Source organism: Streptococcus infantis, assembly GCF_047464415.1.
GTDB lineage: Bacteria > Bacillota > Bacilli > Lactobacillales > Streptococcaceae > Streptococcus > Streptococcus infantis_AE.
On the sequence record NZ_JASHBX010000015.1, the window covers coordinates 1 to 46,879 of the forward strand.

The following is a 46,879-nucleotide window of genomic DNA, read 5'->3' on the forward strand; positions in this document are numbered from 1 at the left end:
ATATGATTCTTTCTAATGATGGTTTGGTCGCTTTTCATTATAGATCTTATGGGACTTTTTTTCTACACAAAAATAGGCTCCATAAGATCCATAGGGGATTTACCCACTACAAATATTATAGAGCCTATAATTGAAGGTCGATTTTTGATCTGTTATTTTTTCAAACGTTCAACGTCACGCGCAATGACCAATTCTTCATCCGTTGGAATTACCAGTACACGTACACTTGCTGTATCTGTCGAAATATCTCCGGTTGCACCAAAGACATTTTTCTCTGGATCTACATCGCAACCAAACCAAGAAATCCCTGAAATAACATCTTCACGTACATTAGTAGAATTTTCACCGATACCTGCTGTGAAAATAATAGCATCTGCTCCATTTAGGACTGCAAGGTATTGACCAATATGTTTTTGGATACGGTCAACATACATTTCATAAGCCAAAGTAGCATCGTGATCTCCTGCATCCATAGCAGCAATTACATCACGCATATCACTAGACTTACCTGAAACACCCATCAAACCTGACTCACGATTGAGGATACGACTGATGTCCTCAGGCTTGTTAAAGTCCTCTGTATATTGCATTAAATAAGGAATGATGGCTGGGTCAATATCCCCTGTACGAGTTCCCATCATTACACCACCAAGTGGAGTGAATCCCATTGAAGTATCAACAGATTTCCCACCCTTAACAGCTGTAATAGAAGCACCATTACCGATGTGACAAGTGATTAACTTCAACTCTTCAAGTGGACGACCCAAGAGTTTTGCTGCTTCTTGAGCAACGTACTGATGGCTAGTTCCATGGGCTCCGTACTTACGAACCTTGTTTTCTGTGTAATATTTTGTTGGTAGAGGATAGCGATAAGCTTTCTCTGGCATTGTTGTATGGAAGGAAGTATCAAAAACAACGACACTCGTAATATCTGGCAACAATTCTTTGAAGGCACGAATACCCGCAGCATTCGCAGGATTGTGCAATGGGGCAAGAAGACCTAACTCTTCAACTTTTTCAATTACATCACCTTCCACGACTGTAGACTCTTTGAAGTACTCTCCACCTGCAACGACACGGTGTCCAACACCAGTAATTTCATCATAAGATTTAATAATATCAAAACGAATCAAGTCATCAAGCAAAATCTTAACTGCCAAAGTATGGTTGTCAATGTCAAGGACTTGTTGTTCTGAACGACCATCAAATTTAACTGTAGAAATAGAATCTTTCAATCCAATTCGCTCAATCAACCCTTTTGCTAATACTTTTTCTTCTGGCATTTGGTAAAGTTGCCATTTCAAGCTAGAACTTCCAGCGTTAATTGCAATGGTTTTTGTCATAATGTTTCCCCTTTTTTAAGCGTTTTCAACTATTATATCAAAATTTATACTAGATTTCATGTTCTTGACACCAATTTTGAAAATTTTCCTTAAATTCCAACAAAATTTCAGGATCCCGAAGGCTAGTAAGTGGATAAACAAAGGGCTCTGTCCCTTCTCCCACCTTCTTTTGCAAAACAAAAATGGTCTTAGACTGGGCTCCTTGAGCGAAGAGATCCTCTGGTAAAGCTATGATAGCGACTAGTTGAGCTTGATCAGTCAGCCAGGATTTCAAGAGATCACTCTGAGGACTCGTCAAAAGATCTGTTGGAGCAAGGAAAATAGCATAGCCTCCCGTCTTAAGATACTTGAGAGATTGCTCCATTAATAGATGATGAGCGTAAGTATGTTCATCCTTTGCTGCCACTTGGTAACGTGAGGCAATCTGATCGTCTGGGTAGTAGCCAATCGGGAGATCGCTCACGATAATATCACTTTCTTTTAATACTTGTGGACGTACTGCATCTCCTTGGACAAAGCCCATTTGCAGATCCATAATTTCTGCCATACTTGCAGCCAAATCGATTAAGAGGTCATCTAGTTCAATCCCAAGGTAATCTACCTTTTTGTTCATGGACGTTAAGAAGCTAGCACCCAGAATTCCCATCCCAGACCCCAACTCTAATAAACTTAGATTTTCAGCAGGCCACAGTTGCTCCATCAGAAAAATCATCAAGTGACCAATGGCATCTGGTGTAAACTGGTGATTTGCTTGTAGAGGTTCTGTTTGCGCTGCCTTCATTAACAAGAATTGGTAGGTTCGTAACCACTCTTCTTTTCGAAGAGCCAGTCGTTTTAATGCTTGATTATTTTTCTTGACATCTTCCAGATTTGTCTGACCATCTAGATAGATTCCATTTTGCTCAATCAAGGCATCGTAAAAATTTGTCGTCAAATCATTTTGAATGATTTGGACATTTTCTAGTAAATAGGTATATGCTTGTTCAATTTTTTCAAAATCCATACCCTTATCTTACCAAAAATAATGTCCTTTTTCCAGATTTTCATAATTGTGAAAACAAATTAAAACCTCTGAGATGACTCTCAAAGGTTTAATCATGACTATTTACTATTTTCAACCGCTGCTGTTACAAAAGCAGTGTAGAGTTCTTCTGGGCGGTTTGGACGACTTGAAAGCTCTGGGTGGTACTGACAAGCCACAAAGAATTTGTTTTCTGGAATTTCCACAATTTCTACCAAGCGGTTGTCTGGTGAAACGCCTGAAAAGACAAAACCTGCTCCTTCAAACTGTTCACGGAAAGCATTGTTAAATTCATAACGGTGACGGTGACGACGTTGGACCACTTCTTTGTTATGATAAGCTGCCGCTGCCTTAGAACCACGTTTTAGCTTAGAAGGATAAAGTCCCAAGCGAAGGGTTCCACCCATGTCCTCAACATCAATCTGATCACGCATGATATCGATGATAGGATATTTGGTATCAGGATTTAGCTCTGCTGAATTAGCTCCTTCAAGACCTAAGACATTACGGGCAAACTCGATACAGGTCAACTGCATACCCAAGCAGACTCCCAGCATTGGTACATCATTTTCACGCGCATAGCGAATCGCTTCAATCTTACCTTCTGTTCCACGTTGACCAAAACCACCTGGCACGATGATTCCGTCAGCATCAGATAGGAGTTCTGCCACATTATCAGCTGTCACATCGTTAGCATTGACCCAATCAATCTTCACTTCTGTATCATTGGCATAACCTGAGTGTTTCAAGGCCTCTACGACAGAAATGTAGGCATCTTGCAACTCAACATACTTACCAACAAGAGCAATCTTGACTTGTTTTTTGAGGTTCATGACCTTATCAACCATAGCTGACCACTCTGTCATATCTGCTGCAGGTGCATCAATTTTCAAATGGTCACAAACGATTTGATCCATACCTTGTGCTTGCAGGTTAAGTGGGATTTGGTAAAGATGATCCACATCCAAGGACTCGATAACTGCTTCTGGTGCCACATCACAGAACTGGGCCAGTTTATTTTTAATTCCTTGTCCAGCTGGCTTTTCAGTACGGATGACTAACATATTAGGCTGGATTCCCAAACCACGCAATTCTTTGACAGAGTGTTGAGTTGGTTTTGTCTTCATTTCACCAGCTGCCTTGAGGTAAGGAAGCAAGGTCGTATGGATATACATGACATTATCTGCACCCACATCTGCCTTCATCTGACGAAGAGCTTCTAAGAATGGAAGGGACTCGATATCCCCGACTGTTCCACCAACCTCTGTAATAATGACATCAGAGTCTGTCGTAAGAGCAGCACGCTTGATTTTTTCTTTCAAAGCATCTGTAATATGAGGAATAACTTGGACAGTTGCACCAAGGTACTCTCCACGACGTTCTTTACGCAGAACTTCGCTGTAGATTTTACCAGTTGTCACATTTGAGTATTTATTGAGATTGATATCAATAAAACGTTCATAGTGACCCAAGTCCAAATCTGTCTCAGCCCCATCATCTGTTACAAAGACTTCCCCGTGCTGGTAAGGGCTCATGGTCCCTGGATCGATATTGATATAAGGGTCAAATTTTTGGATGGTTACCTTCAAACCACGATTTTTCAAGAGCCGTCCTAGACTCGCTGCAACGATCCCTTTTCCAATAGACGACACCACACCACCAGTGACAAAAATATATTTCGTAGACATAGATTCCTCTTTCTAAAATGCTCAAGGTCTTGTTCACTAACAGGGGATTGAGAAAACAAGACCTTCATCAATAACTACACCCCAAGAAGCAAAGCTTCCTGGAAAAACAAAAATAGCTCCCTAATAACTAGGGAGCTCCGACCTCTAAAAGAGGTGCCCGAACAATATATTACCTCAAAATGAACCATTTGTCAAATAGAACAAATCGTTGACTTGGCGCATTCCAGCTTACAAAACTAACTCAGACTAATACAAAAAAAGCTGGACTAGGAAATCGAGACTTGATAGACCGATTCCAGCTCCAACTCCTTTTTATTTTTATTCTTCCTCTTCTTCAGAGTCTTCGTCGTCTTCTTCATTAAGATCGACTTCTTCATCTAGATCATCTGGGGCGATTTCATTGATTTCAGCATCGTAGGCTTCCACTTCATTCTTCTCATCATCTGGATTTTCATCATCATAAGAAAGAGCTGGATCTTCTTCGTAGGCGTCTTCATCCTCTGGATCATCTGCACTGTAATCAATAGCATCTGTATCACCATCCATAAAGGCGTTGACACGTTTTTTCTTAGCCTTAGGTGCTACTTCTTCATCATCACTTTCTTCAAGAGCAATGATTTCCTCATCGATTTCATCCACTCCATACCAGGAACGAAGGCCCCATTTGTTATCTCCAAGAGAGATAAAGCTACCGTCAAAGTTCAATTCTGTATAGAACAAAGGCAAAGCTTCACGAATATCGCTATTAGAGGTACCGAGATAGTTTTGGATTTCATTAACCAAATCACTAAAATGCATTTCGTGATCACGACCACGGAGTTCCAAGATGGCACGAGCCACCTCAATCATAGATAGTTCACTTTTTTCTTGCCCAGCAAATACTTCTAATTCCAAAGCGTTTCTCCTCATTTTTTACTACTAACGTCAGAGTGGATAAACTCTGATCTCATTTTATCATGTACTCTTTATTGTACGATAATTTTGCCTAATAGTCAAAGGTTTAGGAGAAATAAATGTGAAATATTTCAGCTAATTAATACTCAATGAAAATCAAAGAGCAAACTAGGAAACTAGCCACAGGCTGCTCAAAACACTGTTTTGAGGTTGCAGATGGATGCTGACGTGGTTTGAAGAGATTTTCGAAGAGTATAAAAGACCTGGGAGATACACTCACAGGTCCGATACTTTATTTATAACTTAAAGCTCGTTTAAAGGTTTTCCAGATCCCCAAATCATCTGTTTGAAGGACCAAACTAGCATACATGCGTCCGATAAAGATGGTTGCAGTCACCGCAAAAGCAATCGTAATCATAAGTGAAATCCAAGCTTCCAAACCATTTGCATAGCCATTGATAGCTCTAAAAGGCATAAAGAAGGTCGAAATGAAAGGAATATAAGAACCGATTTTCAAAATCAAATTGTCTCCTGCAGCTCCTAGTGCAGTAACGCCAACAAAACCAGCTATTATTAAAATCATCAACGGAGACAAGGCCTTTCCTGCATCTTCGGGACGAGAAACCATGGAACCTAAGAAGGCTGCCAAGACTACATACATGAAGAGACTGACTAAGATAAATAATAAGGTGTTAAGCGAGAAGGCCTCTCCCAAGTGATTTAGAATACCTGAATTAGCCAAGATAGGCATATCCTTAAAGAATAAGATAGCTCCAAGACCACCAACGACATAAATACCAATATGAGTCAAAATCACAAGAAGTAAGGCAATCATGCGTGCGTAGAAATAATGGCTAGCACGAATGCTTGAGAAGACCACTTCCATGATTTTGGTTCCTTTCTCGCTGGCTACTTCTTGAGCAGTGACACTAGCGTAAGTAATCAAAATCATATAGAGGAAGAAACCCAGTCCTGCAGCCGCAAAGGTTTGAACCAACTTTTTATTTTCCTTGGCTTCATCAATCTGTTCTGTAAATTGAACCGTTTGAGCCAAGCGTTTTTCCTGTTCCTGAGACAAATTTGCTTCTGAACGGTTGAGTTGGGATTGGAGTTCATTCAACTTAGCGGTCACTGCTAACTTAATGCCACTCTCTAGTGAAGTTTCACCATGATAGACTGCCTTGAGGACACTGTTCTCCTGGTCAATAGTTAGATAGCCTTTTATTTTTTCATCCTTGATGGCTTCTTGGGCACTCGCTTCATCCTTATAGTCAAAGTTAAGACCATTGGTCGATTTAAGTTCTTCTGTAACAAGAGGAACAGAGCTAACTACTGCTACCTTGCTATTTTGAGCCAAGGAAGAACCTTGGAGAACACCAATTCCTCCAGATAGACCTAAAAAGAGGAAAGGCGAAATCACCATAAAGAAGAAACTCCACGACTTGACATGTCTTAGATAGGTTTCTTTGATTACAACCCACATATTTCTCATACTTCCACCCCTGATTCTAATTTAAAGATTTCATCGATTGTTGGAGCTTGTTGGTCAAAAGTCGCGATATATTGACCTTGAGTCAAGATTGGGAAGAGTTCTCTACCTGCACTTTCATCATCTAAAATCAACTTCCAACTACCTTGCTTGGTCAAGCTAACCTGTTTAACATGAGGAAGACTCTCCAGTTCTTCCTTGCTTCGTTCACTTGAAACAAAAAGTCGTGTTTTCCCGTATTGATTGCGAACCTCTTGAACCGGTCCATGCAAGACGACACGCCCATCACGAATCATCAGGATATCATCACAAAGTTCTTCGACATTGGTCATGACATGGTCAGAAAAGATAATAGTCGCGCCACGTTCTTTTTCTTTCAAGATAACCCGCTTAAGGAGTTCGGTATTGACTGGATCCAAGCCACTAAAAGGCTCATCTAGGATAATCAAATCTGGTTCATGAATCAAAGTGATAATCAACTGAATCTTCTGTTGATTTCCTTTTGAGAGACTTTTGATCTTATCCGTCAGTTTCCCCTTGACTTCCAGTTTTTCCATCCATTGAGGGAGTTTTTCTTTGATTTCCTTAGCGTCCATGCCTTTTAGAGTCGCCAAGTAACGAACTTGTTCAAGGACTGTCAATTTAGGCATAAGACTGCGTTCTTCAGGTAGATAACCAATGCGAGCATAGGTCTCCTGACGAATGTCTTGACCATCAAGCTCAATCTCCCCTTGATAGTCTAAAAATTTCAAAATACTGTGAAAAATAGTTGTTTTCCCAGCTCCATTTTTCCCGACTAGTCCCAAAATACGCCCTGGTCGTGCTTGAAAGTCAACACCAAACAAAACTTGCTTAGGCCCAAAACTTTTCTCTAGATTTCTTACTTCGAGCATCATCCACCTCCGAAATTTATTGCACTCATTATACTCCTTTTTGATAGCATTTACAATGATTTATGTACATTTTTAAATCATGACTTTTAAGAAGGGAGTTTACTGGATAGGAACTTTATTAGCTTATCACAAAGCATTTTAATTCTCCAGATTTTAAGTGATAAATTTATTATACTCATCTCTTGATAAATCCGTTGACTATATCCTCAAATGTCCATTTTCAGTCCTGAATTGTTCCTACCAATCTTCATCATCCTGCCTAGCTTATCGTGCTATTTTATGGTATATTTCTGATAGACTATAGATTATCATCGGCAAGGAATCTGATATGAAAAAAAGACTTAAACTCGAACCAAACAACAATAACTTAATCATTTGGGAAGCTGAACAGCCAAAAGCCGTTCTTCAGCTTGTACATGGAATGGTAGAGTACGTGGAACGATATGAAGAATTTGCTCTAGCCATGAATAAAGAAGGCTTTACTGTTATCGGTCATGATCATCTCGGCCATGGTTATACCTCTCAAAATCCAAGTCAACTCGGAGTCTTTCCTGAATCTCCCGAGGAACTCATCGATGATATTGAAAGAGTGACCTCTTTTATTCAAGAAAGCTATCCAGAACTTCCAATCATCCTTCTAGGGCATTCTATGGGTTCTCTTATGTGTCGCTATTATGTAGCTAAACGAAAACCGCCTATCAATGCCTTGATTATCATGGCGACTGGTCAACAACCTCAGTTTCTAACTCGATTTGCTCTCATCCTAACAGAATGCATCCGACTTATAAAAGGGAATAAACACCGTAGTAAACTTCTAACCTACCTGTCCACTGACAGTTTTAACCGTAGTATTAAAAATCCTAAAACATCTGTAGATTGGCTTTCAAAAAATGAAGAATCTAACCAAGCTTATCTGAAGGATCCATTCTGTCAATTCATCCCTACTATTCCCATGTACAGATCCATTTTTTACTTCTCTAATCAAGTAGCTAGTAAGCAGGTAATCGATGAGATTCCAGCTCAACTCCCCATTCTCGTTATTTCAGGACAAGAAGACCCTCTGGGAGAAAATGGTAAAGGTATAGAAAGATTTGTAAAACTCCTAAAGGCTTCACATTCGAAAGTAAGCGTCCGAGTAGTTGAAGAGGCTCGTCACGAAATTCTGAACGAAATCAATCGACAAGATACTTACCACTTCTTAGCTGATTGGATGACAAAAAATATGGATGTCTGATCATCTTGTAACAGTAATAAAAAAGGAGTTGTTTCCCCGTCAATTTAATTCAATCATCAGGCTAAAGCTTGATGATTTTTTGTACTAAAAAATCCATCCCTAGGGATGGATTATAGACTGTTAACGCACTTCTGCATTCACTTTTTCTTCAAGTGATGCTTGAATTTTTTCCATGTAGCGTGCGACTTCTTCATCAGTCAAGCTATCTTCTGGATTTTGGAAGGTCAAGCTATAAGCCATTGACTTCATACCGAGTCCTAGTTTTTCACCTGAGAAGACATCAAAGAGTTTGATAGCTGTCAAACGTTTCACGCCTGCAGATTTGATGGCATCAACCACATCTTGGTGAGTCACTTCTGCTTTGAGGAGAAGAGCGATATCACGGCTGACTGCTGGGAATTTCGTGATTTCCACAAATGGAGCTGCTGGTTGAAGGGCTTTCTCGATAGCTGAAAGGTTGAGCTCTGCTACATAAGTTTCTGGAATATCGTAAGCCTTAGCTGTAACAGGATGTACTTGACCGAGGAAACCAAGGACTTGGTCACCGAGTGAAATCAAGGCTGTACGTCCTGGGTGAAGGCTAGCGATTTCAGAGGTTGCTGTATAAGTCACTTCAAGACCCAAGCGAGCAAAGAGAGCTTCCAAAATTCCCTTGGCATAGAAGAAGTCAACAGGAACTGCTGCTGTTTGGAAGTCTTTTTCAGCAACTAAGCCAGTCAAGGCAAGGGCAAAGCTATTGATTTCATTTGGCAATTCTTCTTTTGGATTACCTGTTTGTTCAAAGACTTTTCCAATCTCATAAAGAGCCAAGTCTTTATTCTTACGCGCTACGTTGTATGCTACGGTATCCAAAATACCCGAAACCATATTTTGACGGAGAACAGAACGGTCCACAGTCATTGGCCACATCAATTCTGTCAAATGACTTGGCTGAATCGTAAACTCGACCGCTTTTTCAGGAGTTGTAAGAGCGTAGGTGATGATTTCCGTTAATCCAGCACCTTCAGCAATGGTACGAACTTGACGTCGGAGTTTTTGTGTCGCAGTCAATTCACCAGCTGTTCCATCATCTTTTGGAAGACTAGTTGGCAAGCGATCATAGCCATAGATACGAGCGATTTCTTCAAAGAGGTCAGCTTCAATAGTAATATCCCAACGACGACGAGGGACGCTCACAGTAAAGGAATCAGCATTTCCAGAAAGGCCAAATCCAAGACGACGGAAGACATCTTCTACATCAGCGTAGGAAAGCTCTGTACCGAGGACACGGTTGACGTCAGCAAGAGTTGAAGAAACTTCTACATCTGAAGTATCCAACTGTCCTGCTGAAACGATACCCTTCCGCACTGTAGCACCAGCCAATTCAACAATCATGCTTGCTGCCGCATCAAGGGCTTCATTAACGGTTGCCACATTGATGCCTTTTTCAAAGCGTGAAGATGATTCAGAGCGTAGGTTGAGGCGACCACTTGTCTTACGGATAGATTTGCCATTGAAAACAGCTGCTTCAAGAACGACACGAGTAGACTTTTCAGAGATTTCTGTAGCCTGACCACCCATGACACCTGCAAGGGCTACTGGTTTATCAGCAACAGTAATCACTAAATCAGTTGTTTCCAACTCACGCTCTTCACCGTCCAAGGTCACCAATTTCTCACCAGCACGCGCTTCACGCACACGAATCTCGCTTCCTTCAAAGGTATCCAAGTCAAAGGCATGCATAGGCTGGCCAAAGTAGAGGAGGATATAGTTAGTCACGTCGACCACATTATTGAGCGGACGGATACCTTCATTCATGAGAAGGTTTTGCAACCATTGTGGACTTGGTGCGATGGTCACATTGTCCAAGATACGAGCTGCATAATAAGGTGACTTATCTGTGTCAATACTAACAGAAAGAGCATCCGCTGCAGCTTGGTCTGTTTCTGTTAAACTGAATTCCTTAAAGTTGACTGCCTTGTCATAGATAGCAGCTACTTCGTGCGCTACCCCACGCATAGAAAGAGCGTCTGCACGGTTTGGAGTGATGGAAAGTTCGATAATTTCATCATCCAAATCTAAATAAGAGAAGACTTCATCCCCAGGAACAGCATCTTGAGGCAAGATTTGGATTCCGTCAGCAAATTCTTTCGGTACAACAGAATCAGAAATGCCCAATTCACCAAGGGAACAGATCATTCCGAGAGATTCCAAACCACGGATTTTCCCTTTTTTGATCTTGTAGTTGTCCGCGATACGAGCACCTGGGAGAGCTACCATGACCTTGATACCAGCACGCACATTTGGTGCTCCACAGACGATTTGACGGGCTTCTTCTTCACCCACATTGACTTGGCAGACATGCAAGTGTGTTTCTGGCACATCTTCACAAGACAAAACTTCTCCGACGACAATTTTTGAGAGACCAGCAGCAGGTGATTCTACACCTTCTACTTCGATCCCTGTGGTTGACATTTTTTCAGCCAACTCTTGTGATGGCACATCAATGTCCACCAATTCTTTTAACCATTTGTATGATACTAACATAATTTAGTTTCCCAGAATGACCGTTGCCACTCTAGTTTTTTTCCTTTCCTATCATTTCATATAGAAGAATTATCTTCTTACCTTAATTTCTTTTTCAGTAACCAATCCGTATCTACCTTTTGCCCAACCATAAAACTATGTTGGCTAAATTTTTCAAAACCATATCGATTATAAAATGCTTGAGCTTTTGTATTATGCTCCCAAACACCTAGCCAAGCCCAGGAAAAATCATTGTTTTCGGCAAGTTCCAAAGCGAATTCAAATAGTTGCTTACCAAGTCCAAATCCTTGGTATGTTTGTAGCACATAGAGGCGTTGAATTTCAAAGGCGTTCTCTAATTCTCTATCGGTTTGAGCATTCCCCCAGTTGACTTTGAGAAAACCAGCTATCTCCTCTTCATGCAAAATGAAATAGGTCGCTGATTCAGGATTTTCCAACTCAGCTGACAAAACTCTCAGACTATAAGCCTCTTCAAAGTATTCCTGTAACTGCTCTTCCGTATTATCATGAGCAAATGTTTCACGAAAGGTTTGTTTGGCAATCTGGGACAACACCCCAACATCTGCCTTTTCTACTTTTCTAATCATTATTTAAACTGTTCTGAGAAGCGAACATCTCCTTGGTAGAATCCACGGATATCGTTGATTCCGTAACGAAGCATAGCTACACGTTCTTGTCCAAGACCAAAGGCAAAACCAGAGTAAACAGTCGCATCGATACCACTCATCTCAAGGACACGTGGGTGAACCATACCGGCACCCATAATCTCGATCCAACCAGTTTTCTTACATACATTACAGCCGTCTCCTCCACACTTGAAGCATGAAACGTCAACTTCAACAGATGGCTCTGTGAATGGGAAGTAAGATGGGCGCAAACGAATTTGACGCTCTTCGCCAAACATTTTTTGTACAATCAACTGAAGAGTTCCTTGAAGATCGGCCATAGAGATGTTTTTCCCAACAACCAAGCCTTCGATTTGGTGGAATTGGTGACTGTGGGTTGAATCGTCCGTATCACGACGGAATACACGCCCTGGCGAGATCATTTTCAAAGGACCTTTAGAGAAGTCATGAGCATCCATCGCACGCGCCTGAACTGGAGACGTGTGGGTACGGAGCAAGATTTCTTCTGTGATGTAGAAAGTGTCCTGCATATCACGAGCTGGGTGATCTTTTGGAAGGTTCATACGTTCAAAGTTGTAGTAGTCTTGCTCCACTTCAAAACCATCCACGACTTGGTAACCCATACCGATGAAAATATCTTCGATTTCTTCACTAGTTTGTGTAAGGACGTGACGGTGTCCAGTCGCAACTGGACGACCTGGAAGCGTCACATCGATGCTTTCACTTGCTAATTGAGCTTCCACTTTCTTTTCTTCCAAGAGCTTCGCTGTTTCTTCAAAGGCAGCTGTTAGGACGTCACGAGCCTCATTGACGTGTTTTCCGATAACAGGGCGCATTTCAGCTGATACATCCTTCATCCCTTTGAGGATTTCAGTCAATGAACCTTTTTTACCAAGGACAGAGACACGCAATTCTTGCATTTCTTTTTCATTTTCAGCAGTAATCTGCTTCAAGCTAGCTAGCGTTTCTTCACGAAGCGCTTTTAATTGTTCTTCAATAGTTGACATAATTCCTCCATCAGTCTCTCGTAGATAAAAAGAAAACCACATGCCAAAAACTCCACTCGGAGCGTTGACACGCGGTACCATCCGTTTTCATCTGACAAGTCAGACCTTTATTTCTGAATCCATAGGCAAGTGAATTCACCCAGCTTTCATATAGAGAGCTTTCAGTCATGGCTCTCCTCCCTGATATACTTCCCCTGAGATACTAGTCTTGCAGATTCCTATTTAATTATTATTCATTTTATCAAATTTTAAGTAATCTTGCAAGATGTTTTGCGACTAATCAACATAGTCTCCACCTTCAAAGCCGTAATACTCTTCCAAACTGAGGCCACTTGCTGCAATTTCTTTGGCTTCTTTGCCAACATAGCGAAGGTGCCATTCCTCAGCCATATAACCCGTCTCCTTTTCCTTACCTTTTAGATAACGAACAACAAAGCCATAGTCTGCAGCATGGTCCAATAGCCATTGGGCTGCCTTTTCTTCAGTGACTAGGTCTCCATTTGTTCCAACCAGATCAAAAGCTAATCCAGTTTGGTGTTCACTATAACCAGGTCTTGCAGAATAGCGGTCAGCTTCAGCCTTGCCATCTTTATTTACATAGTTTTGATAAAGCTGAGTTTGAGTTTCATAACTTCTAAAACCACTATAGTGATCACTAATTGGGAAGCCTGCTTGTTGCATAGCTGCAATGAGTTTTAACAGTTCTGCCTTTGCGGTAGGATTTTCTCCAGGATTGTAATCTTTTGACATAGGATAATGCTTATTAGCCACAACAATCTCATCGTACTTGCCTTGAATGCTGTAGTGATCTCCTTTGTTAACCACTTCTGCTTTCTTTTGACTAGCTTCCTGAGACTTACTTCCCGCAGTTCCTTCTTGTACAGTTGATTGCTCTGCAGAAGACTTGGCCTCTGTAGTTGTTGATTTTTCTTGTGAACAAGCTGCCAATGTCAAGGCTAATAATCCTGATAAGATAAGGTATCTTTTTTTCATCTGTTATCCTTTCATTTAATCATCTGGTTTAAAGTCTCAGATAATCTTGCAATCAAGTCTTCTAATTTACTTCCCTTAACCTGATATTCTTCAGCAATCATTTCTTCCCATGGAACCCACCAGACTGGACCACGTCCATTAAGACCGTGTCCCTTCATATCACCCTCTCGTCTAGGGAAAATATGCCAGTGGACATGGGCGTCTCCATTTCCCAACAACTCTATATTCATCTTTTCAGCAGAAAAAGCTTTAGAAACAGCTTCCTGCACCAGACTCATTTCCTCTAAAAATTGAAGTCTGACACTTGGACCTAGATGATGTAGTTCTGTGACATGTTCCTTGGCTAAGAATAGAGTGTAACCTTCAAAATACTGGTGGTCACCAATGACAACATATCCTGTTTCCAGTTCTTTTACAAAGTAGGGATTGTCACCAGACTTGATGAGTTCAATTCGATCACAAATCAAGCACATCTCATTCCACCAACTCACTCTTGAGATAGGCATCAACCATACGCTCAGTAGCAACTACAGAGTCAATATGAGTACGCTCATAAGAATGGCTTGACTCAATACCTGCTCCTAGAAGAGCGTGCTTAACTTCTGCACCTGCAGACATAGCTGCCGAAGCATCCGAACCGTAAAATGGATAGATGTCTAGTTTGAATGGAATATCTTGCTCTTTTGCTAGAGCTACCAAGTGTTGGCGGAATTCATAGTGATAAGGACCTGAAGCATCCTTGACACAGATAGACACTGTGTACTCGTCTGTCTGCTGGTCATCTCCCATTGCTCCCATATCCACTGCAAGATACTCAACAACTTGACTAGGGATGCTTGAGTTAGCACCGTGCCCCACTTCTTCAAAGACTGAAAAGGCAAAATGCGTAGTAACAGGAAGTTCAATCCCTTTTTCTTTGTAGACTTTGAGGAGATTAAGGAGAATAGCTGCGCTGACCTTGTCATCCAAATGACGAGACTTGATAAAGCCTGTCTCAGTCACGACAGTTCGAGGGTCAAAGCTGATAAAGTCACCAACCTCGATACCGAGTGCGCGCGTTTCTTTTTCATTGGTTACTTTTTCATCCAAACGAACTTCCATATTGTCCTGTGTGCGTTCAGCAGTTCCAGCATCTTTATAAACGTGACAAGAAGTTTGGTGGATCAAAATCGTACCTGATACAGTTTTACCTGTGCTAGCTACATGAACCGTACAGTTTTCACCTTCAATCATGTTCCAAGGATAACCACCGATACGGTCCATCTTGAGACGACCATCTGGTTTAACAGCGCGAACGATAGCTCCCAAGGTATCCACATGGGCAGTTACATAGCGTTGCTGCTCATTATTTTTACCTTTAACAGTAACGTTAACTCCACCTTTAGCAGTACGGACAGGTTGATAGCCTAGTTTTTCAAGCGTCTCAACTAAATAATTCGTAATTTCACGCGTAAAACCTGTTGGTGACGCAATAGCGGTTAGTTCTTTGATATATTCTACAGTTTGATTCATTTTTTCACCTCTTTTGCTACCTATTATAACACATTTATCATCGGATAAAAAAAGAAAATCACTCCTGTAGACTTAGCTACAAAAGTGATTTTAGTGATTATTCCATTTCAAAAGCTTCACTTTCTTGTTTATTTGGAAGAACAAGAGAAAGTAGAATACCGATAATCGCTGGTACCAACCATGGCAGAGAAGCCTCCGCAAATGGTAGAGCGTTAACGATATTTGCAAGGACCTCAACTTTAAAAGTAGAGCCTAAAACACTTGCAATAGCAATGGCTGTAACAATACCAACAGTTAATTGCATTCCTGGTTTAGAAAGAGCAACAAACTTGTTCACAATCACAATCATGACAATGGCAATCGTAATTGGGTACAAAATAACGAGAACTGGTACAGAGTACTTAATTATAGCACTCAAACCAAGATTTGCAATAGCAAAACCAATCAAGGTAAAGACTGTCGCATAAACCTTGTAGCTGACTTGTGGGAAACGTCCATTAAAGAACTCGGCAGTTGATACAATCAACCCTACAGTCGTTGTAAAGCAAGTAACGGTTACCATAGCCGCAAGGAAAAGCTGAGCAGTAGAACCAAAGATTTCTTGAGTCGCTTGAGACAAGATATAAACTCCAGGAGTTCCACTCTTCATTGCTTCTTCTGTTACTGGGAAATGATTGCCCAAGAAACCTAGACCGATGTAAAGAGCACTAAATCCGAGTGCTACAACAATTCCAACTACCCAAATGGTTGAAATGTACTCTTTCTTACTTGAAAAACCAAGTTGTTTCAAGGTTTGAACGGCAATAACACTGAAGGCAACCGATGCAAGCGCATCAAGTGTATTGTATCCTTCAAGGAAACCTGCGCCAAAGGCTGATGCTTGATAAGCTCCTGACGCTACTTGTGGTGCGTTCCCACCATACTTGAAAGCTCCAAGGATAACCAGAATAACAATTAAGATAGCAAAAACTGGAGTCAAGATTCGACCGATACGATCCAAGATTTTTGAAGGATTAAGGGCGATTAAATAGGCTGCAACAAAGTAGAGAATGGTAAAGACAATCAAACCTAAACCCTTATCTGCTTCAGCTAGAAGGGGACTAATACCGACCTCAAACGATGTTGTTGCTGTACGTGGAATGGCAAAGAATGGACCAATCGACAAGTACAAAACTGCAAGATAAATCGTCGCAAACCATGGAGAAATTTTCTTAGAAATTTCATAGATATAGCCCTTCGGATTGAGGGTCCCAATGATCAAGGTTAGGACGGCAATCCCAACACCCGAAAATACAAATCCTGCAATGGCAGGAAGGAAGTTTTCTCCAGACTGCGCGCCCAGAGTTGGAGGGAAAATCAAGTTACCTGCTCCAAAAAATATTCCAAACAGGAGTAATCCTGTTAAAGCACCTTTTTTAGCCATAAACTCTCCTTATTAAAAATAAAATACTTTCTTAGTATAACATGATTAAAGGCTAGAAAAGGCTGTCACGAAATAATTCTAAAATGTTTTCAATTTTCCGAATTTTAGAGCAAATAAATTCCCCTTGAAACTTTTTTATTTTGGTCTCAAAGGGAGTTTTTCTTATTCTAAGGCATCCATGCCACCTTGGACATTGATGACCTCATAGCCTTGTTCTGTTAAAAATTGACAAGCGCGTGCCGAACGGATACCTGACTTACAGATCACATAGTAAGGCTGAGTTTTATCTAGTTGTTCATAAGTATCAGCCAGTTGACTGAGAGGGAAATTCCGAGCACCTTCTAAATGAAGAGCCTCAAATTCCTCTACTTCTCTAACGTCCAATACAGAAAGTGAGCTATTCTGGTAAAGTTGGTAAAAATCGTTAAAAGTAATTTCTTTCATTTTTCTTCTCCGAGAATTTTTTGTATTCTATCTTTCAAGTCAGGCACCACTTCTGCCTCAAACCAAGGATTTTTTTTCATCCAAATTTGATTACGGGGTGATGGGTGTACAAGAGGGAAATAATCAGGCAAATAATCCTTGAACCGATGCACACGGTCTGTCACCTTACCACTAACTTTCTCATGTAGATAGTAGGCTTGGGCATACTGCCCAATCAAGAGTGTTAATTGAATATCTGGTAACTCCTTCAAGAGTTTTGGATGCCATTTTTCTGCAAAACCTGGACGAGGTGGCAGGTCACCCGATTTCCCATGACCTGGAAAGTAGAAATCCATGGGCATGACTGCAAAGTAACCTGAGTTATAAAAGGTGTCTTCATCCACACCCAACCATTCTCGCAAGCGGTCCCCACTTTTATCCTTCCAGTATAGCCCTGCTTCCTGGGTTTTGAGACCTGGCGCCTGCCCAATGATATTGATACGAGCTGTTTTTGGTGCTGCAAAGAGTGGCTCGATGCCTTGCTCAGTATAGCTGGCATTCTGTGGATCCTCTATGATAGCTTGCTTGATTCTTTCGATTTGAGACATTTTCTCCTCCAAAAAGAAGTCTAAGCATTAAATCTCAGACTTCTATAGCATTATTTGATCAATTCGTAAATAGCTTCAGCGTAGATGGCTGCTGCACGGAAAAGATCATCCAAGGCGATAAATTCGTTGGCTTGGTGCATGGTATCGATAGAATCTGGGAACATAGCACCGTAGGCTACACCACGCTCTAACAAACGTCCAAAGGTTCCACCACCGATGACTTGTTCATGACCTTTAAGTCCAGTTTGTTTTTCATAAACATTCAACAAGGTTTGAACGAGTGGATCTTCCATTGGCACATAGTGAGGAGTGTGACCATGCTCAGAAAGGCTAACTGAAGCAACTGGCAAGTTTTCAAGAACTGACTTGATTTGCTCTGGGCTTGTTCCTTTTGGATAACGGAAGTTAAGGGCAATAGTATTGTCAGCACTTGATTCGTCGAAGCGGAAAACACCCGCATTCATAGAAAGGGCACCCATCTTTTCGTCCACATGAGCTACTTTCAAGTTCTTCCCTTCGTGGTCATTCAAGAGAATCTTACCAGCAATATCGAGGTAGTCTTTTGCAGGTCCTTCAAAAGCAAATTGGCTGAGGAAGAGAGCAAGGTAAGTCGCACCATTGACACCTGAAGCAGGCATAGCACCATGAGCTGATTTACCAATTACAGTCACCTTGTACTGACCGTTCTCTTCTTGGATGTCTCCTCTGAGTTTGTGCTCTGCAACAAAGGCATCTAGTTTAGCTTGCAAGTCATCCAAGTCACCTGAAACGACTGCTGTTGCTGATTCAGGAACCATGTTTTCACGCAAACCACCTGTGAAGCTGTGAAGACGAGCTGCACCAGTATTTTCACCGGCAAAGTGAAGGTATTCTGTGATGTTTCCTTTTTCACCATTGATAATAGGGAATTCAGCATCTGGAGAGAAACCAAAGTCTGGCTTCGCAAGTCCTACATGCTCAAAGTAGTAGTCCATGTCTGCCCAACCTGATTCTTCATCAGTTCCAACGATAAAACGAACTTTCTTAGAAGTTGGAAGTCCCAATTCTTTGATGATTTTCAAACCATAGTAACAAGCTGTAGTTGGTCCCTTATCGTCAGAAGCACCACGCGCATAGAGACGACCATCTTTGATAGTTGGTGTGTAAGGTTCAGTGTCCCAACCGCTACCCGCTGGCACTACGTCCATGTGGGCAAAGATTCCAAGAACTTCTTCTCCTTCACCAAACTCGAAATGTCCAGCATAGTTGTCAACATTTTTTGTTGGGTAGCCATCACGGTCAGCGATTTCAAGGAATTTCTCCAAAGCTTTTACTGGCCCAGGTCCAAATGGATGTTGAGCATCTACCTTGCTGTCATCACGTTCTGAGTTGATTTCCAAAAGGCTAAACAAGTCAGCCAAGAGGGCTTCTTTACGTTTTTCTACTTCTGCTGTAAAATCAATAACTGTCATTTTTACTTCCTATCTTTTTTCGATAATTTCATCTACTGGCAAGCGGTAGCTTGGTTCTAACTTCTCATCTGTGTATCCCACTGTGATCAAGAGTTCTGGACGGAAGCGTTCTTCGATTTCCAAAACTTCATTGACTTTTGATTTATCAAAACCAAGGATAATGTTTGATCCGATTCCTTGGTCAGTCAATGCAAGGACCAAGTTCATAGCTACAAGCCCAGCATTAAGAGCCAAGTAGTCACTGACTTGTTGTTCGTTGTAACGCGCAAATTCTGCTGGAAGATTTTTCATAAAATATTGAAGCTGCTCTTCTGAGAAATTATTGGCACCACCAATACGAGCAATCTTGCGGGCGCGTTTGGCTAAGTCTGTATCTGTAAACAAGGCAATGGTTACAGGTGCAGATGCTACTTGCTCAAAGTTTGAACCGTAAGCCAATTTTGCTAGTTCAGCATTTCTTTCACGAACCACGACAAATTTCCAAGGTTGACTGTTGTGAGCGCTTGGTGCCAAGGTTGCGATTTCGATAGCTGTACGAACATCCTTCGGATCGACAGGTTTATCAATAAAATGCTTGATCGCATGACTTTTTTTATTTAACTCAAGAAATTTCATAATTGATTTCCTTTTCTATTTCTATTGCTTCCATTTTACCACATTCTGAAAGAGCTTGCAGAGATTTTTCATAATGTAGAGATCTTTATTCCAACTCTTAATCAGGAATTACATACTTTTCGATTTAGTTGCTAGCTATAGTAAAAATTTTTTGCATAAGAAAAAGTAGACGATTACTCGCCTACTTTACTCATATTATTGCGCTGAAACAATTTTACTTGCAGACTCAATCGCTTGTTTCATAGCATCACGTGCAGTCTTCAATTGTTGAAGGAAAACAGTGCGTGCTTCTTCTGGCATTTCTGTATCATCAGAACCAGCGCTTGACAATCCATCATTAAATGCCTTTCTTGAAGTTTCTAGTGAGTTAAGAGCAGGTTCCACTTGTTGTTTAAAAGCATCTTTTTGAGCTTCTGGAACTTTGTCACCGATTTCTTCAACATATTTCTTATAGCTGTCAATCAACTTACCAAAAAGAGTTTTCATATCTCCAATTGTTTTAGCGTTGTCGATTTCTTCATCTGTTAAAAGAGTAACTTCAGATGTGTTTGTCTTTGAGTTATCTGTTTTTGATGAAGCAGATGTTTGTTCAGTCGAGCTTGAAGCTTTACTTGCAGAATCAGAAGATTTATTTCCACAAGCTGCTAAAGTTGCAACTGATAAGAGCACAAGGCCCACAGTAAGAAGTTTTTTCATGACTATCTCCTTTAAATAGTTTTATGATACCTATATTTTAAAATAAAATAATTTCATTGTCAAACATTTACCGAATTATTGAAGCTAAAAAGATCTTTGAGTTCGCTATTTTTAAAATCTATATTAAATCTATCGAAAATGTTAAAAAAATTATCCAAGACCGAGGTTTAGACTTGAACGTAGTTGACTTGGAAAGCAATGACAATCCAAACAATTACATCATCTTTTCAAGTGACCAAAAAGAATTTAAAGACCAATTTGACAAGATCCTCAAAGAACTCTACCAAGATGGAACCCTTGAAAAACTCAGCAAAACCTATCTCGGTGGTTCTTACCTACCAGATCAATCTCAATTACAATAAGATATATTAAAAACGATTGGCTAGTCCAATCGTTTTATTTAGTATCTGTTCGTTAAAGCAACTCTTACAAAAAATCAAAATAATTCTTCACATCCTCTACATAGCCATGCTTTTCAATTAAACTAGCTAAGAGTTCTAGATTATGCCCCCGATAGTTGCCTTCTCGACGTAGTTCTTCATACATTTCGATAAAAGGAAGTCCTTTTCCCTTGGCTGATTCTAGCTCTGCTTCATAATCATAGGCAACCTTACGAAATTGGATATTGACCAATTCACCATTTTCAACTTCAAGCAAGGCATACTGGGCTCGGTGATTTTTCAGCCCTTCCCAATTAAAATAAGGCATACCAATCGAACCTGGATTGATGATTTGTTGCCCTTGGCTACCATAACGAAGCAACTGCTTGTGAACATGTCCATAGACCGCCACGTCCGTTTCCTCATCTAGCAGTTTATCAAAGTTATCTGTGTTATTTCCAACAGACAAGTCACCACCATAGTTCTTATCAGGCAAATTATGTGAAAGAGAAAAGCGCAGTCCATCAACTTCTTTCTTTTCTAACAAAGGCAAGCTTCGTAGCCAGGTAATCGTTGCAGGATCCATTCGCTCCATTAAAAACTGGGTCAATCGCATAAGCTGGATTTCTTGGGGATCTTCTAGATCATATTGCCCATCTAAAACCTCCAACACACAATCATCCCAGTTGCCTCGAACGGATGCTGTAATGGGAAGGTCTTTCAAAAGATCCACCAAGTCAGTTGCTCCCGGCCCAGGAAGAAAAATATCTCCCAGAAGCCAATATTCAGTCGCTCCCAAATTTTTAGCGTCCTCAAGCACTCCAGCTAAAGCCGTAGTGTTGCCATGAATGTCTGATAAAATTGCAATCTTATGGTTCATTTTCTGCCCTTTCTTTATTGGATAGCATTCAGGGTATCCAAATCACTCTTATTTTTCTTCATTATAGCATAAAATCGCTAGAAGATTTTCACATAGAAATATTATCAGCAAGATTCTTTTAAAAATATGTCAAAAATAGTTGACATTATGTTCTTAAAAGAATATACTATAGTCAAATATATGTGACATAAACTAAAAAGGAGGAATCATGAATCGCGTAAAAGAATTCCGCAAGGAACTGGGCATATCCCAGCTTGAGCTCGCCAAGGATATCGGTGTCTCTAGGCAAACTATCAACATGATTGAGAACGACAAGTACAATCCTACCCTGGAACTTTGTCTCAATCTCGCTCGAAGCCTCCAAACTGACCTCAACAGTCTCTTTTGGGAGGACGATTTTTAAAAAGGAGAAGAAAAATGAAAAAAGAACCCCTCAATGAAAAACTGATCAAACGCATCTATGGCATTTCAGGCCCCCTTGATGAACACAAACGGCGCGAAGCTGAGCACATCGGAAATAAAATCTTTATGATTCTCTTTTACCTCATGACTTTAGGCAATCTTATTCCCTTTGTCCTTGCTTTTAGGTATCCCCAAGTAGTCGCTTTTGGATATCCAATCATTATCTTTCTAATTTCCATGGTTTGTGCTTTCTATGTCACTACTCAAACTAAAAAAACTGGTATTGCTGCTATCGATCCTGATATGTTGAGCCAGAAGGAAAAGAAACAGTTACGTAATCCTGGACTTAAAGCTGGTCTTGGCTATGGAATAGCCATGTTGTTTGGAATGCCACTTCTCGATATCCTAATGGATGATAGCAAGAGCTATCTTACCTCTCTTCTGAATACCAGAGGTATCTTGTCAACTATCGTTGCAGCCTTCTTTTTCGGATTAACAGTACATATTGTCATCACTCTTCGTATTCAAAAAGCTAGAGAAGATCAAGACGACGATTAGGAGGAAACTTATGAAATCACTACAAACTTTAATTCTCAGTCATATTTTGATCAGTATCTTTATGACAGTTTTCCTAGTTTATGGCCAAATTACGCGTCCTTTTCTGATCATCTTCCTCTTAGCCCTTCCTGTCTTGAACAAAGGACAAAGATTTCAGAAAATCACATCAAAAAAAATACGCATCTTAAACGCATCTCTCTGCTTTATCCTCGTATCTTTCCCACAACTGTTAACGAATTCTATGGACTGGAGATATCTACTATTTCTAACCATCTGTATCGTTTTTAGTCTAGTCTACTTCTATACTCTCTATCAACTCTTTAAAGAAGCTAATCAAAAACAAGGTTATTAAGAGGTCACTACCATGAAAAAAGAAGACTTAACAACTCGCTTAGTTCGAAATTTCTTTCATATCCAAGGACCCTTTGATGAATGCCGCCAAGAGGTCATCTACAAGGCTTGCGCCCGTTCCATGGTCCAAATCTTTTACTCTTCCTTCTTCCTCTTCCTATTCTATCTGTTGTTTGGGCGCTTTATAGAGATAGTTCGAACGGCTATGCCCTATCTCTACTTCTTGATGATTTTTGCCCTCAGTCTCAAGGCAAGATATTCTACTAGAGGGCTCCACTTAGAAGATGATGATCAATCCGAGATCCCACAAATCACTTACAGCAAGCGCCAAATCAAGTTAAGAAGTTGGTTAGTTGGAACTAGCATCCCAACTCTCTACTTATTTATCCTATTTTCCAAAAAAGTACTTCTTGAAAATCACTCCATTACAGATTTCTTCTTGCAGTTTCTAGAACTCAAAATGATCGCATTTTTCCTACTAGTAGGACTCGGAGTAGGATCAATCTTCGGTACTATGACTTATTATTTTTTATCCGAACATGAAGAGCAGTAGGAGAAAGCTGAACTAATTGATTGTTTCTATGCTCGACAACAAACCCCTAACACTTCTCAGTGCTAGGGGCTTTTTTAGTTTCTTAAATACCGCATATATTCTACTAATACATAGACAAGAATCGTTAAACAAATGATAATCTCTAACCAAACGAGAAAGTTAAGGACTGGAAACTGCAGAATGCCTTGGGCCATTTTCAATGAAGTTGCAGTGATGATAGTTGGGAAGGTTAGGGCTGAAAAAGCTGGTTGAAATCCCTGTTTTAAAATCCGTGGCAAACGACTGAGGACAAAGAAAAAGAAAGTCTGTGAGGCAAGGATCATGACTAGCAAAATCCAGCCATGAAGAGCTGAACCTCCGATTCGAACGAGTGCTGCTAACAGTAGAGAAAAGGGAGCACAATAGATTCCTTCTTGCCCCAGTAAAGCCCGTGGCAATGGATTACTTTTCAAATCCTGATAAATCAGAGGATAAAGGTAAAGGGTTAAGGTAAAGCCAAAAATCCAAGCGCCATAGGCAATCTCGACTATGCCCACGACTGGGTAGGTCAAGCTTGCTACTGCTATCCCTACATAGAGAACTGTCCAACTTGGCGTTGCGCTCGTTCTTGGTTTAGTCTGCACATAATTTTTAGTGAAGTAGATGATTAAACCTACATCTAGAAGAAAAGCAAACCACCAGAGAGCTTGCGCTATGATACTCATACTCGCAGGTAAGATTCGCAGTAAGTAGGTTGATAAAATCATCCCTGCCATGGGAAAGGTTGCCATTCCCGATAATAGCGGAGCTTTCTTAAGTTCTTGCTGGCTTTCTTGCCAATCACTAAGATGACTGTATAAAAAATAAAACCATAAAATTAAGCCTGACAAACTAAAGACGTGCGATAATAGTGGAAAAATATCCAATATGAGATTGCCTGCTCCAGCCAATCCCAATAAGCACCCTGAAAAGGCCAAGGGGAGTTTTTTCATGTGAACCTCCAATAGTCATGTTATTATCAGTATAGCATAAAAGCGCTTAAATGAAGTATTAAAAAACGAAGTTTAAAAAGATAAACCTCGTTTTTATTTTCTTTATTTTTAGTTTGTCGCTAAAATATGTCGCAATTGAACTGCACTAGGAGAAACAATTGGTAAAAAGGCACCTTCATTCCAACGACGTATGAAACCGGATGTCGATTTACTAAAGTATCCTCTACCGCCACCAGCTTGTAGTTCTAATAAGAGACTTTGGGCAACGACATCAACAATATCGATTCGTAACTGGAATAGTTCACGCGGATTTTTAACGAAATAGGACTCTTCAGATAATCCCTGATAGAGAGAATGTCGAATAGCATCTAACTGTTCGACCTGATGCTGCCATTCTTCTTTCAAGACACCTCGTTTCCCCAATTCTTTTTCGACTTCTGAGAGTGAACGTTCAGCTAATCCAAAGGCTAGGCCAAATTGGTAGCCTAAAAAGGCTGGACGATTTTGCGCTAAAAATTGATGAGCATCCTTGGATAGAATCCACTCTTCCTTTAAAGGTACCTTGTTAAAAGTCAGGGCTGCTGTATTCCCTCCTTGGAGAGAGACAAATTCCAAATCTTCGGAACGACTAAAGTTTTCTGCGTCCGATGGTACGGCTACTACATAACTTGTACTCGGATCATCTGCAAATCCTGCTACAAAAATAGTGAGGAAGCGATCCTTACGAGCATTGGTCACCCAAGGAAGTCGGCCTTTTAGGTAATAATTCCCATTTTCTTCAAGGATACGAACATTTAGTTCCTCTAAGTCAGATAGATACTTGACCGCATTAGATAAGGCCGTAGCACCTGCATATTTTCCTGATAAGAGTTTTTCCAAGTAAACTTCTTTGAAATAAGCATTGTCAGTATGTAGAATATTATCTATTAAAGTTCGTTGCCCCCATGAGATAAAGGAGGCTGTTAAGGAATGTTGAGCGAGTTCAGCAAGGAGATTGATAACATCTTGGTCGTTTCCACCTAGCCCTCCAAGAACTTTGGGAACCCCTACACGAAAGGCGCCTTCTGCAGCAATTTTTTCAATTAACTCTTCTCCAGCTTGACATGATTTTTTGTCAATTTCATCAGCGTGCTGATCTAACCAGCTTAAAAATTCTTCTGAAAAAAATCCCATACTCTGCCCTCCTCTTATGCATAAGGTTGTAATTCTGGATTAATCGGTGTGTTAGCTAGGTTGTTGGCATAGTTACAAAGACTTGCTAGACTGACACCGAGAACAACATCCAAGGCATTTTCTTGTGTATAGCCTGCTTCAAGAAATTCTCCAAGAGCTTCATCTCCTACGCGCCCTTTGGTATTGATAACTGCCAAGGTGAACTTAGCTAGGGTATCCAGCTTAGGATCGCTTTCGATTGGAGTACGATTGCGAAGGGCTTGAAGTAGGTCATCGTTCATCTGGATTTGCTTGATAGAAAAGGCTGTATGGCCAGCGACGCAGAAGGCACAACCGTTAGTTACGGCTGCAGTGATTTGTACCACTTCGCGCTCTACAGGTGTTAGACTATTGCGACGGTTAATAGCTCCAACAGTGCGATAAGCCTCTAGGGCTGTAGGGGCATTGGCCAAAAGACCGATAAGATTTGGGATATAACCATTGTTGTCCTTTTGTACCGTTTCAAGAACTTCTTTCACTTCTGCTGGTGCTGATTCTACTGTGTGGATAGTAAATGTTGTCATAAGGGGACCTCTTTTCGTTTTGTAATTGAATGGTTTCTGCGAAAATCTTTCGAAATCTCATCAGCCTATTGAACAAATCCTTGTCTTGATTGATGACTCATTAGCTTTTCGTTGACAATAAGTCTAACACAGAATCTATACCTTGCATAATATATATTTTAAATAGCACTGATAAAAAATTTTTATGAAAACAAAAAATCACACCAGATGTGTGATCATAACTGTTAATTTATCTGATGCTTGTTTCTTAAAACTAAGATGGACTCTACTAGCAAACAGCATATAGCCAAGCTAAAGCCAGTAAATACTCCAAAATATTCTGTGATAAAACTCATTAGAAAAACAGAGGCAGAAAAGGCCAATGTAGAGACAACTTCAATAACGGAGTAAACATTCACAAGTTCCTTCTCATCAACCGATTCCTGTAAAAATACACTCTCAGAAACTTCCTTGATTTGAGATAGAAAACCAATTATTAGAGATAGGAATAGAAAAGCAGGTGGATTTGGAAATAACACTATCAACAGAGTTACTAGTGCTGTAGCTAACAAAGAAAAGGTCATAGTTTGATATTTATAGGTAACAACTTTCTCTGCTAAACGAAAGACAATTGCTCCTCCCAAGATAATCCCCAAGGAATAGGCTGTATTGACGTAGCCCCAATAGCTTTCTGACCGATGTAAAATCTCAGTCACAAACACAAGTAAAACAGAAGATACCCAGATAGCATTGGCTAGAATTTCTAAAAGATTGGCTTGGACAATAAAGCCTAATCTTGATTCTTTAGCCACCAATCGCCAACCTTTTGTTAGTGTCTCAAGACTTGTTTCGGAGGACACCTCTTCTTTTTCGACTAGTGGCAAACCAAACATCAAAATCGTCGAAATTGTAAACAAGGCTAACACAATGAGTAGGCTAGGATTCATTCCCAGACTTGCAAATAAGAAGCCTCCTAAGCCCCAACCAACTAGCTGTACACTTTCGCCACTCATAGAAATGGCTGCATTCGCTTTAGCTAAATCTCTCGCATAGCGTGGAACAATCGCATAGGAAACAGGTGCTGCAAAACCATCCAAAATGGAGATTAAGGTAACAATAGCATATAAAAGAGGAATAGAAATAGTTTCAGATTGCTTGAGTAGAAAAAACAAAATCGCTAGCAGAATTGTCTTACCAAATTGAGTCAAGAAAAGAACATGATTTAAAGCTAATCTCTTCGTTACTAATGGAACTAAGAAACTGGCTAAAAAGGAGGATAGACCTATCAGAATTGGCACTAGGGAGGTTGAAATGACCGAACCAGATAAGACAAAAACATTCGCAATCACAATGACTCTAAAAAAGACATCTGCTAGATTCGCTATCCCCTGTGAAGTCACTAATTTTCGAATATCTTTTGACATAAACACCTCCAGTTTATTTCTCTTTCGCACATAGATGAAACAAGACATATCAGACTAATACTCTTCGAAAATCAAATTCAAACCACGTCAGCTTCGCCTTGCCGTACTCAAGTACAGCCTGCGGCTCGCTTCCTAGTTTGCTCTTTGATTTTCATTGAGTATAAAAACAGATTTATGCTGACTATTATACACTAAATAAAAGTGCAAATAAAGTATATCATTAAAGAGGTACTCTTGAATTTCATTCATCTTATGACATAATACTCTTCGAAAATCTCTTCAAACCGCGTCAACGTCGCCTTGCCGTATATATGTTACTGACTTCCTCAGTTCTATCCACAACCTCAAAGCAGTGCTTTGAGCAACCTGCGGCTAGTTTCCTAGTTTGCTCTTTGATTTTCATTGAGTATAAAATAAAAGACTAGCTCTAGTAGTGAAAAACTAGCATCTCACAAACAGATGCTAGTCTTATCTATAAATGGTAATATCAATCTTACATTATTTACCAAAATACTTCTTAGTCTCAGCGATAACGACTGGTGATAAGGCTAAGAGGGCAATCAAGTTTGGTAGAGCCATGAGGGCATTAACAATATCCGCAATGACCCAGACCATATCCAGCTCGATAAATCCTCCCAGCAAGACCATGAGTACAAAGACCACACGATAAAGCCAGATAAAGCGAACGCCAAAGAGAAATTCAAAACAACGCTCTCCGTAATAGTTCCATCCCAAAATCGTAGTAAAGGCAAAGAGTACCAAAAAGATTGTTAGAAGAACAGGTCCAAAGAAAGAAAATACTGTAGAAAAAGCTGACTGAGTTAGAGCAACACCATCTAAATTACCATTCCAAACCCCAGTCACCAAGATTGTCAAACCAGTCAAGGTACAGATGATCAAGGTATCAATAAAGGTCCCTGTCATGGAAATTAAACCTTGCTCCACCGGTTCGTTGGTCTTAGCTGCCGCAGCCGCAATGGGTGCTGAACCCAAGCCAGATTCATTCGAGAAGACCCCACGCGCCACACCATTTTGAATAGCCATCCGAACACTAGCTCCTGCAAATCCTCCCACTGCAGCTATGGGACTAAAAGCTGATGTGAGGACCAGTGAAAGTGTTGCCGGTACTTTATCGATATTAAAGAAAATAACTGTCAAGGTTCCCAAGATATAGACAATAGCCATAAAGGGAACAACTGTAGTTGACACCTTTGAAATGGACTTAAGCCCACCAAAGACTGCGATCCCTACGAAAATAGATAAAACAATTGCAGTAATTGTCGGATCAATACTAGCCGTATTTTGCACGGATTCTGTAATGGAATTCACCTGGGTAAAAGTACCAATCCCTAAAAGTGCAACTAGTACTCCAGCTACAGCAAAGAAGATTGCAAGAGGGCGCCATTTTTCGCCCATCCCTAGAAGGATATAATGCATCGGTCCTCCTGCTACCGCACCATGATCATCCTTGGTTCGATATTTGATAGCAAGTAGTCCTTCTGCATACTTGGTTGCCATCCCAAAGAAAGCAGCCACCCACATCCAAAAAAGAGCTCCTGGGCCACCGACCTTGATAGCCGTTGCCACCCCGATAATATTTCCTGTACCAACAGTTGCTGCTAGGGCTGTACACAAGGCAGCAAAGCTCGAAACATCACCATGTCCTTTATCCTTGGTAAAAATAAGCTGGAAAGCCTTAGGAAGACGCAAGATTTGTAAGAGTCCTAAACGAAGAGTTAAATATATTCCTGTACCAACCAATAAGATCAAAAGGGGTGGTCCCCATACTAGAGCATCTAGCTCTTTTAGCAAATTTAACATCCTTTTCTCCTATCTATTCAACCCCAAAAGAAAGAGCACATGTTAAAAACATGTACTCTGGAATGCATCGATAAATGCCAAAAAGCGCTCTATCATTGCTCTGTCCTTTTACCTGAGAGTTTGAGCAGTTGCCTGCCTTGCCCCTTCGGTGCCTTTACGGTCTCTCCAGAGTTCCGTCCATTTACAGTCATGAAAAATCAAACGATTTTCCACTTCTATTAAACTTCATTCGGTGTTGTATTTAATTTTTATTTATTTTACAAGAAAATTTAGCTCTTGTCAATTATTTTCAGAAAATTTTATTATAATTTTCATTCGTTTCGCTTTATCCCTTAAAGGTTACAATGGTTGCGCCAGATCCGCCTGCATTTTGTGGTGCATAGCCAAAGCTCTTGACCTGTTTATTTCTTTGTAGGTACTTAGTTACCCCTTCACGGATGACTCCTGTACCGATACCATGGATGATATCCACTTGAGCCATATTGTTGAGCAGGGCTTGGTCGATAAAGGCATCCAAGGCTTCCATAGCTTCCTCGTAGCGTTTGCCACGAAGGTCTAGTCGAGCTTGTGGACCTTTTCCTGCTGCACGTTTGACGACGTTAACTTGTTTCTTCTTGACTGGCGCTTCTTTCTGGGCTTGAACCAAGTCAAACTCTTTTTCCTCGAGGGTCATCTTGATCAAGCCAACCTGTGCTTCCCAACGTCCATCCTTGAGTTGATTGGTCAAGGTACCACGTTGACCATAGCTTAAAACGATAATATCATCTCCAACTTTTGGAGCTCGTTTTTTCTTTGCCTTCTGAAGAACCTTGTTTTTAGAAAGGTCAACTTTTTCAGGGGCTAATTTTTTGAGTTTAGCCTTGGCTTCGATAATCTCATGTGGTTTTAGTTGAGATTTACTGTGAAGATTTTTAAGTATATCATCACTCTCAGCTAGTGCTAAGTCAACAATCTCAGCAGCTTGCTCACGCGCCTTATTGAGTTCTGTTTCCTTTTCACGATTGAGCTCGTTATAGAGTTTTTTAAGCGCACGGTTCATCTTGAGGTTTTCTTGCTCGACTTGGCGAATATTCTCAAGACGTTTCCGGCTTTCAAGTGTTTGTTCTTCCAATTGCTCAATGATGCGATTGACATCATTGTCTTGATTAATCTGCTTGCTGGCATCACCTACGATGACATCTGACAAGCCTAGACGTTTGGCAATTTCAAAGGCATTGCTTCGACCTGGAACTCCCTGCATAAAGCGATAGGTTGGGCGCAGGCTGGCTGTATCAAACTCCATACTAGCATTTTGAACATAGGCCGTTTCAATACCATAGGCTTTAAGTTCAGGATAGTGAGTGGTTGCCATAGTCTTGACCTGACGCAGACGTAAGTCTTCTAGGATAGACATGGCAAGAGCAGCCCCTTCTTGGGGATCTGTACCAGCACCAAGCTCATCTAATAGCAAGAGCGAGTTTTGGTTGACCTTACCCAGAATATCGACGATGTTGGTCATGTGACTAGAGAAGGTTGAGAGACTTTGTTCGATGGATTGTTCATCTCCAATATCTGCGAATATCTCCTCAAAAATCCCTACACGACTACCTTTATCAGCTAAAATTGGTAGACCAGACTGGGCCATCAACTGGGTCAAACCTAAGGTCTTGAGCATAATGGTCTTACCACCTGTATTAGGACCCGTGATGACGATAGCTGTTAATTCTTTTCCAAAGTGCACATCATTTGCGACTGCATTTTTTACAAGAGGATGACGAACGTGAAGAAGTTGAATCTCCTGTCCCTCAGACACTTGAGGTACTACTGCCTCCGTCTCTTGGATAAAGCGAACCTTAGCACGAATCAGGTCCAAATGTCCGATAATCCAAGCATCATTGGCGATTTCAGCTGCGTGTGGTCTTACTCGTTCAGAGAGTTCTTGGAGGATACGCAGCATCTCATAACGTTCATCTGCACGAAGACTTGCGATTTCTTCACTTAGCTTAACTACTTCACGAGGTTCGATATAAACAGTGTTACCGCTGGCAGAAATATCATGTACTACACCAGCAATCTTATTACGATAGGTGTTTTTAACTGGAAGAACTTGGCGACCATTTCTACTTGCGATGATACCTTCAGTCAGCATCTGAGCTTTTTGTTTGAGAAGGTCTTGCAGGACATCACGGACTTGACTTTCACTATCATGGATTTTTCGACGGATTCGTGCCAAATCCTCACTAGCAAAGTTCTCAATAAATCCAGCTTCGTTGATGGCTTGTAGATTTCCCTGTAAATGTGGAAAATCATGAAGTTTCTCAAACCAGTTAGCTAGGTGGTCTAAACGTACATTTTCAAGATTGTCATAAAAATTCTGCAATTCACGACTGGCAAAGATGACACGTTTGAGAAGGAGAAATTCCTCGATATTGAGGTCAGCACCCATCTCCAAACGTTTGGAGGTCGCTGCAATATCTTTTGTTGCAGAAATGCTGAAATGAGGATGTTCGACAAAGAGTTCTTGCATTTCCTTCATCTCTGCAAAAGCTTGCTTAATCTTGTCTCCTTTATCAGTCGGAGCAAGTTCTTTCAACTGCTCTAGTCCTTGCTCGGTCAAAAGATGAGGCTCAAATAAAGCCTTGACCTTATTAAATTCTAACGTTTCTAGTATCTTTTTATTCATTTTCTTTTCCTTCGTAATGAGCGAACAATTTTTAAAATTCTCACTCTTTTCAAAAAGGCTCCTAAACTATTGATACTCAATGAAAATCAGAGAGCAAACTAGGAAGCTAGCCGTAGGTTGCTCAAAGCACTGCTTTGAGGTTATAGATAAGACTGACGAAGTCAGTCACATATATAATCCAAGGCGAAGCTGACGTGGTTTGAAGAGATTTCCGAAGAGTATGAAATTGTAAACAAAAGGCTAGGAATAGTTCCCGCCCTTTTTATCCGATTATTTTGGTTACCCAGAGTTGTTTAATCACATGACTAGTGATTGGAACACTCTTGATAATATGTTTAGCTACAAAACTGTTTTCAAGTGAATTTTGAACAATTTGTAAAGGAACAGTCGCAAGAATGGTCAGTATCATCTGGAGGACAAACAAGGTCACAACCACTGATAAAACTCCTGCACCTATACGGAAATATTGACCCGCTAGCTTTTTAGTCGGTAGAAGATTAAGAAAGAGACCCAGCAAACGACCAATGCAATAAAATATAGTAAAGGCTAAGAGGTAACCAAGACCTGCATAAAAGACTTTGTCCAGCTGGAAAAGTTGATTTGACGGGAAAAAGAAGGTACCCTGCCCTTGCTGTGGACTTGCATATGGGATCAACAAATCAAATTGTTTCCCTAAAGATTGATAAAAATTTCCTGCAAGAAGAGCTGAAATCACAGTTGCTACAAAATAATAAATCTGTAGAACTAATCCTCTACGGTAACCGATATAAAAGCTCCATGCAAGAACCAATAAGAGAAGGACGGAAATCATAGCGAATCCTCAATTTTGCTCTGTTCTTGTTTTGCTGCTACAACCTGATGACGGAGAGCTTCTAATTCTTGCTCCTTATCATCAAATTCAATCTCACGACTGAGTTGAGTTGACAAGCTATTGACTGCTAATAAAATAGCGATTGTCTCATCATCCGCTCCAGGCATTTGTTCTTTGATTGCTTCATATTTTTCTGTTGCGACCTTGGCAATTTCCTCCATAAAGAGGTTATCATGCTCAGTTGTTAGGGTCAATGTTTTTTTGCCGAATGTAAACTTGTATCGATTTAAATTTGCCATAAAATTCACCTCACGATATTATACCAAATTTCACTAAGTTTGTCAGTTTTTACCAATTCTACAGCTTTTATGGTACAATAAGAACTATGGCAAGTATTACATTAACCCCGAGTGAAAAGGAAATCCAAGCCTTTGTTCAGCAATATGAACAGGCACTGACTCCTAGTAAAAATCCTTATATTCGCTACTTTTTGAAGCTTCCCCAAGCTAGTGTTTCTATCTACACTTCTGGAAAAGTCTTGCTTCAGGGAGAAATGGCTGAAAACTATGCCAGTTTTTTTGGTTATCAGGTCAGTCAAGGAACTAGCGGACAAAATTTCCCCTTGATTGGAACAGATGAGGTGGGGAATGGTTCCTACTTCGGTGGTCTGGCTGTAGTAGCATCCTTTGTGACTCCTGACCAACATGACTTCCTACGAAAACTAGGTGTAGGGGATTCTAAGACTCTGACAGACCAAAAGATTCGTCAGCTTGCCCCTCTGCTTAAGGAGAGAATCCAGCACCAAGCGCTGCTTCTTTCTCCAAGTAAGTATAATGAAGTCATTGGGGAGCGCTACAATGCCGTTTCCGTAAAGGTAGCTCTGCACAATCAAGCGATTTTTCTCCTCCTCCAAAAGGGAGTCCAGCCAGAAAAGATTGTGATCGATGCTTTTACGAGTACTCAAAACTATGAGAAGTACTTAAAAAATGAAGCCAATCATTTTTCTAATCCAGTCAGCCTAGAGGAAAAAGCTGAGGGTAAGTACTTGGCTGTCGCAGTAAGTTCTATCATTGCGCGTGATCTCTTTCTAGAAAATCTCGAAAATCTGGGTAGAGAACTTGGTTATCAACTTCCAAGCGGGGCTGGAACAGCTTCTGATAAGGTAGCTAGCCAAATCCTTCGTGCTTATGGTAGGCAGGGACTCAACTTCTGCGCCAAACTACACTTTAAAAATACTGAAAAAGCAAAAAAACTGCTAGAAAGGTAAATTATGAAATATTTAAAATCGTTTTTAAAAGAGTGGAGTTTTATCCTCATTATCACTCTTATCGCCCTTAGTCGTCTCTTTCTCTGGAGGAATGTCAGTGTAGAAGGACATTCAATGGATCCTACCTTGGCAGATGGAGAAGTCCTCTTTGTGGTTAAACATCTCCCAATCAATCGTTTTGATATTGTGGTTGCTCATGAAGACGATGGGAACAAGGATATCGTTAAACGGGTCATTGGTATGCCAGGAGATACCATTCGTTATGACAACGATAAACTCTATATTAACGGTCAAGAAACTGACGAGCCCTATTTAGCCGAATACCTTAAGCGTTTCAAGGAAGATAAACTCCAAAGCACTTATACTGGAACTGGTTGGGACGGCAAAAAGGGCGAATACTTTAGAACCATTGCCCAAAAGGCTCAGGCCTTTACCCTAGATGTTAATTACAACACTAGCTTCACCTTCACTGTTCCAGAAGGAGAATACCTCCTACTGGGTGATGACCGTCTGGTATCTAGCGACAGTCGACACGTTGGTACCTTTAAGGCAAAAGATATCATCGGAGAAGCAAAATTCCGCTTCTGGCCACTCAATCGTATCGGAACATTTTAAAAACTAAACTAGGAAGAGGCCGAGAATTTCCCATCTCAGCCTCTTCTCATTCTATTTTGACTAAATCTGGGATAAATTTTCTCAGACACTATTGTAAGGAATTTTATGGAAGTTTATTTTTCAGGCACCATTGAACGCATTATTTTTGAAAATGTCAGCAATTTTTTCCGTATTTTACTCCTAGATATTGAGGATACCAATGCTGAAGACTTTGATGATTATGAAATCATTGTCACAGGTACCATGGCTGATATCATTGAAGGAGAGGAATACACCTTTTGGGGACAAATTGTCCAACACTCCAAGTATGGGGAACAGTTACAAATGACTCGCTATGAGAGAGCCAAGCCGACTAGTAAGGGCTTGGTCAAGTATTTCTCCAGTAGCCATTTTAAGGGAATTGGACTCAAAACAGCCCAGAAAATTGTGGATATTTACGGAGATAACACTATTGACAAAATCTTAGAAAATCCAGACAAACTCCAGTCTATCTCTGGACTCTCTGCTAAAAACCGTGAGGCCTTTGTCTCAACTCTTCGTCTTAATTACGGAACAGAGATGGTCTTAGCCAAACTGGCTAATTACGGCATCCCAAATAAACTAGCCTTCCAGATTCAAGACTTTTACAAGGAAGAAACGCTAGAGATTGTCGAGAATTATCCCTATCAACTGGTTGAGGATATCAAGGGCTTGGGATTTACCATTGCTGACCAACTGGCCCAAGAATTGGGAATTGAGAGTCAAGCTCCCGAGCGCTTCCGTGCTGGTCTCGTCCATAGTCTCTTTCAAGGTTGCATGGAAACAGGAGATACCTATATGGAAGCTAGAGACTTGTTGGAGCAAACCCTCAACCTTCTTGAATCCTCCCGTCCAGTCGAACTAGAGCCGAGTCAAGTTGCCCAAGAGCTTGCTTATCTGATTGAAGAAGATAAGGTCCAGCAGATTGATACCAAAATCTTTGATAATAGCCTCTTTTTTGCAGAAGAAGGGATTCGCAGCCATCTCATCAGAATCCTCGAAAAAGGACAGAGTAAAAAACAGGATCTAGAGACTATTCAAGACCATATCACAACTGTTGAGGAAGAACTGGGGATTGAGTATGATAGTATTCAAAAACAGGCCATCTGCGATGCTATCCAGAACAAGGTCTTTATCCTTACAGGTGGACCTGGTACAGGTAAGACTACTGTTATCAACGGCATTATCGCTGTCTATGCTCTCTTAGAAGGACTGGATCTCAAGAAAAAGAGCAATCTGCCCATTCTCCTAGCTGCTCCCACTGGTCGCGCGGCTCGTCGCATGAATGAATTGACAGGTCTACCTAGTGCAACTATTCACCGCCACTTGGGTATGACTGGGGACGACGATACCAGCCATCTGGAAGATTATCTGGATGCTGATTTTATCATCGTAGATGAGTTCTCTATGGTGGATACTTGGTTAGCTAACCAGCTCTTCTCCAATATCTCCTCTAACAGTAAAATCCTTATCGTTGGTGATAGCGATCAGTTACCTTCTGTCAGTCCTGGTCAAGTCCTAGCAGATTTACTCCAGATACCAACCATACCTCAAACACGTTTGGAAAGAATCTACCGTCAGAGCGAAGAATCGACCATCGTCACTCTTGCAAGTCAGATTCGTCAAGGAATATTGCCTGCAGATTTTACCCAGAAAAAAGCAGATCGCTCCTACTTTGAAATTGCTAGTAACCATATCCCTGCTAGCATTGAAAAAATCCTAGGTGCTGCTATCAGAAGTGGCATCCCTGCTCGTGATATTCAAGTTCTTGCCCCTATGTACCGTGGAACTGCTGGTATTGATGCCATCAACCAGCTCATGCAAGACCTACTCAATCCTCCACAAAAAGACCAGCTTAGCTTTGAAGTTCCTCAGTGTCACTATCGAACAGGAGATAAGGTTATCCACCTAGTCAACGATGCAGAGGTCAATGTTTTTAATGGAGACTTAGGCTATATCACAGACTTGATTCCAGGAAAATACACTGAATCCAAGCAAGATGAAATTATGATTGATTTTGACGGCAATGAGGTCTCCTATCCTCGAAATGAATGGTACAAGATTCGCTTAGCCTATGCCATGAGTATCCATAAGTCTCAAGGTAGCGAGTTTCCTGTTGTTATCCTGCCTATCACCAGTGCAAGCAAGCGCATGTTGGAACGTAATCTCATCTATACGGCCATCACCCGTGCTAAAAGTAAGCTCATTTTACTAGGTGAATTACAGGCCTTTGATTATGCAACCCAACACATCGGAACAGCTCGTAAAACCTATCTAATTGAACGTTTCAGCGACTTAATAGAATCAACTGATAAAACTGGTAAATCAGCTACTGAAGCTGCACCAGTTACAGATACTGAACAATCCTACATTCTAACCGAAGACAACTGGTCTAATATTCCAGCCATGATTGGGATTACTGAAGAAGACCTGCAAGAATTTTTCAGAAAATAAAGCATAAGAAAACCCACCGATTCGGTGGGCTTTTATCTTGTAAAGATTATTTTACTGTTGCAGTGCTTGTGATCAATTCAACAGCTTTTTTCACTGCGATATCGTGTTTCAACATTTCAGCTGAAAGCAAGCTTTGTACTTGTGCAACTTCCATGTTGTAATCTGCAGCCAATTGCTCGATTTCTTTTTGGATTTCTTCTTCAGTAGCGTCAAATCCTTCAGCTTTCGCAACTGCTTCGATAACAAGGTTAGTCTTAGTACGTGACTCAGCTTCTGCTTCGTATTGTTTGTGAAGGTCTTCTTGAGTAGTTCCAGTGATTTGGAAGTACATGTCAGGGTTAATACCTTGACGTTGCAAGTTTCCAAGGAATTCATTTACTGAACGGTGAACCTCTTCGTGGATCATTTCTTCTGGAAGTTCTACGATTTCAGCATTTTCAACTGCTTTATCGATTGCTGCACCTTCAACTGCATCCTTGTATGCTTCTTCTTTAGCAGCAGCCAATTCATTGCGGTATTTTTCTTTCAATTCAGCAAGAGTTTCAACTTCTTCATCGATGTCTTTTGCAAGTTCATCGTCAAGAGCTGGAACTTCTTTAGCTTTTACTTCGTGGATAGTTGTTACGAATTTAGCTTCTTTACCAGCAAGGTCTTCAGCTTGGTAGTCTTCTGGGAATGTTACGATAACATCAACAGTTTCACCAGCTGAGTGACCTACCAATTGGTCTTCGAAACCAGGGATGAATTGACCTGAACCAAGTCCAAGTGAGAAGTTTTCACCTTTTCCGCCATCAAATTCAACACCGTCGATAGAACCAACGAAGTCGATGACAACAGTGTCGCCGTTTTCAACAGCAGCTTCTTTGATCACCAATTCTGCCAAGTTGTTGCGTTCACGTTCGATGCGTTCTTCAACGTCAGCATCTGTTACTTCTTTTTCTACATCTACTGATACTTCAAGGTTTTTGTAGTCACCCAATTTAACTTCTGGTTTTGTAACAACTTCAGCAGTGATAATCCAGTCTTGACCTTTTTCCATTGAAGTTACGTCAATTTTTGGTTGTGCAACTACTTCAAGACCAGCTTCTTTTACAGCTGCTTCATAAGCGTTTGGCAAAAGAGCGTTCATAACGTCTTGGTAAAGTGACTCTTCACCAAATTTTTGGTCGAAGATAGGACGTGGAAGATGACCTTTACGGAAACCAGGAACGTTAAGAGATTTCTTTACTGAGTTAAATACACGATCCAATTCTGGTTTGATTTGGTCTTGAGAGATAGTGAAAGTCAAGACACCACGGTTTGTTTCTTTGTTTTCAAATGATACAGACATTCTGTCATTTCTCCTTAAAATTTTTTTAAATACAGTCTATTATATCATATACTAGTAACTTTTTTCAAGTCAGAACCGAGTTTTCAGGCTTGCTTGAGATACTTGCTTGCTTCTTTGATACTAAGTTCAGCCATTCTTTCCTTGTTTTTTTCGATGAAACTTGCTACCCATTCTGGATTAGTCTTAGAGTAGTCTCTTAGAGCCCAGCCGATGGCTTTATTGATAAAAAATTCTGTCTGGTCCAGATTGTTTAGTAGGATTTTTTCCATCAGTCGGACATTCGTTTTTTCTTTTCTTAATAACTGGTGATCGATAGCGACTCGTCTCAGCCAGATATTGTCTGATAGGCTCCATTGGAGGATTATTTTCTCCAGTTCTGGCTTGTCATACACCAAACTCCCTACTACTCGATCTAGAATATCTATCGTATCCCACCAAGACTTGGTCACGACCAGACGCTCAAGCTTAGGCAAATCGCTCTCTGTTAGATAAGATTGCATAGCTTTCAAATAGTTGGCCCCCACATACTGGTATTCTCTTGGCTCCTTTTCCCAACAAGTGTCCACAAAATCCCAATCGATGATCTTTGTTTTTTTCTCGCTTGGAAAGTATTTTCTATAGAGCGCATTTCTTTCAGGTGCCGCAATACCTAGAAAGGAAAATTGCTGGCGCATATAGGCTTCCATAGGCCCTGCCTTTTTCGGATCTTTTGCCGCTTCTAGCTCCACAAGTAAATCTGCTAAACTCATCTAAAAATCCTCATGGCCTACCAAGTGATGCTGAAAGGCATAGACTGCTGCTTGGGTGCGGTCGCTAACCTGAAGTTTAGCAAGGATGTTTGAAACATGAGTTTTTACAGTTTTGAGGGAGATAAACAATTCATCTGCGATCCGCTGATTTTCATAACCCTTAGCAATTAGTTGAAGGACATCCCGTTCACGCGCAGTCAAGTCTTCATGAAGTTCAATATGATTACGGTTGTATTCTACCTTCTTACTCACCTCTTGTTCAATAGCTAGCTCTCCAGCCGCTACCTTACGAACAGCGTGTAGCAACTCATCTGCGCTTGAAGTCTTAAGCATATAGCCTTTAGCTCCAGCATTCAAGACTGGCATGATTTTTTCATTGTCAAGATAAGAGGTCACAATCAAGATTTTAGCCTCTGGCCATTCTCTGAGAATAGCTAGTGTCGCGTCAATCCCATTGACTTCAGGCATGACAATATCCATGACAATCACATCTGGACGAAGCTCTAAGGCCATGGAAATCCCTTCCGCACCATTGGTTGCTTCTCCTACAACCTCTACATCATCTTGTAATTCAAAATAACTTTTTAAACCCAGACGCACCATTTGGTGGTCATCTACCAATAATAGTTTCATCTTACTTCCTCTTATCTATCCAAATCAAGCAAGGGAATGCGGATATCCACTGCCAAACCTTGCTTGGGAGCTGTTAATAATTGTATAGTCCCAGCCATATCTTCCACTCGTTCTTTAATATTGCGTAAACCATAGCTTAATTCATCAACATCATCTAGCTGAAAACCACGACCATTGTCTGCTAGCTTCAACTGTAATTCCGTTTCCGTTTGATAAAGGTAAACATCTAGACAGGAAGCTTGTGCATGCCGAAGGGTATTACTAATCAATTCTTGGACAATTCGAAAGACATGCTCCTCAATCTTTTTAGGTAGTTCGTATACCTGATATTTAAAGCTGACTTTGAGCTCACTTTTTTCTTCTAGCTCTTTGAGAAGTAGCTGAATCCCCTCCACCAAGCTTTTTTGTTCCAGTTCAATTGGTCGTAAATGCAAAAGAAGAATGCGCAAGTCTCTTTGAGCTGTCTCTAAAATGGCAGTCACACTTTGGAGTTGTGTTTGCATCTTCTCTCTGTCTAATTTGGAAGCTTGTTGGCTGAGCCCCGATAAAATCATATGAGCAGCAAAAATTTCTTGACTAACCGTATCATGCAAGTCACGTGCGATTCGCTTGCGCTCCTTTTCAACAATTTCTTCTTCTTTGACCAAGGCCTGATTGTCTGCTTTTTGAATAGCTTCTGTCAACAAACCAAGCTTTCCTGACAAGTTTCTAAAACTTGCGTCTAAGTCAGCTTCTCCCAGACTTTCAATATCTTTGCCAGCTAGCAGACGTTTGAGATTTGCTTGGATTCTTCTCTTTGAAATTTCGTCAACAATTGTCCAGAATAGGACTAATAAAAAGGCTAGGGCAAAACTAAACATCAGGGCTAGAAAAAGGACTTTTTCTGTCTTTTCTAAATCTTGAAAGAGAGAAGTCCACTCTAAATCCAGAACCTTAAAAATGCTTCGAAATAGAAAAGCAACAAATAGAAATGAGGTGAGACCGATTAAAATATAAGGTTGTTTTTTCATCCTCGCACCACCTCAACATCTCCAACCATAGTTGTCAAAAGAATCTTAACACTCTTAGGACTCTTGAGATAATCCTTGGTTTCTTGATGAAATTGCTCATTGCGCAAAGCTCGCTTAGGCTGGTCAAAGAAGGTTAAATCTCCGTACAGAGAATTGACACTGAGGCTGACTTCTACATCCACTGGTACAATAATTCTGGTTGTTCCGACTAGTTTTCTCAAGATGATGACATTATCATGATTGCTCAAAATCACGTGCTCTAGATGAATGGTATCCTTCCCCATGAGACGAAAAAGATTGATATCATCAAAGCGGCAAGTCTGGTAGCTTGAGAAGTGATGGAGATTTCCAAACCAGCGATTTTTCTCCCTCTTTACCGTCACTACTTCTTCAAAAATCAGATTGGTATCTTCTTTTTCTTGGTTCATCATAGGATAAAGCAAGAACAGGCTGTATATCAAGGCCACAAAGATAGCCATAATAACAAAAGGATTGAGCATGATGATAAAGAAAAATAGGATGCTCACTGCCACTAATATGAGGTTATTTCCCTGTCTTCCAGTATAGTATCGAATCAGCAGTAAAAACAAGAGCAATATCAGCAGAAAACGGGAAAAATGCTCTGATACCATCATAATCAGAGCTCCTGTTAATAAACAAGCTTCAATAAATAGAAAAATTTGAAATTTTCGCATGTATCCGTCCTCTCTATTTTATTGTATCACAAAACCAAAAAGTCACATCAGTCTGAGGAATGATAAAGAGACCGGGACCAAAATCCCGACCTCCTTATAGTTGATCTTTTGCTTCTTTTAATTTTCCGTAAAGGAGATAGTCGACCTCTTGCAAATCCTCAATTCTTTTACAATTAAGGGCACACATAATCAAGCGTAGGTCTTCTTTCCAACCTTCAACAATAGAAATAACGACATCAACTGAGTAATTCTCAACCAGCTCTAACATGGTGCGTGATAGTCCAACCGCCTTGGCTCCAAAGACCAAGCATTTGATGATGTCTAGTGGATTGCGCACCCCTCCGCTAACCAAAAGCTCCATCTTATCTTTCCAGTCTTGGGCATTGATAAGAGCCTGCATGGTCGATTGCCCCCAATCATTGAGGTAGTCCCGTTGACCACTACGACGATTTTCGATATAGGCAAAGCTAGTTCCCCCACGACCAGACAAATCAACCGTACGTATCCCCATCTCGTATGCCTTAGAAATGGTCTTCACATCCATACCAAAGCCGACCTCTTTTAAAACAAGGGGCACAGAGATTTGATCAGCATAATCTTTCAGATTGCTTTGCCACAATCTAAATTGACGCTCACCTTCTGGCATGAGCAATTCCTGCATAACATTCACATGAACTTGCAAGAGAAGAGGATTCATCTCTTTCACTGTTTGTAATCCTAGTTCTACAGGTTTATCCAAGCCAATATTTGTTCCAAGAAGGAGGTCAGGATGATTTGACTTCACGGAAAAAGAATCATCTGATGGATCCTTAAGTGCAGCGCTGTAAGAACCTGTCACAAATAAAATCCCACAAGCATCTGCCACCTGAGCCAATTTTTGATTGATTTCTCTGCCCTTGTCACTACCGCCTGTCATAGCATTTATATAAAAAGGAAAGTCCCATTTGCGACCTGCAAATTCTGTCGAAAGATCAATCTCATCTAAGTCATATAAGGGTAGTGAGGAGTGGATTAACTCCACCTCATCAAAACTATTATAAGAACTTTTTTGTTCAAGGGCATAGCGGATGTGCTCATCCTTCCGATTCGTCGTCATGTCCTATCCTTTCTTGATACAAGAGCTCAATCCCTAGATTAGCCCAGCGTTTTTTCAGTAATGTAGTCGAATCTTGGTCAAAACTGAGAGCAATCCCACAGTCTCCACCACCAGCACCACTACTTTTTGCAACAGCTTTTAAGTCTTGGCTAGCATTTTTTAATTGCCTGAGCGAAGGTGTATAAATATCTGAACTCAAGCCTTTTAAAAGCAGACTAGCCTGATTTAGCAAGTCAATGATTTTATCTTCTTGACCCGCCTCTAAAGCCTTTACCAAGTTAGTTACTGTTTCTTTCGAAGCCTGCAAGAAGCTAGCGTTCATATTGTTCTTGATTTGCTTGACCATATGACTAGACACCGCTACTTCCTTGGTCCAACCTACCAGAAAATCAAAGTCCAAGGCCGGTTCAACACTCCTAATAGAAAAGCCCCAATCACGTGCTAATACAGTTGGCAAGTCTTCTTTTTCTAGCCATTCTGCCACTTTCTCACGGTCAAAAGACTGATAGAGGACCAGGTCTTCTGAAACGATACAGGCAATATCACCCATGGAACCATTATCTCCACGTTTGAGAAGTACAGCACTCGCCAGTTTAAACAAAAAGTCTCTTTCAACAGGTCTTTCATAGAAAGCAAGCATAGCCTTGATGACCAAGACAACTACACTACCACTAGAGCCCAGACCAAACTTCTTGCCCTCACGCTCCATTTTCCCGCGAATATCTATGGAAAAAGGACGCAAGTCAACTCCCTGGGAAGTCAGATATTCCTCCACCAAGGCAACTGTTTCTTGAATCAAGGCATAAGAAGAATCTGGTCGCAAGTCTACACTATAGGAAAACATATCTGAGTAGAGTCGATAAACTTCCGAAGACTCAATCTCAGCCGTCATATAGATGGGAATAGCTTTTATTAGTGCCAACTGTCCTGGTTCTAAAATGGCATACTCCCCAGCCCAATAGAGCTTCCCACAAGTCTTAACAATCGTCATCTTGGCTCAAGTCCTTTGTTTTTGATACGATTAAGCGATAGCGTTGACCTAAGAGTTCTGATAGATGTTCCAAGTCTTTTTCTAAACAAAGAACCTTGACATTAGGGCCCGCATCCATGGTGAAGTAACAATTCTCACCTTGTTTACGTAGCTGACGAACGAAATCCATAGCCTCATAACTCGCATCTGTCAGATAAGAGAAGGATGGAGTTGCGGTCTTTGTCGTCGCATGCATAGCCAATGCATTCTTCTCTGTCAGTTCTCCAACTTTTTTAAAGTCATTTTCCTTGAGGTAAATTAGCATATCCTTGTAGTCTTGCTCAGACTGACGAATCCAGTCCTCAAATGTTGTTGAAGTTTCCACGCAGAGTTTCATGCCATCCCGACTAGAGATTGGTTTTTTCTGGTCTTCCAAGACCAACATAATCATAGCTAGCTTCAAGTCAGTTTCGACAGGATAGATTTCTCCACTATCCTTATCCCAAGCTGCTATCGGTCCATAAAAACTACGAGATGAAGAACCAGATGCGAACTTAGCTTCCAAGGCTAATTCTTTACGATCTAGCCCTAATTGGAAGTAAGCATTGCAGGCTTTAACTAGGGCAGACAAACCACTAGAACTTGAAGAAAGACCTGCAGCTGTTGGCATATTGTTCTTGGTATCGATACGAACAAAACCTGCTCCTTCAGGACGGTAGCGGTCAATGATTTTACCCATCTTGACATGCTCAGCTTCGTTTTGCAACTGACCATTGATGTAGAAAGCATCCGAGCTTGCATCTGCTGGTAAAGGAGAAAGTGTTGTCTCCGTATACATATTTTCTAAGGTTAGAGAAATACTGCTAGTTGCAGGAACCATCTCTTTTTCTGCTTTCTTCCCCCAATATTTGATAATGGCAATATTGGCATAGGAACGTACTGTTACAGGCTTTCGATCCATGTCTGAACAGCTCCTTTCTCTTCTAATCTTTCTGCTAGTTCTTGCGCTTGGCTCTCATTAGCAACCAAGGCGATGATGCAGCCTCCTAGACCACCACCACTCATCTTGGCACCTAAAGCGCCGTGTTCAAGAGCAGTTTCAACCAAGGCATCCGCCTCAGGGCTACTAACTCCGATTTCTTTTAGATTTCCATGAGCTTTGGTTAGAATTTCTCCCAGCTTCATGGCATCTTTTGTTTGAATAGTTTTTTCTGCTTCTTGGGTCAACTCTCCTAGTGCATGCAAGAATGGTAAGGCATCCTTGCCCTTGCTCTGCACGACTTGGATAGCTTCACGAGTATGCCCATAGACTCCTGTATCTGCAATAACCAGATAAGCTGATAAATCCATGGTTAATTCTTCAAAACCAACATTCTTGATAAAACGGATAGGTTGGTCACTAAGACAGGTCTTGGCATCCAAACCACTAGGATTCATATGGGCAATCATCTCCGCCCGATTGACCAAAATCTCTAACACATCATGTGGAAGTTCTGCTTTGTAATAATCAAATACTGCACGAATGGCCGCAATACTTATAGCTGCTGAAGATCCCATCCCCCGTTTTTCAGGAATAGCCGAGTCAATTTGACAACGGATGCAAGCATCCTGGATATTTAAATACTCGAGAGAAGCATAAACTGCCATGGACAAGGTATCCTCTTCAAAAAGACGCCATGGTGTCGCTGCTGGAACCACCCAACAAGTCACTTCAACCTCTAAAAGAGGTAAAGAGATGGCTGGGTAGCCATAAACCACCGCATGCTCTCCGATTAAAATAATTTTACTATGTGCCTGACCGACACCAACTTCTTTTGTCATTTAATCCTACTATCAGATGAAAATCATCTGTTTCTAGATAAAATTTTAGAACTTTATTCCTTTCTATTTTATTATATTTTCACAAAAAAAGCGATTGTTTCCTTTCACAATCGCTTGTTTTCATTATTGTACCCACTCACCATTATAGTTGACCTGGTAGCCACCTACTGTGGTATTTACAGCTAAGGCACCTGAACTATAGGCATAGTACCATTTACCATTAACTTGGAACCAGCCTGTCACCATAGCTCCTGACGAACGAAGATAATACCAAGTATTATCGACATAAATCCAGCCCGTTTTCATATCACCGTTTTGAGCATCTAAATAATACCAAGTTGAACCATCTAGATACCAATCTGTCGCCATAGCTCCTGATGAACGGAGATAGTACCACTTGTTACCAAGATACTGCCAACCAGTTTGCATTGTAGCAGTTGTTGGATCAAGATAGTACCAAGTTGAATTGTCGTTAATCCAACCACGTGCGAGCTCCCCAACAGTCAATCTGTTGATGCGGGAATAAAAGCCACCATCCTTCTGTAAATAATACCAGTGCCCCTCGTCATATACCCAACCAGTTTTTAAAGTGTGATAGCTACGCTGATCTTCAAAATAATAGACTCGTTTCTCTGCTGGACTATCATATTGTTCCCCATGATGTTTGTTGGTATTTGTAGCAGTTTTTGCTTCTAAAACTTGCTTACCAACAAATTCTTGTAGTACCCCATCTTGACCAAAGTAAAACCAATCTGGTCTAAAAGCAACATCTTGCCTTATAGAAGAACCAATCGTAACCCCTTCGTGTGGAGCAGGTATATATTGCCAGCCGACAACCATCTCTCCAGATAAAGGATCAAAATAATAGTACTTACCATCAATCACTCGCCAGTAGGTTTCTTTGAGTTCCCCCTTCTTGTAGTAGGTTCTACCATTTTCTTGGACAAATTGCCAACCTTCTGAATCAGCATCATCCGCGAATACTGTACTTGTAGCTAACAGACCAAAGAAGAAGACTGCAAGTCCAGCTTGCATCATTTTTTTAAAAATTTCATTCTTGTTTCCTCCAAAATGATTGTAGCAAAGATTAAATCATATGTCAACATTTCAACGACTTCAAAAAAAGGGCTCTATAATATTTGTAGTGGGTAAATCCCCTATGGATCTTATGGAGCCTATTTTTGTGTAGAAAAAAAGTCCCATAAGATCTATAATGAAAAGCGACCAAACCATCATTAGAAAGAATCATAT

At 40.7% G+C, this 46,879-nt stretch carries 45 protein-coding genes, 1 pseudogene and 1 riboswitch; of the genes and pseudogenes, 9 read left to right on the forward strand and 37 right to left on the reverse strand.

The window, feature by feature from the left end; genetic code table 11:
• Positions 1-152: 152 nt before the first annotated feature.
• From QM460_RS08645 to QM460_RS08670, 6 genes are all read right to left on the reverse strand, one after another.
• The gene (locus tag QM460_RS08645; protein ID WP_414289843.1) at positions 153-1,343 is read right to left on the reverse strand and encodes an acetate kinase; all 1,191 of its coding nucleotides are present in this window, start codon (positions 1,341-1,343) and stop codon (positions 153-155) included.
• A gap of 49 nt (positions 1,344-1,392) precedes the next feature.
• Positions 1,393-2,346, reverse strand: a complete 954-nt coding sequence (locus QM460_RS08650) for a class I SAM-dependent methyltransferase (RefSeq protein ID WP_414289844.1) — start codon at positions 2,344-2,346, stop codon at positions 1,393-1,395.
• 98 nt (positions 2,347-2,444) lie between these two features.
• Positions 2,445-4,052: a CTP synthase gene (locus tag QM460_RS08655; protein WP_414289845.1), complete on the reverse strand. Its 1,608-nt coding sequence runs from the start codon at positions 4,050-4,052 to the stop codon at positions 2,445-2,447.
• 318 nt (positions 4,053-4,370) lie between these two features.
• Positions 4,371-4,946: a DNA-directed RNA polymerase subunit delta gene (gene rpoE / locus QM460_RS08660; protein ID WP_049502915.1), complete on the reverse strand. Its 576-nt coding sequence runs from the start codon at positions 4,944-4,946 to the stop codon at positions 4,371-4,373.
• Between the two features lie 292 nt (positions 4,947-5,238).
• Positions 5,239-6,438 carry an ABC transporter permease gene (locus QM460_RS08665; protein ID WP_414289846.1) on the reverse strand — a complete coding sequence of 400 codons (1,200 nt, stop codon included), beginning with the start codon at positions 6,436-6,438 and terminating at the stop codon, positions 5,239-5,241.
• A complete protein-coding gene (locus QM460_RS08670) occupies positions 6,435-7,328 on the reverse strand; it encodes an ABC transporter ATP-binding protein (protein WP_045763567.1) in 894 nt (297 codons plus the stop codon). The genes QM460_RS08665 and QM460_RS08670 overlap by 4 nt, the downstream gene beginning before the upstream one ends.
• 328 nt (positions 7,329-7,656) lie before the next feature.
• Between QM460_RS08670 and QM460_RS08675 the strand changes: the two genes are divergently transcribed.
• The gene (locus QM460_RS08675; protein ID WP_414289847.1) at positions 7,657-8,562 is read left to right on the forward strand and encodes an alpha/beta fold hydrolase; all 906 of its coding nucleotides are present in this window, start codon (positions 7,657-7,659) and stop codon (positions 8,560-8,562) included.
• Between the two features lie 120 nt (positions 8,563-8,682).
• Here the strand turns inward: QM460_RS08675 and pheT are convergent, their stop codons facing one another.
• From pheT to QM460_RS08735, 12 genes are all read right to left on the reverse strand, one after another.
• Entirely contained in the window at positions 8,683-11,088 is a 2,406-nt protein-coding gene (gene pheT, locus QM460_RS08680; RefSeq protein ID WP_414289848.1) for a phenylalanine--tRNA ligase subunit beta, read from the reverse strand.
• A 77-nt stretch (positions 11,089-11,165) separates the two neighbouring features.
• Positions 11,166-11,675 carry an N-acetyltransferase family protein gene (locus tag QM460_RS08685; RefSeq protein ID WP_414289849.1) on the reverse strand — a complete coding sequence of 170 codons (510 nt, stop codon included), beginning with the start codon at positions 11,673-11,675 and terminating at the stop codon, positions 11,166-11,168.
• The gene (pheS, locus tag QM460_RS08690; protein ID WP_414289850.1) at positions 11,675-12,721 is read right to left on the reverse strand and encodes a phenylalanine--tRNA ligase subunit alpha; all 1,047 of its coding nucleotides are present in this window, start codon (positions 12,719-12,721) and stop codon (positions 11,675-11,677) included. Before pheS ends, QM460_RS08685 begins: the two co-directional genes overlap by 1 nt.
• A gap of 276 nt (positions 12,722-12,997) precedes the next feature.
• Positions 12,998-13,714, reverse strand: coding sequence for an LD-carboxypeptidase LdcB/DacB (ldcB, locus tag QM460_RS08695; protein WP_414289851.1), 717 nt, complete (start codon positions 13,712-13,714; stop codon positions 12,998-13,000).
• 11 nt (positions 13,715-13,725) lie between these two features.
• On the reverse strand, positions 13,726-14,187 hold the full coding sequence (locus QM460_RS08700) for an HIT family protein (RefSeq protein WP_414289852.1): 462 nt from the start codon (positions 14,185-14,187) through the stop codon (positions 13,726-13,728).
• Between the two features lies 1 nt (position 14,188).
• Positions 14,189-15,226 (reverse strand): M42 family metallopeptidase, encoded by a 1,038-nt coding sequence (locus tag QM460_RS08705; RefSeq protein ID WP_414289853.1) that lies wholly within the window; start codon positions 15,224-15,226, stop codon positions 14,189-14,191.
• 97 nt (positions 15,227-15,323) lie between these two features.
• Positions 15,324-16,649, reverse strand: coding sequence for a branched-chain amino acid transport system II carrier protein (gene brnQ, locus QM460_RS08710; protein WP_414289854.1), 1,326 nt, complete (start codon positions 16,647-16,649; stop codon positions 15,324-15,326).
• Between the two features lie 162 nt (positions 16,650-16,811).
• A complete protein-coding gene (locus QM460_RS08715; RefSeq protein ID WP_414289855.1) occupies positions 16,812-17,093 on the reverse strand; it encodes a rhodanese-like domain-containing protein in 282 nt (93 codons plus the stop codon).
• Complete coding sequence (locus tag QM460_RS08720) at positions 17,090-17,680, reverse strand: uracil-DNA glycosylase family protein (protein ID WP_371620468.1); 591 nt, start codon at positions 17,678-17,680, stop codon at positions 17,090-17,092. Before QM460_RS08720 ends, QM460_RS08715 begins: the two co-directional genes overlap by 4 nt.
• 50 nt (positions 17,681-17,730) lie before the next feature.
• On the reverse strand, positions 17,731-19,131 hold the full coding sequence (gene pepV, locus QM460_RS08725) for a dipeptidase PepV (protein WP_414289856.1): 1,401 nt from the start codon (positions 19,129-19,131) through the stop codon (positions 17,731-17,733).
• Between the two features lie 9 nt (positions 19,132-19,140).
• Positions 19,141-19,746, reverse strand: a complete 606-nt coding sequence (locus tag QM460_RS08730; protein WP_414289857.1) for a nitroreductase family protein — start codon at positions 19,744-19,746, stop codon at positions 19,141-19,143.
• 195 nt (positions 19,747-19,941) lie between these two features.
• On the reverse strand, positions 19,942-20,442 hold the full coding sequence (locus tag QM460_RS08735; protein ID WP_045763578.1) for a hypothetical protein: 501 nt from the start codon (positions 20,440-20,442) through the stop codon (positions 19,942-19,944).
• A gap of 140 nt (positions 20,443-20,582) precedes the next feature.
• On the opposite strand from QM460_RS08735, the pseudogene QM460_RS08740 reads away from it, so the two are divergent.
• A pseudogene (locus QM460_RS08740) lies at positions 20,583-20,804 on the forward strand (amino acid ABC transporter substrate-binding protein); the annotation flags it as partial.
• Positions 20,805-20,868: 64 nt separating this feature from the next.
• On the opposite strand, the gene QM460_RS08745 reads toward QM460_RS08740, so the two are convergent.
• A complete protein-coding gene (locus QM460_RS08745; RefSeq protein ID WP_414289858.1) occupies positions 20,869-21,702 on the reverse strand; it encodes a metallophosphoesterase family protein in 834 nt (277 codons plus the stop codon).
• Between the two features lie 208 nt (positions 21,703-21,910).
• Here QM460_RS08745 and QM460_RS08750 point away from each other — a divergent pair, with 208 nt between their 5' ends.
• The 4 genes from QM460_RS08750 to QM460_RS08765 are packed head-to-tail and all read left to right on the forward strand — an operon-like array spanning position 21,911 to position 23,566.
• Positions 21,911-22,105: a helix-turn-helix transcriptional regulator gene (locus QM460_RS08750; RefSeq protein ID WP_001082470.1), complete on the forward strand. Its 195-nt coding sequence runs from the start codon at positions 21,911-21,913 to the stop codon at positions 22,103-22,105.
• Between the two features lie 14 nt (positions 22,106-22,119).
• A complete protein-coding gene (locus QM460_RS08755) occupies positions 22,120-22,662 on the forward strand; it encodes a DUF3278 domain-containing protein (protein ID WP_414289859.1) in 543 nt (180 codons plus the stop codon).
• A gap of 10 nt (positions 22,663-22,672) precedes the next feature.
• Positions 22,673-23,014: a hypothetical protein gene (locus QM460_RS08760; protein ID WP_414289860.1), complete on the forward strand. Its 342-nt coding sequence runs from the start codon at positions 22,673-22,675 to the stop codon at positions 23,012-23,014.
• Between the two features lie 12 nt (positions 23,015-23,026).
• Positions 23,027-23,566, forward strand: a complete 540-nt coding sequence (locus QM460_RS08765) for a DUF3278 domain-containing protein (protein WP_414289861.1) — start codon at positions 23,027-23,029, stop codon at positions 23,564-23,566.
• A gap of 74 nt (positions 23,567-23,640) precedes the next feature.
• Here the strand turns inward: QM460_RS08765 and QM460_RS08770 are convergent, their stop codons facing one another.
• The 8 genes from QM460_RS08770 to zapA form a co-directional block, all read right to left on the reverse strand.
• The gene (locus tag QM460_RS08770) at positions 23,641-24,537 is read right to left on the reverse strand and encodes a TDT family transporter (RefSeq protein WP_414289862.1); all 897 of its coding nucleotides are present in this window, start codon (positions 24,535-24,537) and stop codon (positions 23,641-23,643) included.
• Positions 24,538-24,645: 108 nt separating this feature from the next.
• Complete coding sequence (locus QM460_RS08775) at positions 24,646-25,710, reverse strand: acyl-CoA dehydrogenase family protein (protein WP_414289863.1); 1,065 nt, start codon at positions 25,708-25,710, stop codon at positions 24,646-24,648.
• Between the two features lie 14 nt (positions 25,711-25,724).
• A complete protein-coding gene (locus tag QM460_RS08780; protein ID WP_045763587.1) occupies positions 25,725-26,273 on the reverse strand; it encodes a carboxymuconolactone decarboxylase family protein in 549 nt (182 codons plus the stop codon).
• Positions 26,274-26,497: 224 nt separating this feature from the next.
• On the reverse strand, positions 26,498-27,676 hold the full coding sequence (locus QM460_RS08785; RefSeq protein ID WP_414289864.1) for a ryptide export MFS transporter: 1,179 nt from the start codon (positions 27,674-27,676) through the stop codon (positions 26,498-26,500).
• 498 nt (positions 27,677-28,174) lie between these two features.
• A complete protein-coding gene (locus tag QM460_RS08790) occupies positions 28,175-29,497 on the reverse strand; it encodes an alanine/glycine:cation symporter family protein (RefSeq protein ID WP_414289865.1) in 1,323 nt (440 codons plus the stop codon).
• Between the two features lie 90 nt (positions 29,498-29,587).
• A riboswitch (glycine riboswitch) is annotated at positions 29,588-29,676 on the reverse strand.
• A 146-nt stretch (positions 29,677-29,822) separates the two neighbouring features.
• Entirely contained in the window at positions 29,823-32,159 is a 2,337-nt protein-coding gene (locus QM460_RS08795) for an endonuclease MutS2 (RefSeq protein ID WP_414289866.1), read from the reverse strand.
• A 262-nt stretch (positions 32,160-32,421) separates the two neighbouring features.
• On the reverse strand, positions 32,422-32,970 hold the full coding sequence (locus QM460_RS08800) for a CvpA family protein (RefSeq protein WP_414289867.1): 549 nt from the start codon (positions 32,968-32,970) through the stop codon (positions 32,422-32,424).
• Positions 32,967-33,269 (reverse strand): cell division protein ZapA, encoded by a 303-nt coding sequence (zapA, locus tag QM460_RS08805; RefSeq protein WP_000002025.1) that lies wholly within the window; start codon positions 33,267-33,269, stop codon positions 32,967-32,969. The genes QM460_RS08800 and zapA overlap by 4 nt, the downstream gene beginning before the upstream one ends.
• 86 nt (positions 33,270-33,355) lie before the next feature.
• On the opposite strand from zapA, the gene rnhC reads away from it, so the two are divergent.
• The 3 genes from rnhC (at position 33,356) to QM460_RS08820 (ending at position 37,324) form a co-directional block, all read left to right on the forward strand.
• Positions 33,356-34,237: a ribonuclease HIII gene (rnhC, locus tag QM460_RS08810; protein WP_414289868.1), complete on the forward strand. Its 882-nt coding sequence runs from the start codon at positions 33,356-33,358 to the stop codon at positions 34,235-34,237.
• 3 nt (positions 34,238-34,240) lie between these two features.
• Entirely contained in the window at positions 34,241-34,852 is a 612-nt protein-coding gene (gene lepB, locus QM460_RS08815; RefSeq protein WP_414289869.1) for a signal peptidase I, read from the forward strand.
• 105 nt (positions 34,853-34,957) lie between these two features.
• Positions 34,958-37,324 carry an ATP-dependent RecD-like DNA helicase gene (locus tag QM460_RS08820; protein ID WP_414289870.1) on the forward strand — a complete coding sequence of 789 codons (2,367 nt, stop codon included), beginning with the start codon at positions 34,958-34,960 and terminating at the stop codon, positions 37,322-37,324.
• Positions 37,325-37,370: 46 nt separating this feature from the next.
• Here QM460_RS08820 and tig read toward each other — a convergent pair whose 3' ends face one another.
• From tig to QM460_RS08870, 10 genes are all read right to left on the reverse strand, one after another.
• A complete protein-coding gene (gene tig, locus QM460_RS08825; RefSeq protein WP_414289871.1) occupies positions 37,371-38,654 on the reverse strand; it encodes a trigger factor in 1,284 nt (427 codons plus the stop codon).
• An 83-nt stretch (positions 38,655-38,737) separates the two neighbouring features.
• Complete coding sequence (locus tag QM460_RS08830; RefSeq protein ID WP_414289872.1) at positions 38,738-39,403, reverse strand: DNA alkylation repair protein; 666 nt, start codon at positions 39,401-39,403, stop codon at positions 38,738-38,740.
• Positions 39,404-40,036, reverse strand: coding sequence for a response regulator (locus QM460_RS08835; RefSeq protein ID WP_414289873.1), 633 nt, complete (start codon positions 40,034-40,036; stop codon positions 39,404-39,406). It abuts the gene before it with no gap.
• Between the two features lie 11 nt (positions 40,037-40,047).
• Entirely contained in the window at positions 40,048-41,046 is a 999-nt protein-coding gene (locus tag QM460_RS08840; protein ID WP_414289874.1) for a sensor histidine kinase, read from the reverse strand.
• Positions 41,043-41,741 (reverse strand): cell wall-active antibiotics response protein LiaF, encoded by a 699-nt coding sequence (liaF, locus tag QM460_RS08845; RefSeq protein WP_414289875.1) that lies wholly within the window; start codon positions 41,739-41,741, stop codon positions 41,043-41,045. Before liaF ends, QM460_RS08840 begins: the two co-directional genes overlap by 4 nt.
• 94 nt (positions 41,742-41,835) lie before the next feature.
• On the reverse strand, positions 41,836-42,837 hold the full coding sequence (fni, locus tag QM460_RS08850) for a type 2 isopentenyl-diphosphate Delta-isomerase (RefSeq protein ID WP_414289876.1): 1,002 nt from the start codon (positions 42,835-42,837) through the stop codon (positions 41,836-41,838).
• Positions 42,815-43,828, reverse strand: coding sequence for a phosphomevalonate kinase (locus QM460_RS08855; RefSeq protein WP_414289877.1), 1,014 nt, complete (start codon positions 43,826-43,828; stop codon positions 42,815-42,817). Before QM460_RS08855 ends, fni begins: the two co-directional genes overlap by 23 nt.
• Positions 43,815-44,768 (reverse strand): diphosphomevalonate decarboxylase, encoded by a 954-nt coding sequence (gene mvaD / locus QM460_RS08860; RefSeq protein WP_414289878.1) that lies wholly within the window; start codon positions 44,766-44,768, stop codon positions 43,815-43,817. Before mvaD ends, QM460_RS08855 begins: the two co-directional genes overlap by 14 nt.
• Positions 44,750-45,628 carry a mevalonate kinase gene (gene mvk, locus QM460_RS08865; protein WP_414289879.1) on the reverse strand — a complete coding sequence of 293 codons (879 nt, stop codon included), beginning with the start codon at positions 45,626-45,628 and terminating at the stop codon, positions 44,750-44,752. Before mvk ends, mvaD begins: the two co-directional genes overlap by 19 nt.
• Positions 45,629-45,751: 123 nt before the next feature.
• Complete coding sequence (locus QM460_RS08870; RefSeq protein WP_414289880.1) at positions 45,752-46,666, reverse strand: N-acetylmuramoyl-L-alanine amidase family protein; 915 nt, start codon at positions 46,664-46,666, stop codon at positions 45,752-45,754.
• Positions 46,667-46,879: the final 213 nt, after the last annotated feature.

Bases quoted from the DNA above. Each gene is read 5' to 3' on its own strand.
- QM460_RS08830 (WP_414289872.1), bottom strand. From the start codon at position 39,403: ATGAGTTTAGCAGATTTACTTGTGGAGCTAGAAGCGGCAAAAGATCCG.
- QM460_RS08840 (WP_414289874.1), bottom strand. From the start codon at position 41,046: ATGAAAAAACAACCTTATATTTTAATCGGTCTCACCTCATTTCTATTT.
- QM460_RS08790 (WP_414289865.1), bottom strand. From the start codon at position 29,497: ATGTTAAATTTGCTAAAAGAGCTAGATGCTCTAGTATGGGGACCACCC.
- brnQ (WP_414289854.1), bottom strand. From the start codon at position 16,649: ATGGCTAAAAAAGGTGCTTTAACAGGATTACTCCTGTTTGGAATATTT.
- pheS (WP_414289850.1), bottom strand. From the start codon at position 12,721: ATGTCAACTATTGAAGAACAATTAAAAGCGCTTCGTGAAGAAACGCTA.
- fni (WP_414289876.1), bottom strand. From the start codon at position 42,837: ATGACGACGAATCGGAAGGATGAGCACATCCGCTATGCCCTTGAACAA.
- rnhC (WP_414289868.1), top strand. From the start codon at position 33,356: ATGGCAAGTATTACATTAACCCCGAGTGAAAAGGAAATCCAAGCCTTT.
- QM460_RS08785 (WP_414289864.1), bottom strand. From the start codon at position 27,676: ATGTCAAAAGATATTCGAAAATTAGTGACTTCACAGGGGATAGCGAAT.
- QM460_RS08760 (WP_414289860.1), top strand. From the start codon at position 22,673: ATGAAATCACTACAAACTTTAATTCTCAGTCATATTTTGATCAGTATC.
- QM460_RS08750 (WP_001082470.1), top strand. From the start codon at position 21,911: ATGAATCGCGTAAAAGAATTCCGCAAGGAACTGGGCATATCCCAGCTT.
- QM460_RS08735 (WP_045763578.1), bottom strand. From the start codon at position 20,442: ATGAAAAAACTTCTTACTGTGGGCCTTGTGCTCTTATCAGTTGCAACT.
- pepV (WP_414289856.1), bottom strand. From the start codon at position 19,131: ATGACAGTTATTGATTTTACAGCAGAAGTAGAAAAACGTAAAGAAGCC.
- QM460_RS08665 (WP_414289846.1), bottom strand. From the start codon at position 6,438: ATGAGAAATATGTGGGTTGTAATCAAAGAAACCTATCTAAGACATGTC.
- QM460_RS08855 (WP_414289877.1), bottom strand. From the start codon at position 43,828: ATGACGATTGTTAAGACTTGTGGGAAGCTCTATTGGGCTGGGGAGTAT.
- QM460_RS08775 (WP_414289863.1), bottom strand. From the start codon at position 25,710: ATGGGATTTTTTTCAGAAGAATTTTTAAGCTGGTTAGATCAGCACGCT.
- QM460_RS08700 (WP_414289852.1), bottom strand. From the start codon at position 14,187: ATGTGCTTGATTTGTGATCGAATTGAACTCATCAAGTCTGGTGACAAT.
- liaF (WP_414289875.1), bottom strand. From the start codon at position 41,741: ATGCGAAAATTTCAAATTTTTCTATTTATTGAAGCTTGTTTATTAACA.
- QM460_RS08795 (WP_414289866.1), bottom strand. From the start codon at position 32,159: ATGAATAAAAAGATACTAGAAACGTTAGAATTTAATAAGGTCAAGGCT.
- QM460_RS08745 (WP_414289858.1), bottom strand. From the start codon at position 21,702: ATGAACCATAAGATTGCAATTTTATCAGACATTCATGGCAACACTACG.
- QM460_RS08770 (WP_414289862.1), bottom strand. From the start codon at position 24,537: ATGAAAAAACTCCCCTTGGCCTTTTCAGGGTGCTTATTGGGATTGGCT.
- QM460_RS08730 (WP_414289857.1), bottom strand. From the start codon at position 19,746: ATGAAATTTCTTGAGTTAAATAAAAAAAGTCATGCGATCAAGCATTTT.
- tig (WP_414289871.1), bottom strand. From the start codon at position 38,654: ATGTCTGTATCATTTGAAAACAAAGAAACAAACCGTGGTGTCTTGACT.
- mvk (WP_414289879.1), bottom strand. From the start codon at position 45,628: ATGACAAAAGAAGTTGGTGTCGGTCAGGCACATAGTAAAATTATTTTA.
- mvaD (WP_414289878.1), bottom strand. From the start codon at position 44,768: ATGGATCGAAAGCCTGTAACAGTACGTTCCTATGCCAATATTGCCATT.
- QM460_RS08715 (WP_414289855.1), bottom strand. From the start codon at position 17,093: ATGAAAGAAATTACTTTTAACGATTTTTACCAACTTTACCAGAATAGC.
- QM460_RS08800 (WP_414289867.1), bottom strand. From the start codon at position 32,970: ATGATTTCCGTCCTTCTCTTATTGGTTCTTGCATGGAGCTTTTATATC.
- QM460_RS08650 (WP_414289844.1), bottom strand. From the start codon at position 2,346: ATGGATTTTGAAAAAATTGAACAAGCATATACCTATTTACTAGAAAAT.
- QM460_RS08655 (WP_414289845.1), bottom strand. From the start codon at position 4,052: ATGTCTACGAAATATATTTTTGTCACTGGTGGTGTGGTGTCGTCTATT.
- lepB (WP_414289869.1), top strand. From the start codon at position 34,241: ATGAAATATTTAAAATCGTTTTTAAAAGAGTGGAGTTTTATCCTCATT.
- QM460_RS08705 (WP_414289853.1), bottom strand. From the start codon at position 15,226: ATGAATCAAACTGTAGAATATATCAAAGAACTAACCGCTATTGCGTCA.
- QM460_RS08755 (WP_414289859.1), top strand. From the start codon at position 22,120: ATGAAAAAAGAACCCCTCAATGAAAAACTGATCAAACGCATCTATGGC.
- QM460_RS08685 (WP_414289849.1), bottom strand. From the start codon at position 11,675: ATGATTAGAAAAGTAGAAAAGGCAGATGTTGGGGTGTTGTCCCAGATT.
- QM460_RS08835 (WP_414289873.1), bottom strand. From the start codon at position 40,036: ATGAAACTATTATTGGTAGATGACCACCAAATGGTGCGTCTGGGTTTA.
- zapA (WP_000002025.1), bottom strand. From the start codon at position 33,269: ATGGCAAATTTAAATCGATACAAGTTTACATTCGGCAAAAAAACATTG.
- QM460_RS08720 (WP_371620468.1), bottom strand. From the start codon at position 17,680: ATGTCTCAAATCGAAAGAATCAAGCAAGCTATCATAGAGGATCCACAG.
- QM460_RS08820 (WP_414289870.1), top strand. From the start codon at position 34,958: ATGGAAGTTTATTTTTCAGGCACCATTGAACGCATTATTTTTGAAAAT.
- ldcB (WP_414289851.1), bottom strand. From the start codon at position 13,714: ATGAAAAAAAGATACCTTATCTTATCAGGATTATTAGCCTTGACATTG.
- pheT (WP_414289848.1), bottom strand. From the start codon at position 11,088: ATGTTAGTATCATACAAATGGTTAAAAGAATTGGTGGACATTGATGTG.
- QM460_RS08870 (WP_414289880.1), bottom strand. From the start codon at position 46,666: ATGATGCAAGCTGGACTTGCAGTCTTCTTCTTTGGTCTGTTAGCTACA.
- QM460_RS08675 (WP_414289847.1), top strand. From the start codon at position 7,657: ATGAAAAAAAGACTTAAACTCGAACCAAACAACAATAACTTAATCATT.
- QM460_RS08645 (WP_414289843.1), bottom strand. From the start codon at position 1,343: ATGACAAAAACCATTGCAATTAACGCTGGAAGTTCTAGCTTGAAATGG.
- QM460_RS08670 (WP_045763567.1), bottom strand. From the start codon at position 7,328: ATGCTCGAAGTAAGAAATCTAGAGAAAAGTTTTGGGCCTAAGCAAGTT.
- QM460_RS08765 (WP_414289861.1), top strand. From the start codon at position 23,027: ATGAAAAAAGAAGACTTAACAACTCGCTTAGTTCGAAATTTCTTTCAT.
- QM460_RS08780 (WP_045763587.1), bottom strand. From the start codon at position 26,273: ATGACAACATTTACTATCCACACAGTAGAATCAGCACCAGCAGAAGTG.